This window comes from Serratia sp. 201 (assembly GCF_037027545.1).
Taxonomy (GTDB): Bacteria; Pseudomonadota; Gammaproteobacteria; order Enterobacterales; family Enterobacteriaceae; genus Serratia; species Serratia bockelmannii.
In genome coordinates, this window is record NZ_JAXCHC010000006.1 from 52,723 (window position 1) to 110,393 (window position 57,671).

General features: G+C 60.7%; 52 protein-coding genes (1 of these 52 running past the window's edge). 24 read left to right on the plus strand and 28 right to left on the minus strand.

Annotated features, from left to right (window positions below; all coding sequences use genetic code 11):
* Positions 1–1,178: the 3' portion of a YccS/YhfK family putative transporter gene (locus tag WA302_RS23390; RefSeq protein WP_025304518.1), read on the plus strand. The gene continues 901 nt to the left of window position 1, outside the view; only the last 1,178 of its 2,079 coding nucleotides appear in the window; the start codon falls outside the window, past its left edge; its stop codon occupies positions 1,176–1,178.
* Positions 1,179–1,218: 40 nt separating this feature from the next.
* Here WA302_RS23390 and argD read toward each other — a convergent pair whose 3' ends face one another.
* The 6 genes from argD to ppiA form a co-directional block, all read right to left on the minus strand.
* Complete coding sequence (argD, locus tag WA302_RS23395; protein WP_261456859.1) at positions 1,219–2,436, minus strand: bifunctional acetylornithine/succinyldiaminopimelate transaminase; 1,218 nt, start codon at positions 2,434–2,436, stop codon at positions 1,219–1,221.
* Positions 2,437–2,567: 131 nt separating this feature from the next.
* Complete coding sequence (locus tag WA302_RS23400) at positions 2,568–3,143, minus strand: aminodeoxychorismate synthase component II (protein WP_025304520.1); 576 nt, start codon at positions 3,141–3,143, stop codon at positions 2,568–2,570.
* A 72-nt stretch (positions 3,144–3,215) separates the two neighbouring features.
* Entirely contained in the window at positions 3,216–4,739 is a 1,524-nt protein-coding gene (locus WA302_RS23405; RefSeq protein ID WP_033645261.1) for a helicase HerA-like domain-containing protein, read from the minus strand.
* Between the two features lie 151 nt (positions 4,740–4,890).
* Entirely contained in the window at positions 4,891–5,616 is a 726-nt protein-coding gene (gene btsR, locus WA302_RS23410) for a two-component system response regulator BtsR (protein WP_025304522.1), read from the minus strand.
* On the minus strand, positions 5,616–7,301 hold the full coding sequence (locus WA302_RS23415; RefSeq protein WP_025304523.1) for a sensor histidine kinase: 1,686 nt from the start codon (positions 7,299–7,301) through the stop codon (positions 5,616–5,618). Before WA302_RS23415 ends, btsR begins: the two co-directional genes overlap by 1 nt.
* A 155-nt stretch (positions 7,302–7,456) precedes the next feature.
* Positions 7,457–8,026 (minus strand): peptidylprolyl isomerase A, encoded by a 570-nt coding sequence (gene ppiA / locus WA302_RS23420; RefSeq protein WP_025304524.1) that lies wholly within the window; start codon positions 8,024–8,026, stop codon positions 7,457–7,459.
* A gap of 353 nt (positions 8,027–8,379) precedes the next feature.
* Between ppiA and WA302_RS23425 the strand changes: the two genes are divergently transcribed.
* The 4 genes from WA302_RS23425 to tsgA all read left to right on the plus strand — a co-directional run bounded on the left by WA302_RS23425 (position 8,380) and on the right by tsgA (position 12,449).
* Positions 8,380–8,718: a PTS lactose/cellobiose transporter subunit IIA gene (locus tag WA302_RS23425; RefSeq protein ID WP_025304525.1), complete on the plus strand. Its 339-nt coding sequence runs from the start codon at positions 8,380–8,382 to the stop codon at positions 8,716–8,718.
* A complete protein-coding gene (locus tag WA302_RS23430; protein WP_025304526.1) occupies positions 8,715–10,022 on the plus strand; it encodes a 6-phospho-beta-glucosidase in 1,308 nt (435 codons plus the stop codon). The genes WA302_RS23425 and WA302_RS23430 overlap by 4 nt, the downstream gene beginning before the upstream one ends.
* Before the next feature lie 70 nt (positions 10,023–10,092).
* Positions 10,093–11,073 (plus strand): LacI family DNA-binding transcriptional regulator, encoded by a 981-nt coding sequence (locus WA302_RS23435; protein WP_025304527.1) that lies wholly within the window; start codon positions 10,093–10,095, stop codon positions 11,071–11,073.
* Between the two features lie 191 nt (positions 11,074–11,264).
* Positions 11,265–12,449, plus strand: coding sequence for an MFS transporter TsgA (gene tsgA / locus WA302_RS23440; RefSeq protein ID WP_025304528.1), 1,185 nt, complete (start codon positions 11,265–11,267; stop codon positions 12,447–12,449).
* Positions 12,450–12,503: 54 nt separating this feature from the next.
* Here the strand turns inward: tsgA and WA302_RS23445 are convergent, their stop codons facing one another.
* A complete protein-coding gene (locus WA302_RS23445) occupies positions 12,504–13,772 on the minus strand; it encodes a cytosine deaminase (RefSeq protein WP_275586838.1) in 1,269 nt (422 codons plus the stop codon).
* A 303-nt stretch (positions 13,773–14,075) separates the two neighbouring features.
* Between WA302_RS23445 and nirB the strand changes: the two genes are divergently transcribed.
* Genes nirB through cysG form a run of 4 tightly spaced genes read left to right on the plus strand, consistent with a single transcriptional unit; the run spans position 14,076 to position 19,220 of the window.
* Complete coding sequence (gene nirB, locus WA302_RS23450; RefSeq protein WP_127146883.1) at positions 14,076–16,625, plus strand: nitrite reductase large subunit NirB; 2,550 nt, start codon at positions 14,076–14,078, stop codon at positions 16,623–16,625.
* Positions 16,622–16,948: a nitrite reductase small subunit NirD gene (gene nirD, locus WA302_RS23455; protein WP_019456155.1), complete on the plus strand. Its 327-nt coding sequence runs from the start codon at positions 16,622–16,624 to the stop codon at positions 16,946–16,948. The genes nirB and nirD overlap by 4 nt, the downstream gene beginning before the upstream one ends.
* Positions 16,949–16,964: 16 nt before the next feature.
* Positions 16,965–17,765, plus strand: coding sequence for a nitrite transporter NirC (gene nirC, locus WA302_RS23460; protein ID WP_049206055.1), 801 nt, complete (start codon positions 16,965–16,967; stop codon positions 17,763–17,765).
* Between the two features lie 51 nt (positions 17,766–17,816).
* Complete coding sequence (gene cysG, locus WA302_RS23465; RefSeq protein ID WP_197819652.1) at positions 17,817–19,220, plus strand: siroheme synthase CysG; 1,404 nt, start codon at positions 17,817–17,819, stop codon at positions 19,218–19,220.
* 51 nt (positions 19,221–19,271) lie between these two features.
* Here cysG and trpS read toward each other — a convergent pair whose 3' ends face one another.
* From trpS to pilM, 12 genes are all read right to left on the minus strand, one after another.
* The gene (gene trpS, locus WA302_RS23470; RefSeq protein ID WP_261456858.1) at positions 19,272–20,279 is read right to left on the minus strand and encodes a tryptophan--tRNA ligase; all 1,008 of its coding nucleotides are present in this window, start codon (positions 20,277–20,279) and stop codon (positions 19,272–19,274) included.
* A gap of 2 nt (positions 20,280–20,281) precedes the next feature.
* Positions 20,282–20,980 (minus strand): phosphoglycolate phosphatase, encoded by a 699-nt coding sequence (locus WA302_RS23475; protein WP_261456857.1) that lies wholly within the window; start codon positions 20,978–20,980, stop codon positions 20,282–20,284.
* A complete protein-coding gene (gene rpe / locus WA302_RS23480) occupies positions 20,973–21,650 on the minus strand; it encodes a ribulose-phosphate 3-epimerase (RefSeq protein ID WP_004930320.1) in 678 nt (225 codons plus the stop codon). Before rpe ends, WA302_RS23475 begins: the two co-directional genes overlap by 8 nt.
* 50 nt (positions 21,651–21,700) lie before the next feature.
* On the minus strand, positions 21,701–22,513 hold the full coding sequence (dam, locus tag WA302_RS23485) for an adenine-specific DNA-methyltransferase (RefSeq protein ID WP_025304536.1): 813 nt from the start codon (positions 22,511–22,513) through the stop codon (positions 21,701–21,703).
* Positions 22,514–22,597: 84 nt separating this feature from the next.
* The gene (locus tag WA302_RS23490) at positions 22,598–23,611 is read right to left on the minus strand and encodes an SPOR domain-containing protein (RefSeq protein ID WP_049206049.1); all 1,014 of its coding nucleotides are present in this window, start codon (positions 23,609–23,611) and stop codon (positions 22,598–22,600) included.
* Positions 23,612–23,767: 156 nt separating this feature from the next.
* On the minus strand, positions 23,768–24,868 hold the full coding sequence (aroB, locus tag WA302_RS23495; RefSeq protein WP_043138898.1) for a 3-dehydroquinate synthase: 1,101 nt from the start codon (positions 24,866–24,868) through the stop codon (positions 23,768–23,770).
* Positions 24,869–24,974: 106 nt separating this feature from the next.
* Positions 24,975–25,496 carry a shikimate kinase AroK gene (aroK, locus tag WA302_RS23500; protein ID WP_004391482.1) on the minus strand — a complete coding sequence of 174 codons (522 nt, stop codon included), beginning with the start codon at positions 25,494–25,496 and terminating at the stop codon, positions 24,975–24,977.
* A 349-nt stretch (positions 25,497–25,845) separates the two neighbouring features.
* Entirely contained in the window at positions 25,846–27,090 is a 1,245-nt protein-coding gene (gene hofQ, locus WA302_RS23505; protein ID WP_336064762.1) for a DNA uptake porin HofQ, read from the minus strand.
* Positions 27,087–27,449, minus strand: coding sequence for a HofP DNA utilization family protein (locus WA302_RS23510; protein ID WP_197770986.1), 363 nt, complete (start codon positions 27,447–27,449; stop codon positions 27,087–27,089). Before WA302_RS23510 ends, hofQ begins: the two co-directional genes overlap by 4 nt.
* Positions 27,442–27,936: a hypothetical protein gene (locus WA302_RS23515; RefSeq protein WP_149570048.1), complete on the minus strand. Its 495-nt coding sequence runs from the start codon at positions 27,934–27,936 to the stop codon at positions 27,442–27,444. Before WA302_RS23515 ends, WA302_RS23510 begins: the two co-directional genes overlap by 8 nt.
* On the minus strand, positions 27,929–28,468 hold the full coding sequence (locus WA302_RS23520; protein WP_049208842.1) for a PilN domain-containing protein: 540 nt from the start codon (positions 28,466–28,468) through the stop codon (positions 27,929–27,931). The genes WA302_RS23515 and WA302_RS23520 overlap by 8 nt, the downstream gene beginning before the upstream one ends.
* On the minus strand, positions 28,468–29,301 hold the full coding sequence (gene pilM, locus WA302_RS23525; RefSeq protein WP_311271589.1) for a type IV pilus biogenesis protein PilM: 834 nt from the start codon (positions 29,299–29,301) through the stop codon (positions 28,468–28,470). The genes WA302_RS23520 and pilM overlap by 1 nt, the downstream gene beginning before the upstream one ends.
* 121 nt (positions 29,302–29,422) lie before the next feature.
* Between pilM and mrcA the strand changes: the two genes are divergently transcribed.
* Positions 29,423–31,981: a peptidoglycan glycosyltransferase/peptidoglycan DD-transpeptidase MrcA gene (gene mrcA / locus WA302_RS23530; RefSeq protein WP_025304544.1), complete on the plus strand. Its 2,559-nt coding sequence runs from the start codon at positions 29,423–29,425 to the stop codon at positions 31,979–31,981.
* A 51-nt stretch (positions 31,982–32,032) separates the two neighbouring features.
* Here the strand turns inward: mrcA and nudE are convergent, their stop codons facing one another.
* A complete protein-coding gene (gene nudE / locus WA302_RS23535) occupies positions 32,033–32,587 on the minus strand; it encodes an ADP compounds hydrolase NudE (RefSeq protein WP_015379304.1) in 555 nt (184 codons plus the stop codon).
* 445 nt (positions 32,588–33,032) lie between these two features.
* Between nudE and WA302_RS23540 the strand changes: the two genes are divergently transcribed.
* The 7 genes from WA302_RS23540 (at position 33,033) to WA302_RS23570 (ending at position 39,936) form a co-directional block, all read left to right on the plus strand.
* A complete protein-coding gene (locus WA302_RS23540; protein ID WP_261456855.1) occupies positions 33,033–35,168 on the plus strand; it encodes an intracellular growth attenuator family protein in 2,136 nt (711 codons plus the stop codon).
* Positions 35,169–35,267: 99 nt separating this feature from the next.
* Positions 35,268–35,948, plus strand: coding sequence for a GMP/IMP nucleotidase (yrfG, locus tag WA302_RS23545; protein ID WP_025304546.1), 681 nt, complete (start codon positions 35,268–35,270; stop codon positions 35,946–35,948).
* On the plus strand, positions 35,945–36,352 hold the full coding sequence (hslR, locus tag WA302_RS23550) for a ribosome-associated heat shock protein Hsp15 (RefSeq protein WP_025304547.1): 408 nt from the start codon (positions 35,945–35,947) through the stop codon (positions 36,350–36,352). The genes yrfG and hslR overlap by 4 nt, the downstream gene beginning before the upstream one ends.
* A 25-nt stretch (positions 36,353–36,377) precedes the next feature.
* Positions 36,378–37,256, plus strand: coding sequence for an Hsp33 family molecular chaperone HslO (hslO, locus tag WA302_RS23555; RefSeq protein WP_025304548.1), 879 nt, complete (start codon positions 36,378–36,380; stop codon positions 37,254–37,256).
* Between the two features lie 194 nt (positions 37,257–37,450).
* On the plus strand, positions 37,451–39,070 hold the full coding sequence (pckA, locus tag WA302_RS23560; RefSeq protein WP_043138920.1) for a phosphoenolpyruvate carboxykinase (ATP): 1,620 nt from the start codon (positions 37,451–37,453) through the stop codon (positions 39,068–39,070).
* A gap of 126 nt (positions 39,071–39,196) precedes the next feature.
* Positions 39,197–39,460 carry a FitA-like ribbon-helix-helix domain-containing protein gene (locus WA302_RS23565; protein ID WP_004930730.1) on the plus strand — a complete coding sequence of 88 codons (264 nt, stop codon included), beginning with the start codon at positions 39,197–39,199 and terminating at the stop codon, positions 39,458–39,460.
* A complete protein-coding gene (locus tag WA302_RS23570) occupies positions 39,457–39,936 on the plus strand; it encodes a type II toxin-antitoxin system VapC family toxin (protein ID WP_016930378.1) in 480 nt (159 codons plus the stop codon). Before WA302_RS23565 ends, WA302_RS23570 begins: the two co-directional genes overlap by 4 nt.
* Before the next feature lie 32 nt (positions 39,937–39,968).
* Here the strand turns inward: WA302_RS23570 and envZ are convergent, their stop codons facing one another.
* From envZ to cbpA, 4 genes are all read right to left on the minus strand, one after another.
* A complete protein-coding gene (gene envZ, locus WA302_RS23575) occupies positions 39,969–41,339 on the minus strand; it encodes a two-component system sensor histidine kinase EnvZ (RefSeq protein WP_015379311.1) in 1,371 nt (456 codons plus the stop codon).
* On the minus strand, positions 41,336–42,055 hold the full coding sequence (ompR, locus tag WA302_RS23580) for an osmolarity response regulator transcription factor OmpR (RefSeq protein ID WP_004709363.1): 720 nt from the start codon (positions 42,053–42,055) through the stop codon (positions 41,336–41,338). The genes envZ and ompR overlap by 4 nt, the downstream gene beginning before the upstream one ends.
* Positions 42,056–42,312: 257 nt before the next feature.
* Positions 42,313–42,618, minus strand: a complete 306-nt coding sequence (locus tag WA302_RS23585; RefSeq protein WP_004930739.1) for a chaperone modulator CbpM — start codon at positions 42,616–42,618, stop codon at positions 42,313–42,315.
* 5 nt (positions 42,619–42,623) lie between these two features.
* Positions 42,624–43,586, minus strand: a complete 963-nt coding sequence (cbpA, locus tag WA302_RS23590; RefSeq protein WP_025304550.1) for a curved DNA-binding protein — start codon at positions 43,584–43,586, stop codon at positions 42,624–42,626.
* Positions 43,587–43,816: 230 nt separating this feature from the next.
* Here cbpA and greB point away from each other — a divergent pair, with 230 nt between their 5' ends.
* From greB to WA302_RS23615, 5 genes are all read left to right on the plus strand, one after another.
* On the plus strand, positions 43,817–44,290 hold the full coding sequence (greB, locus tag WA302_RS23595; RefSeq protein ID WP_025304551.1) for a transcription elongation factor GreB: 474 nt from the start codon (positions 43,817–43,819) through the stop codon (positions 44,288–44,290).
* 157 nt (positions 44,291–44,447) lie between these two features.
* Positions 44,448–46,781 carry a Tex family protein gene (locus WA302_RS23600; protein ID WP_025304552.1) on the plus strand — a complete coding sequence of 778 codons (2,334 nt, stop codon included), beginning with the start codon at positions 44,448–44,450 and terminating at the stop codon, positions 46,779–46,781.
* Positions 46,782–47,387: 606 nt separating this feature from the next.
* Positions 47,388–47,612 carry a ferrous iron transporter A gene (gene feoA / locus WA302_RS23605; protein WP_043139125.1) on the plus strand — a complete coding sequence of 75 codons (225 nt, stop codon included), beginning with the start codon at positions 47,388–47,390 and terminating at the stop codon, positions 47,610–47,612.
* A 62-nt stretch (positions 47,613–47,674) separates the two neighbouring features.
* Positions 47,675–49,990: a Fe(2+) transporter permease subunit FeoB gene (gene feoB, locus WA302_RS23610; RefSeq protein ID WP_261456854.1), complete on the plus strand. Its 2,316-nt coding sequence runs from the start codon at positions 47,675–47,677 to the stop codon at positions 49,988–49,990.
* The gene (locus tag WA302_RS23615) at positions 49,990–50,229 is read left to right on the plus strand and encodes a FeoC-like transcriptional regulator (protein ID WP_025304555.1); all 240 of its coding nucleotides are present in this window, start codon (positions 49,990–49,992) and stop codon (positions 50,227–50,229) included. Before feoB ends, WA302_RS23615 begins: the two co-directional genes overlap by 1 nt.
* Before the next feature lie 41 nt (positions 50,230–50,270).
* Here the strand turns inward: WA302_RS23615 and WA302_RS23620 are convergent, their stop codons facing one another.
* Together WA302_RS23620 and bioH are read right to left on the minus strand one after the other, a co-directional pair.
* Entirely contained in the window at positions 50,271–50,555 is a 285-nt protein-coding gene (locus WA302_RS23620; RefSeq protein ID WP_004930765.1) for a YdgH/BhsA/McbA-like domain containing protein, read from the minus strand.
* Positions 50,556–50,825: 270 nt separating this feature from the next.
* Entirely contained in the window at positions 50,826–51,596 is a 771-nt protein-coding gene (bioH, locus tag WA302_RS23625) for a pimeloyl-ACP methyl ester esterase BioH (protein ID WP_025304556.1), read from the minus strand.
* 40 nt (positions 51,597–51,636) lie between these two features.
* Here bioH and gntX point away from each other — a divergent pair, with 40 nt between their 5' ends.
* Together gntX and nfuA are read left to right on the plus strand one after the other, a co-directional pair.
* Positions 51,637–52,320 (plus strand): DNA utilization protein GntX, encoded by a 684-nt coding sequence (gene gntX / locus WA302_RS23630; protein WP_025304557.1) that lies wholly within the window; start codon positions 51,637–51,639, stop codon positions 52,318–52,320.
* A 58-nt stretch (positions 52,321–52,378) separates the two neighbouring features.
* Entirely contained in the window at positions 52,379–52,954 is a 576-nt protein-coding gene (gene nfuA, locus WA302_RS23635; protein ID WP_025304558.1) for a Fe-S biogenesis protein NfuA, read from the plus strand.
* A gap of 184 nt (positions 52,955–53,138) precedes the next feature.
* Here nfuA and malQ read toward each other — a convergent pair whose 3' ends face one another.
* Both malQ and malP read right to left on the minus strand, forming a co-directional pair.
* Entirely contained in the window at positions 53,139–55,229 is a 2,091-nt protein-coding gene (malQ, locus tag WA302_RS23640; RefSeq protein WP_261456853.1) for a 4-alpha-glucanotransferase, read from the minus strand.
* A 9-nt stretch (positions 55,230–55,238) separates the two neighbouring features.
* The gene (malP, locus tag WA302_RS23645) at positions 55,239–57,644 is read right to left on the minus strand and encodes a maltodextrin phosphorylase (protein ID WP_261456852.1); all 2,406 of its coding nucleotides are present in this window, start codon (positions 57,642–57,644) and stop codon (positions 55,239–55,241) included.
* Positions 57,645–57,671 lie beyond the last annotated feature (27 nt).

Genomic DNA, 57,671 nt, shown 5'->3' on the forward strand with positions numbered 1-57,671 from the left:
TGGAAAAAATGGCGGCGCAGCATCCCGATAACCCGGTCGGCCAGTTTTGTTATTACCACTTCAGCCGCATCGCCCGCCTGCTGCGCACCCAGCATCCGCTGTACCGCCGCGATCTGATGCCCGGCCAGCACCGCCTGCCGTTTTGGCCGGCGCTAGCCAGCTATCTGTCGTTCAAATCTACCGCCCTGCGCAACGCCGCGCGGCTGGGGGTGACGCTGGCGGTCGGCAGCAGTCTGGGGGCGGTGTTCAACCTGCCGAAGCCTTACTGGATCCTGCTCACCATCATGCTGGTGAGCCAAAACGGGTATAACGCTACCCGGGTGCGTATTCAGCACCGTGCGCTGGGCACGATTGCCGGGCTGTTGCTGGCGGCCGGGCTGCTGCAGCTGCAGTTACCGGAAGGCGAAACGCTGAGCATCATGCTGGTGATCACGCTGCTAGCCTACCTGGTTTCACGCAAGAACTACGGGCTATCGGTGATTGGCTTTACGGTGACGGCGGTTTACACCTTGCAGCTGCTGGCGCTGAACGGCTCGCATTTTCTGGTGCCTCGTCTGATTGATACCTTGATCGGCTGCGTGCTGGCGTTCGGCGGCACCATTTGGCTATGGCCGCAGTGGCAAAGCGGGCTGCTGCGCAAGAATGCCCATCAGGCACTGGAAAACGATCAAGCCGCGCTGCGGCTGATGCTGGAACAGCCGGAGCCGGACGCCACCGCGTTGGCCTATGCCCGCATGCAGGTCAACCAGGCGCACAACGCGCTGTTCACCTCGCTCAATCAGGCGATGCAGGAGCCGGGATTCGCGTCGAACTATCTGGCGGATATGCGTTTATGGGTCACTCACAGCCAGTTCATCGTCGAACACCTGAATGCCATGACCATTTTGGCGCGCGAGCACTATATGCTGACGCCGAAGCTGGCGGAAACGTATCTGCAAACCTGTGAAATTGCGCTGCAGAGCTGCCAGCAACGCCTGGAGTACGACGGCCCGAGCAGCGGCAGCAGCGGCATCATGCAGCCGCCGGATCTGCATCCGGAGATGCCCGTTACCGAGATGGAGCGTCATTTGCGGCGTATTCTGTCGCACCTGAGCGTGATGCACACCATTTCGTCGCTGGCCTGGCGCCAACGCCCGCACCACGGCATTTGGCTCAAGCGCAAACTCCGCGATCAATAAGGGCGCGGCATGCCGCGCCCCGTTATTCGTCACACGGGCTTCAGGCGTTGATCACATCCTGCACCGCCAGCTCGAACAGCGCCATGCCGGCCTCGATGTCCTGCGGCTCCACCACCAGCGACGGCGCGAAGCGGATCACGTTCGGCCCGGCATTGAGGATCATCAACCCACGCGCAGCGGCGGCGGTGAGAAAATCGCGCGCTCTGCCGTGGTAATGCGGCGTCAGTTCGGCGCCGATCAGTAACCCCATGCCGCGAATGGCGGTGAAAATACCGTATTTATCGCCGATATCCTGCAAAGCCTGCACATACAGCGCGTGGCGCTGCTCGATGCCGCTCAGCACCTCCGGCGTATTGATCACATCCAGCGCCGCCTCCGCCACCGCGCAGGCCAGCGGGTTACCGCCGTAGGTGGTGCCGTGAGTGCCCACCTGCATCACCGACGCAATCTCTTCGGTGGTCAGCATGGCGCTGACCGGGAAACCACCGCCCAGCGCCTTGGCGGTGGTGAGAATGTCCGGCGTCACGCCATAATGCATATAGGCGAACAGCTTGCCGCTGCGCCCCATGCCGCTTTGCACTTCGTCGAACACCAGCAGCGCCTGATGTTGGTCGCACAGTTTGCGCACGCCTTTGAGGAAGTCGGCGTCGACCGGCGTAATGCCGCCCTCGCCCTGAATCGGCTCCATCACCACCGCGCAGGTATGGTCGTCCATTACCGCTTTCACCGCCGCCAGATCGTTGAACGGCACGTGCACGATGTCGGCCGGCTTCGGCCCGAACCCGTCGGAATATTTGGCCTGCCCGCCCACCGACACGGTGAACAGCGTGCGGCCGTGAAACGCGTTATAGAAGGCGATGATTTTGGTTTTGTACGGGCTGTGGCGGGTGATGGCGTAATGACGCGCCAGTTTGAACGCCGCCTCGTTGGCCTCTGCGCCGGAGTTGGCGAAGAACACCCGGTCGGCGAAGGTGGCGTCGATCAGTTTGCTCGCCAAACGCAGCGCCGGTTCATTGGTGAAGACGTTGCTGGTATGCCACAGGGTTTCGCCCTGGCGTTTGAGCGCCTCGACCAGCGCCGGGTGGCAGTGTCCCAGCGCCGTCACCGCGATGCCGCCGGAAAAATCGATGTACTCTTTTCCCTGCTGATCCCAGACCCGGCTGCCTTTGCCGTGCACCGGAACAAACTGGGCGGGTGCATAAACAGGCAGGATCACCTGGTCAAAGGTGCTGCGGCTCACTGCGGATTTGTCAGTCATTTTCGGCTCCACCCTGAAGGTTTTTCAGCGCTATCGCGATGTTATAGTGAAAATATAATCACGAAATATGCATAAAAAAACACTAAAGCGCAAATGCAAAACGCCTGACGGGCGAAAAAAACGCGAAGGGATTAACGCCTGAGAAAATTATCCAACAGCTGATGGCCCTGCTCGCTGAGCACGCTTTCCGGGTGGAACTGCACCCCTTCCAGCGCCAGCGTGCGGTGGCGGATGCCCATGATCTCGTCGCGCACGCCGTCGCGTTCGCTCCAGGCGGTCACTTCAAAGCAATCCGGCAGCGTATCGGCTTTCAGCACCAGCGAGTGATATCGGGTCACGGTCAGCGGATCGTTCAGGCCGCGAAACACGCCGACGCCCAGATGGCGAATCGCCGAAGTTTTGCCGTGCATCACCGCGCGGGCGCGCACCACTTCGGCGCCGAACGCCTGCCCCAGCGCCTGGTGCCCCAGGCATACGCCGAGGATCGGCAGCTTGCCGGCGAAATGACGAATGGCGGCCAGCGAGATACCCGCTTCGTTCGGGGTACAGGGGCCAGGGGAAATCACCAGATGCTGCGGCGCCAGCCGCGCGATATCGGCCAGCTGCAGCTCATCGTTGCGCTTCACCAGCACCTCGGCGCCCAATTCGCAGAAGTACTGGTAAAGGTTATAGGTAAAGGAGTCGTAGTTATCGATCAGCAGCAGCATGTTAGGTCCGGCAGAGAAAAACGCCGCCATAGTTTACTGATTTAACCCGCCGCTGCCGACGATAATTTCCGCTTACTTTTTACGGCCGCCGGTGATCGAGCCCAGTACGCCGCGCAGGATCTGCCGGCCGAGATCGCGCGCCATGCTCTTGGCAGCGGTCTGGACGATGCCGTCGCGTTTGCCGCCGCGCGGGCCGGTGGAACCGAACAGCAGCTCGTTCAATCCGTCCATCAGGCCGCCGCCCGTCTGTTGCTGCGCTTGCGCCTGCGGTTGCTGCCCCTGCTGCGCAGTACCGACGGTGGCGAAGCCGCCCGACGACAGCTTCTCGTAGGCGGACTCGCGGTCAATCATGTCTTCATAGCGGCCATACAACGGCGACTTGTTGATCGCGCTGTTCAGCCCTTCCGCACCGAGCATGCCCATCTTGGATTCCGGCGCGATGACCATCGCCCGCTCCACCACGTTCGGCCGGCCCTTCTCGTCGAGGAATGACACCAGCGCTTCGCCCACGCCCAGCTCGGTAATCGCCGTTTCGGCATCGAAGGCCGGATTGGCGCGCAAGGTTTGCGCCGCCGTTTTCACCGCCTTCTGATCGCGCGGCGTGAAGGCGCGCAGCGCATGCTGTACGCGGTTGCCCAACTGGCCCAGCACGCTGTCCGGGATATCCAGCGGATTCTGGGTGACGAAGTAAATGCCGACGCCTTTGGAGCGGATCAGGCGCACCACCTGTTCGATCTTGGTCAACAGCGCCGCCGGCGCGTCGTTGAACAGCAGATGCGCTTCATCGAAGAAGAACACCAGCTTCGGCTGTTCAGGGTCGCCCACTTCCGGCAGATGTTCAAACAGCTCGGCCAGCAGCCACAGCAGGAACACTGAATACAGCTTCGGCTGATTGATCAGCTTGTCCGCCGCCAGCAGGTTGATCACGCCATGGCCGTTGGCGTCGGTTTTCATCAGATCGTTGATGTCCAGCATCGGCTCGCCGAAGAACTGGTTGGCGCCCTGCTCTTCCAGCGTCAGCAACCCGCGCTGGATGGCGCCGATCGACGCGGCAGAGATGTTGCCGTACTGAGTCTGGAATTGTTTGGCGTTATCGCCGACGAACTGCACCATGGCGCGCAGGTCTTTCATGTCCAACAGCAGCAGCGCGTTGTCATCGGCGATTTTGAACACCAGCTGCAGCACGCCGCTTTGCACCTCGTTCAGATCCAACAGACGCCCCAGCAGCAGCGGCCCGAGATCGGAAATGGTGGCGCGGATCGGATGCCCCTTTTCACCGTAAATATCCCACGGGATAATGGTGCAGGCCTGTGGCTGCCAGTCGGTGACGCCGATCGCCGCCAGGCGCGCCTGCAGCTTCTCGGAAGGCACGCCCTCGGCGCCGATGCCGGAAAGATCGCCCTTCACGTCCGACAGGAACACCGGCACGCCGATGCGCGAGAACTGTTCGGCCATTTTTTGCAGCGTCACCGTCTTGCCGGTGCCGGTTGCCCCGGTAATCAACCCGTGGCGGTTGGCCAACGCCGGCAAAATCACCAGATCCTGTTCCGGTTTTCCGTCTTTCATCGCCTTGGCGATAATCCGTGGTTCACTCATTTTCTGTTCCTTTGACGCTGACGCGGCGCGAAACGCGCCTGTTGATGCAATAAAGCTATAAGCGCCGCGTAACCCCGTCAAGGACAAACAAAATGGGCGCCGTCGGGACGCCCATGATGCCTGTCTTTTCAGAATCCCCCTAAGACCTGCATCACCCCCGCAGCCCCAGTTGCTCCTTCAGCGCTTTCAAATAGCGCCGGCTGACCGGCACCGGATCGCCGGCGGACATGATCATCTCCGCCGCGCCGCCTTCTTCGAAGCGGATCTCGCGCACCTGCTCCAGGTTGACCAAATACTGCCGATGGCAGCGCACCAGCGGCGTACGGCTTTCCAGCGTGCGCAGCGTCAATTCGGTGAAACACTCCATGCCGTCGCTGCGCACCACGAATACCCCGCTCAGTTTGGAACGGATCGCCAACACCTCGTCAAACCGCAGCAGATAGATGCGGCTGTGGCCGGTGCAGGGAATGTATTTCAGGTAACCGGCGCTCTCATCCAGCGCCGTCACGTCCTGCGGCGCACTGCGCTGCCGCAGGCGTTGCAGCGTCTTGCTCAGCCGCTTCGGCTCCGCCGGCTTCAGCAGATAGTCGAAAGCGTGCTCCTCGAACGCCTGCACCGCGTATTCGTCGTAGGCGGTCAGAAACACGATGTGCGGCATGCGGTTGGGATCCAGCATGCCGACCATTTCCAGCCCGCTGATGCGCGGCATTTGGATATCGAGAAACACCACGTCCGGCTGCAGCCGGTGGATCTGGCTGATGGCTTCGATGGCGTTGGCGCATTCGCCGATGATCGTGATCCCCGCTTCGGCCTCCAGCAGATGGCGCAGGTTGTCGCGCGCGGAAGGCTCATCGTCAACAATCAGTGCGTTTAACATCAGGCGGCCCTCTCCATGGGAACATTGAGCGTAATGCGGGTATAGGCGTCCGGCCGGCAATCCACCTGCACGCCATAGCCTTCGCCGTAGCGCACGCGAATGCGTTTATCTACCAGATTCATCCCCAGCCCGCTGCAGTTCGGTTTCGGCTGGAACAGCCCGGCGTTGTCCGTCACCTGCAGCAGCAGATGCTCGCCTTCGCAGCAGGCGCCGATTTCGATGCGGCCCACGCCCAACAGATGCGAGGTGCCGTGCTTGATGGCGTTCTCGACGATCGGCTGCAGCGAAAACGCCGGCAGCCGCGCCGCCAGCAGCGCCTCCGGCAGCGATACCGCGATCTCCAGCCGATCGGCGAAGCGCGCTTTCTCAATCTGCAGGTAGGCGTTCACATGCTCAATCTCGTCCGCCAGGCTGACTTCATCATCCGAACGTTTGAGGTTTTTACGAAAGAAAGTCGAGAGGGACTGCACCAGATCGCAGGCGCGTTCGCCATCGCGGCGGATCACCGCCACCAGCGTATTCAACGCATTGAACAGGAAATGCGGATTGACCTGCGCATGCAACAGCTTGATCTCCGACTGCGCCAGCAGCTGCTTGTGGCGCTCGTACTGTCCGGCCATGATCTGCGCCGACAGCAGGCTGGCGATGCCTTCGCCCAGCGTGCGGTTGATGGTGCTGAACAGCTGGCTTTTCGGTTCGTACAGCTTGATGGTGCCGATGACCCGCTGGTTTTCGCCGCGCAGCGGGATCACCAGCGTCGATCCCAGCTTGCAGGCCGGATTGATCGAGCAGCAGTAAGAGAGCTGATTACCGTCGGCGTACACCACCTCGTTGTTGTCGATGGCGCGATGCGAATGCACCGAGGCGATCGGCGTGCCCGGCAGGTGGTGATCGTCGCCGATGCCGATAAACGCCAGCAGCTTGTCACGATCGGTGATCGCCACTGCACCGATACCCAGCTCCTGATAAATCACCCGGGCGACCTTCATGCTGTTTTCCTGATCGAAGCCCTGGCGCAGGATGCCCTCGGTGCGCTCGGCGATCTTCAGCGCCTTGGAAGAGAAAGCGCTGGTGTATTTCTCAAACATCGCGCGCCGATCCAGCAGGATTTGCATGAACATCGCCGCACCGACGGTATTGGCGATCATCATCGGCAGCGCGATGTGCTCTACCAGCTGCAACGCTTCGTCGTAGGGGCGCGCCACCGCCAGGATGATCGCCATCTGCAGCACTTCCGCCACCAGTGCCACGCCGCCGACAAACAGCGGATTGAACAGCAGCTCGATGCGCCCGCGGCGCATGGCGATGCTGTGTACGATGCCGCCGACCAGGCCTTCCGACACCGTGGAAATCGCGCAGGCCACGTCGGTCATGCCGCCGAGCGTATACCGGTGCAGGCCGCCGGTCAGCCCGACCAGAAAGCCCACCGACGGCCCGCCCAGCAGCCCGCCCAGAACCGCGCCTATCGCGCGGGTGTTGGCGATCGAATCCTGAATGTGCAGCCCAAAATAGGTGCCCATGATGCAGAACACCGAGAAGATCACGTAGCACAGCAGCTTGTGCGGCAGGCGAATAGTCACCTGCATCAGCGGGATAAACAGCGGGGTTTTGCTCAGCAGATAGGCGATGACGAGATAGACGCACATCTGCTGCAACAGCAACAGCACCTGGTTAAATTCATACATGGCAGCAACTCATCCAGAGACAACAAAGGGCGAACGCCGGATTTCCGGTCTGGTTATTGTCTGCCGATTAGAGCATGGGGCACGGGAGAAAACAGTGATGAAGGCAAGGCTTCGTGAGGAAGGACGGCCGACCCCGGCGGGATCGGCCAAAAAACTTACGGCAACACCTTGGCCGACAGAATCACCACCGGTTTGGTCGGCACATTCTGGTAAGGGCCGACGTTACCGGTCGGCACCTGAGCGATCTTGTCCACGACGTCCATGCCTTTCACCACTTTGCCGAACACGGCGTAGCCGAAATCGCGCTGGCCGTGATCCAGGAAGGCGTTATCCGCCACGTTCAGGAAGAACTGGCTGGTGGCGCTGTCCTTGTCGGCGGTGCGCGCCATCGAAATGGTGCCGCGCAGGTTGCGCAAGCCGTTGTCGGCTTCGTTCTTGATTGGCGCCTTGGTGGATTTCTGCTGCATGTCAGCGGTGAAACCGCCGCCCTGAACCATAAAGCCCGGGATCACGCGATGGAAAATGGTGTTGTTGTAGTACCCGCTGTTCACGTAATCGACGAAATTCTGGGTGGAAACCGGTGCCTTCTGACTGTCGAGCGCCAACTCGATATTCCCTGCCGAGGTGGTCAGCATGACGTGGGTTTCACCGGCAGCGAGCGCCGCTGGCGCCATCGCTGTCAGGGAACACAGCGCGACGAAGGTCACTAAAGTACGTTTGAACATTAACGGGTCCTTTCTCTGAGAGACAAACAACGGAAAAGCGCTTTGATTCTAAAGAGCTGTATCGGCAAGTACCAGCCATTTACCTATATTTACCCAATTACGGGACATATCCTAGGCGGCCCTGAATTTTGCTGCGGAAAGTATGGGCGCAGAAGGCTTTTTTGCCAACCGCGTCACGCATTTTTTGCCCAGCGCCGCCCCGGGGCGTTTTTTGCGATCTACCTCCCAGTTTGCACACCCGTTGCCGTTACCCTATATAAATGAGAGCGCTCTCATTATAAAAAGAACGGATACTGAGGTATCCCACGGCGGCGTAGCCGCGCAACCCCTGGAGAAATGACGTGAGTGAATTGATGACTGAAGTCAGCCCCGAGTTTGAAAGCACCATCATGGAACTGCTGGTGTTCTCCGGCAGCGCGCGCAGTAATGCGTTGATGGCGTTGCGGCAAGCGCGCGCCGGTGACTTCGCCGCCGCGGCCAAACACATGGTCGAATCCAAAGAGTGGGTGAAGAAGGCGCACCTGATCCAGACCGAGCTGATCGGCCTGGACGAAGGCTGCGGCAAGCTGGCGATCAACCTGATCACCGTGCATGCGCAGGATCATCTGATGAACGCCATGGTCATCCAGGATCTGGCCGACGACATGATCGAGCTCTATCGCCGTCAGTCACAGACGGAGGGCCGCTCATGAACACGCTCAAAATCGCGGTGATTGGCGGTGGCAGCAGCTACACTCCCGAACTGGTCGATGGGCTGATCCAACGCATCGATGAGCTGCCGGTCACCGAACTGGCGCTGGTGGACGTCGAGCCAGGCCGCCAAAAAGTGGAAACCATCGCCGCCCTGACCCGCCGCATGCTGGCGCGCCACGGGCTGGAACAGGTGAAGGTCAGCGTGCACTTCGCGCTGGACGACGCCATTCACGGCGCCGCTTTCGTGCTGACCCAGTTCCGCGTCGGGCAACTGCCGGCGCGCGCCGCCGATGAACGGCTGGGCCTGAAATACCAGCTGCTCGGCCAGGAGACCACCGGCGTCGGCGGCTTCGCCAAGGCGCTGCGCACCATTCCGGTGATGCTGGATATCGCCCGTCGGGTGGAAAAGCTGGCGCCGGACGCCTGGATCATCAACTTCACCAACCCGGCCGGCATCGTCACCGAGGCGGTGTCCCGCTTTACCAAAGCGAAGATCATCGGCCTGTGTAACGTACCGATCAGCATGCATCACATGATCGCCAACATGCTGCAGGCGCCTTACGCCGACGTGCAGCTGCGGTTCGCCGGTTTGAATCACATGGTCTGGGTGCATCAGGTCACGCAGCAGGGGCGCGACGTCACCGGCAACGTGATCGACATGCTGTGCGACGGCGCGGCGCTGACCATGAACAACATCAAGGAAGAGCCCTGGCAGCCGGACTTCCTGCGCGCGCTCGGCGCCATCCCCTGCCCGTACCACCGCTATTTTTACCAGACCCGCGAGATGCTGGCGGAAGAGATGGCTGCCGCCGGCGAGCGCGGCACCCGCGCCGAGCAGGTGATGCAGGTAGAAAAAGAGCTGTTCGAGCTGTATGCCGATCCGCAGTTGAACAGTAAACCGGAGCAACTCAGCTTCCGCGGCGGTTCTTTCTATTCCGAAGTTGCGCTGGAGCTGATCCGTGCTATCCATAATAATCTCGGCACGCAATTAGTGGTCAACACCGCAAACCGCGGCGCAATCCATGGCCTGCCGGACGATGCTGTGATAGAAATCAACTGTATCGTCGATGCCCAGGGCGCGCATCCGCTGACGTTCGGCCCGCTGTCGGAACCGATGCAGGCGCTGACGCAGCAGGTAAAAGCCTACGAGCGCCTGACCATCGAGGCGGCAGTGCACGGCGATCGTCGCAGCGGCTTGCTGGCGCTGATCGCCAACCCGCTGGTGGGCAACGCCAACCTGGCACAGCCGTTGCTGGACGAGGTGTTGACGATAAACGCGCCGTACTTGCCGCAGTTCAGGTAAGCGCCGGCGCGGTATGACAGGGGTTCGGCACGCCGAACCCATTTTTTTAGCCGTAATCAGGAGTTGGACGATGGTGACACTGGAAGATGTCGCGGCGCTGGCGGGCGTATCGCGCGCCACCGTATCGCGGGTAGTGAACGGCGACAGCAACGTCAAGGCGCCGACCCGCGAGAAGGTTGAACGCGCCGTCGCCCAGCTCGGTTATACCCCCAACCCGGCGGCCCGTGCACTCGCCTCCAGCCACAGCAATACCCTCGGGTTGGTCACGACGTCGTACCGCGGTGGCTTCTTCGGCGCGCTGATGGACTTCGTGCAGACCGAGGCCGAATCCCACGGCAAGCAGCTGCTGGTGACCCAGGGCCGCAACAGTGCCGAAAACGAATGGCAGGCGGTGCAGCGACTGTTCAGCCTGCGCTGCGACGGCGTGATCCTGCACGTGCGTTTTCTCAGCGACGATCGGCTGCGCCAGCTGGCGGCGGAGCAACGTGATTTCGTGTTGCTCGATCGTCTGGTGCCGGGGCTGGAAGACCGCTGCGTCACCTTCGATCACCCGCTTGCCAGCCGCATGGCGACGCAGCAGTTACTCGACGCCGGGCACCGGCGCATCGCCTGCATCAGCGGCCCGCGCGAGCGCCCGTCGAGCCGCCTGCGGCTGCAAGGATTTGAAGAGGCGATGCAGGCGGCGAATATCGAGCCGGTAGCCTGTCTGGAGGGCGTCTACGATCTGGAAAGCGGTTACCGCTGCGCCGATCATCTGCTGCAGCAAACCGCACTGCCCAGCGCCATCTACTGCTGCAACGAAGAGATGGCGATCGGCGCGCTGCTGGCGATCAACGAGCACCGCCTGCGGGTACCGCAGGATATCTCCTTGATCTGTTACGACAGCGGCGAACGCGCACCTTTCGTGCGCCCGGCGTTGAGCAGCGTACACTTTCCCATCAGCGAAATGGCCCAATACGCGGCGCGCAGGCTGATCGACCCTGCCACCCCGGCGCACCGGTTTGAGCCGACGATCATCAACCGTGATTCCATTGTGACGGTACGCAAATAGATCACAATAATGCGTATCACCCCTTCATGGGTTGCATCAAAAAATCGACAGCCATCACAAAAAATCCCGTTGTCTGTGCTAGGATCCGCCCCCTGGTGGCCTGATCGGGACTTTTTTCTGCGTTTGCCAGGAAAAGCCAGCGGCCTTATGCCAGTTTTAAAACCTCTAACAGACATATTCAGGCCTATACAATGAATGACAGTAACCGCATACGGCTTACCTGGATCAGCTTCTTTTCGTACGCGCTGACCGGTGCTTTAGTGATCGTCACAGGGATGGTGATGGGAAACATTGCAGAGTACTTTAATCTGCCGGTTTCCAGCATGAGTAACACCTTTACTTTCCTCAACGCCGGTATTTTGATTTCGATCTTCCTCAATGCCTGGCTGATGGAAATCATCCCGCTGAAGCGTCAGTTGATCTTCGGCTTTGTCCTGATGGTGCTGGCAGTCGCAGGGCTGATGCTCGGCAAGAGCCTGACCATGTTCTCGCTGTGCATGTTTATCCTCGGCGTGGTAAGCGGCATCACCATGTCGATCGGCACCTTCCTGATCACCCACATGTATGCCGGCCGCCAGCGCGGTTCGCGCCTGTTGTTCACCGATTCCTTCTTCAGCATGGCCGGGATGATCTTCCCGATCGTCGCCGCGATGCTGCTGGCCCGCCATATCGGCTGGTATTGGGTTTATGCCTGCATCGGCCTGCTGTACGTGGGGATCTTCGTGCTGACCCTGTGCTCCGACTTCCCGGTGCTGGGCAAGAAAGGCGCCGATGCCGGTCAACCAGTCGAGAAAGAAAAATGGGGCATCGGCGTGCTGTTCCTGTCGATCGCCGCGCTGTGCTATATCCTCGGCCAGTTGGGCTTCATTCAGTGGGTGCCTGAGTACGCCACCAAGTCGTTCAACATGGACATCGGCCAGGCCGGTAAGCTGGTGAGCGACTTCTGGACCTCTTATATGGTTGGCATGTGGGTGTTCAGCTTCATCCTGCGCTTCTTCGATCTGCAACGCATCGTCACCGTGCTGGCCGCGCTGGCTACCGGCGCGATGTACCTGTTCGTCAGCACCGACAATCCGGAGCACCTGGGCTACTACATCATGGCCCTGGGCTTCGTTTCCAGCGCCATCTACACCACGCTGATCACCCTCGGCTCGCTGCAGACCAAGGTCTCCTCGCCGAAGCTGGTCAACTTTATCCTGACCTGCGGTACCATCGGCACCATGCTGACCTTCGTGGTCACCGGCCCGATCGTGGCGAAAGGCGGCGCACATGCGGCGCTGACCACCGCTAACGGCCTGTATCTGGCGGTGTTCGTGATGTGTCTGCTGCTGGGCTTCGTGACCAAGCACCGCAGCCACGGTCACGTGACGCACTGATTTCTTCGCATCAAATACATCAAGGGCGCCCGCAAGGCGCCCTTTTTTTGCGCCTTAGCGCCGAAAATCCACCGTCTCCTCCTGCTGCAAATGCAGCGTGGTTTCCGCCGGCCGCGTTTCGGCGATCACCGCACCCTGGCGAATCGAATAACGCACCGGCGTCTGGCGACGCACCGCGTCGAAGCCGCTTTCCGCCGGCAGGATCACCAGGTTGGCGCTGTTGCCGGCCGCCAGGCCGTAGTCGCTCAGGTTAAGCGTGCGCGCGCTATGGTGGGTGATCAGCTTCAGTCCGTCGTCGATTTGGCCATAGCCCATCAGCTGGCACACGTGCAGCCCCATGTGCAGCACCTGCAGCATGTTGGCGGTGCCGAGCGGGTACCAAGGATCGAACACGTCGTCATGGCCGAAACAGACGTTGATCTCCGCCTCCAGCATCTCCTTCACTCGGGTCACGCCGCGCCGTTTCGGGTAACTGTCGAAACGGCCCTGCAGGTGAATGTTCACCAGCGGATTGGCGACGAAGTTGATGCCGGACATCTTCAACAGACGGAACAGCCGCGAGGCGTAAGCGCCGTTGTAAGAGTGCATCGCCGTGGTGTGGCTGGCGGTGACTTTCGCTCCCATCTCCAGCTTCAGCGCCAGCGCCGCCACGGTCTCGACGAAGCGCGATTGCTCGTCGTCGATTTCATCGCAGTGCACGTCCACCAGCCGATCGTATTTTTGCGCCAGCGCGAACGCCTTATGCAGCGACTCCACGCCGTATTCGCGGGTGAATTCGAAGTGCGGAATGGCGCCCACCACGTCGGCGCCCAGCCGCAGCGCCTCTTCAAGCAGCGCTTCGCCGTTGGGGTAGGAAAGGACCCCCTCCTGCGGGAAGGCGACGATCTGCAGCGTCACCCAGGGCGCCACCTCCTGCTTAACCTCCAGCATGGCACGCAGCGCGGTCAGCGTGGGATCGGAAACGTCGACGTGGGTGCGCACATACTGCACGCCGTTAGCGATCTGCCACTTAAGCGTTTGCCAGGCGCGCTGTTTGACGTCTTCATGAGTCAGCAGCGCTTTGCGTTCGGCCCAGCGCTCAATGCCCTCGAACAGCGTGCCGGACTGGTTCCAGGCCGGCTGACCGGCGGTCTGCGTGGTATCCAGGTGGATATGCGGTTCGACGAACGCCGGCAACGCCAGCCCGCCCTGCGCATCCAACACGTCGCCGCGCCACTCCTGCCCCTCCGGCTGCGGTACCAGATGCGCAATGCGCCCCTGCTCGATCGCCAGTTGCCACAATCCCTCATGCCCGCTTAAACGCAGGTTGTCGATAAATTTCAATGGACGTTTCGCCACCCTTCACCTCTGCCGTTGCGCTGGTTTTCTTCATCATACTGGCAGCGGATCGCGCTGACAAAGTCGCCGTGCCATGCCTACCCCTTGCGTTTACTCCCTGCGGGGTAATTTACCTGCAAACTGACTCGCTTCAGCTAAAGATGAATAAAATCCGCAACTTATCAAAAAACGTGAAAAATCATTTATATACCACATTGGAGGTATATGAGAGTGTGATTGATTTGCATCAATAAATTGCTCATCGGGAGGGATAAGGTAACCCTAGGAAACCAGAATTTTGAGGCAATAATGAGCAGAGTCAAACTTGCCGTCGTCGGCAATGGCATGGTCGGCCACCGGTTCATCGAAGATCTGTTGGATAAAGCAGACAAAGACCAGTTCGAAATCACCGTATTTTGCGAAGAGCCGCGTATCGCTTACGATCGCGTGCACCTCTCTTCCTACTTCTCTCACCACACCGCCGAAGAGCTGTCGCTGGTGCGCGAAGGCTTTTACGAAAAACACGGCGTAAAGGTACTGGTCGGCGAACGCGCTATCACCATCAATCGTGACGAGAAGGTGATCCACTCCAACACCGGCCGCACCGTCTATTACGACAAGCTAATCATGGCCACCGGTTCCTATCCGTGGATCCCGCCGATTAAAGGCTCGGATAGCCAGGACTGCTTCGTTTACCGCACCATCGAAGACCTGAATGCCATCGAAGCCTGCGCGCGCCGCAGCAAACGCGGCGCGGTGGTCGGCGGCGGGCTGTTGGGGCTGGAAGCCGCCGGCGCGCTGAAAAGCCTGGGGGTGGAAACGCACGTGATCGAGTTCGCTCCGATGCTGATGGCCGAACAGCTCGACCCGATGGGCGGTGACCAGCTGCGCCGTAAGATCGAGCGCATGGGCGTCAAGGTACACACCGGCAAAAATACCCAGGAGATCGTCAACGGCGGCGGCACGGCGCGCAAAACCATGCATTTCGCCGACGGCAGCCTGCTGGAAGTGGATTTCATCGTGTTCTCCACCGGCATCCGCGCCCAGGACAAGCTGGCGCGCCAGTGCGGGCTGGAGATCGGCCGCCGCGGCGGCATCGCCATCAACGACAGCTGCCAGACGTCGGATCCGGACGTGTACGCCATCGGTGAGTGCGCCGCCTGGCGCGATCGCACCTTCGGTCTGGTGGCCCCGGGGTACAAAATGGCGCAGGTGGCCGTCGATCGCCTGCTGGGCCGCGAAAATGGCTTCCAGGGCGCCGACATGAGCGCCAAGCTGAAGCTGCTGGGCGTGGACGTCGGCGGCATCGGCGATGCACACGGCCGCACCGAAGGCGCCCGCAGCTACGTTTATCTGGATGAAAGCAAAGAAGTCTACAAACGCATCGTGGTCAGCGCCGACAATAAAACCCTGCTCGGCGCAGTGCTGGTGGGCGACACCAGCGACTACGGCAACCTGCTGCAGCTGGCGTTGAACGGCATCGAGCTGCCGGAGAACCCGGACGGCCTGATCCTGCCGGCCCATGCGGGCAGCAAACCGGCCATCGGCGTGGATTCGCTGCCGGAAAGCGCGCAGATCTGCTCCTGCTTCGACGTCAGCAAAGGTGACATCATCCAGGCGGTCAACAAAGGCTGCCACACCGTGGCGGCGCTGAAGGCCGAAACCAAGGCCGGCACCGGCTGCGGCGGCTGCATCCCGCTGCTCACCCAGGTACTGAACGCCGAGCTGAGCAAGCAAGGCATCGAGGTCAACCACCACCTGTGCGAACACTTCGCCTATTCACGCCAGGAGCTGTTCCACCTGATCCGCGTCGAAGGCATCAAGTCGTTCGAGGCATTGCTGGCCAAATACGGCAAAGGCTACGGCTGCGAAGTGTGTAAACCGACCGTCGGCTCGCTGCTGGCCTCATGCTGGAACGAGTACATCCTCAAGCCGCAGCATACGCCGCTGCAGGATACCAACGACAACTTCCTCGGCAATATCCAAAAAGACGGCACCTACTCGGTGATCCCGCGCTCCGCCGGCGGCGAAATCACCCCGGACGGCCTGCTAGCCATCGGCCAGATCGCCAAGGAGTACAACCTCTACACCAAAATGACCGGCTCGCAGCGTATCGGCATGTTCGGGGCGCAGAAAGACGATCTGCCGGCCATCTGGAGCAAGCTGCTCGCCGCCGGCTTTGAAACCGGCCACGCGTATGCCAAGGCGCTGCGCATGGCGAAAACCTGCGTCGGCAGCACCTGGTGCCGCTATGGCGTCGGCGACAGCGTCGGCTTCGGCGTCACGCTGGAACATCGCTACAAAGGTATCCGCACCCCGCACAAAATGAAGTTCGGCGTCTCGGGCTGTACCCGCGAATGCGCCGAGGCGCAGGGTAAGGACGTCGGCATCATTGCCACCGAGAACGGCTGGAACCTGTATGTTTGCGGCAACGGCGGCATGAAACCGCGCCACGCCGATCTGCTGGCCGCCGATCTCGATCGCGAGACCCTAGTGCGCTACCTCGACCGCTTCATGATGTTCTATATCCGCACCGCCGATAAGCTGCAGCGTACCTCGGTATGGCTGGAGAGCCTGGAAGGTGGCATCGATTACCTACGCAAGGTGATCGTCGACGACAAGCTCGGCATCAACGACCAACTGGAAGCGGAGATCGCCCGCCTGCGCGACGCGGTGGTCTGCGAGTGGAAAGAGACCGTCGAGCATCCGGAAACGCAGCTGCGCTTCGCCCACTTCATCAACAGCCCGCTGCGCGATCCGAACGTGCAGGTGGTGACCGAACGCGACCAGCACCGCCCGGCGCGCCCTGACGAGCGCATTCCCGTCACCCTGATCGATACCGAGGAGAGCCACGCATGAGCCAGTGGATTACCGTTTGTCCCGTCGCCGACATTCTGCCCGGCACCGGCGTATGTGCCCTGATCGGCGATCGGCAGGTGGCGGTGTTCCGCCCCTATGCCGACGAACAGGTGTTCGCCATCAGCAATATCGACCCGTTCGCCCAGGCCAGCGTGCTGTCACGCGGGCTGATCGCCGAGCATCAGGGTGAACTGTGGGTCGCCAGCCCGCTGAAGAAACAGCATTTCCGCCTGTACGACGGTCACTGTCTGGAAGATGACAGCCGTTCCGTCGCCAGCTTCGCCAGCCGGGTGGTCGACGGCATCGTGCAAGTCGCGGCATAACCTTTCGGGAGGCAACATGTTTACCGACACGATAAACAAATGCGCCGCCAACGCGGCGCGCATCGTCCGCCTGGCGAAGGAGAGCCCGCTCGGCTTCTGGATCAGCTCGGCGATGGCGGGCGCCTACGTCGGCCTCGGCATCATCCTGATCTTCACCCTCGGCAACCTGGCCGACCCAAGCGTGCGGCCGCTGGTGATGGGCGCCACCTTCGGCATCGCGCTGACGCTGGTGATCATCGCCGGTTCCGAACTGTTCACCGGCCATACGATGTTCCTGACGCTCGGCGTCAAGGCCGGCACCATCCGCCAAAGCCAGATGTGGGCAGTGCTGCCGCAAACCTGGTTCGGCAACCTGCTCGGCTCGGTGCTGGTGGCGCTGATGTATTACTACGGCGGCGGTAGCCTGCTGCCAGTGGATACCAGTCTGGTGCACAGCGCCGCATTGGCAAAAACCACCGCGCCGGCCGAGGTGCTGTTCTTCAAGGGCGTGCTGTGCAACTGGCTGGTTTGCCTGGCGATCTGGATGGCGATCCGCGTAGAAGGCGCCGCCAAGTTCATCGCCATTTGGTGGTGTCTGCTGGCCTTTATCGCCTCGGGTTACGAACACTCCGTCGCCAACATGACGCTGTTTGCCCTCTCCTGGTTCGGCAACCACAGCGAGGCCTACACCCTCACCGGCATCGGCCACAACCTGCTGTGGGTGACGCTGGGCAACATCCTGTCCGGCTCGGTGCTAATGGGTCTGGGGTATTGGTACGCCACGCCGCGCGCCGAACGCCCGCAGGCGGCGAAAGCCGCCGTACGTCAGACCGCCTAAGTTTTCGGGGGCGCATTTCGCCCCCACACTGATTACCCCCGAGGAGTGCCGATGGACTACCTGCCGATTTTCTGCCAACTGCAACACAAAGCCTGCCTGCTGGTCGGCGGCGGCGAGATCGCCGAACGCAAGGCGCGCCTGCTGCTGGACGCCGGTGCGGCGCTGACCGTCAACGCCGTAGACTTCACCCCGCAGTTCCGCCTGTGGGCGGCAGAAGGCCGGTTGACGCTGGCCGAAGGCGAATTCAGCCCGGCCCTGCTGGTGGAAAAATGGCTGGTGATCGCCGCTACCGACCGGCTAGAGGTCAACGCACGGGTGTATCAGTGCGCCAACCAGCAGCGGGTGTTCTGCAACGTGGTGGACGATCCGAAACGCGCCAGCTTTATCATGCCGTCGATTATCGACCGTTCGCCGATCATGGTCGCGGTGTCCTCCGGCGGCAAAGCACCGGTGTTGGCGCGGCTGCTGCGCGAGAAGCTGGAAGCGATGCTGCCACAGCACCTCGGCAAGCTGGCCCAACTGGGCGGCTCGCTGCGCCAGCGGGTAAAACAACGCTTCAGCAGCCTCGGCGCGCGTCGGCGCTTCTGGGAACGGTTGTTCGCTCACGATCGGCTGGCGCAGTCGCTGGCCAACGACGACGCCGCGCTGGCTGAACGCCAGCTCGAGCAGCTGTTCAGCGAACAGCCGGCAGATCGCGGTGAAGTGGTGCTGGTGGGCGCCGGGCCGGGCGATGCCGGCCTGCTTACGCTGAAAGGGCTGCAACAAATCCAGCAGGCCGACGTGGTGGTTTACGACCGGCTGGTCTCCGAAGAGATCATGACGCTGGTGCGCCGCGACGCCGAGCGTATCTTCGTCGGCAAATGCGCCGGCCACCACTGCGTGCCGCAGGAGCAGATCAATCAAATCCTGCTGCAGCAGGCGCAGCAAGGCAAACGCGTGGTGCGCCTGAAGGGGGGCGATCCCTTTATCTTCGGCCGCGGCGGCGAAGAGCTGGAAACGCTGGCAGACGCCAACGTGCCGTTCTCGGTGGTGCCGGGTATCACCGCCGCCTCCGGCTGTTCCGCCTACAGCGGTATCCCGCTCACCCACCGCGACCATGCGCAGAGCGTGCGCCTGGTGACCGGCCACGCCAAGGCCGACGGTGGATTGGATTGGGCGACGCTGGCCGCCGGGCAACAGACGCTGGTGTTCTATATGGGGCTATCGCAAGCGGCTGAAATCCAGCGCCAGCTGATCGCTAACGGGTTGCCAGCCGCCACGCCGGTGGCACTGGTGGAAAACGGCACCTCTTGCCGCCAACGGGTGATCGAAGGGGAGCTCCGCCAACTGGGCGCCTTGTCCCTTCAGGCCACCAGCCCCAGCCTGATCATCGTCGGCAGCGTGGTCAGCCTGCGCAGCAAGCTCAATTGGTTCGCCAGCGAAGAATCGCCTGCCAACCTGGCGCAAATGGCGTAAGACCGACGTAAAAAAAGCGGCCTGTGGCCGCTTTTTCTATTTGCGCCGGCGTTATGCCTGCGGCGGTACGAAACCGACAGCCTGATAGACCTTCGCCAGGGTTTCCTGCGCGCGTGCACGGGCCTTGGCGGCGCCGGCGCGCATCACCTGCTGCAGATAGGCTTCGTCGTTACGGAAGCGGTGATAGCGCTCCTGCAGCTCACCCAGCATGCCGGAGACGGCTTCCGCCACCGCGCCTTTCAGGTGGCCGTACATCTGGCCTTCGAACTCGGCTTCCAACTGCGCAATGCTCTTGCCGGTCACACCGGCGAGGATATCCAGCAGGTTGGAGACGCCCGCTTTGTTAACCACGTCGTAACGCACGACAGGCGGCTCTTCCGAGTCGGTCATTGCGCGTTTGATCTTCTTGGTCACCGCTTTCGGATCTTCCAGCAGGCCGATCACGTTGTTGCGGTTGTCGTCCGACTTGGACATCTTCTTGGTCGGTTCCTGCAGCGACATCACGCGCGCGCCGGATTTGGGAATAAACGGCTCCGGCACTTTGAACACGTCGCCGTACAGCGCGTTGAAACGCTGGCCCACGTCGCGGCTCAGCTCCAGGTGTTGTTTCTGGTCTTCGCCCACCGGCACCTGGTTGGTTTGATACAGCAGAATATCCGCCGCCATCAGCACCGGATAGCTGAACAACCCAGCGTTGATGTTCTCGGCGTAGCGCGCGGATTTGTCCTTGAACTGCGTCATGCGGCTCAGTTCGCCGAAATAGGTGTAGCAGTTCAGCACCCAGCTCAGCTGCGTGTGCTCAGGCACATGCGACTGCACGAAGATGGTGCTTTTTTCCGGATCGATACCGCAGGCCAGGTACAGCGCCAGCGTATCCAGCGTGGCCTTGCGCAGCTTCTCGGCGTCCTGGCGAACGGTGATGGCATGCAGATCGACGATGCAGTAGATGCAGTCGTAGTCGTCCTGCATCTGCACCCACTGACGCAGCGCACCCATGTAGTTGCCGATGGTCAGTTCGCCGGACGGCTGCGCGCCGCTAAATACGATGGGCTTACTCATGTTTAAATTTCCTGATTCTCTAAAGATGACAGCCCAAGAGCGGGCAACAAATCGGCGAAGCGCTCCAACACCCGATCGGGGTGGCTCAGGGCGATCGATTCACCGTAGTTATAACCGTAAGTAAAGCCGACGCTCGGGCAACCGGCGCCCTGTGCGGCTTGAATATCGTTGCGCGAGTCGCCAACGAACAGCAGTTCATGCGCGCGCAGCCCAAGCTTGCCGAGCACCAGGTACAGCGGTGCCGGGTGCGGTTTCTTTTCCGTCACGTCGTCGCCGCCGATCACCAGCGAGAAATAATCGCCAATGCCCAACGATGCCAGCAGCGGCGCCACGAACGGCGTCGGCTTGTTAGTCACCAGCGCCATCGGGTAACCGTGTGCGGCCAGGCGGACCAGCGTCTCTTGCACCTGCGGGAACAGGCGGCTGCCGCTGTCAACGGTCTGCGCGTAGAAATGGTCGAAACGCTCACGCAGCCGGCTGCACTGCGCCGGCGTGCCTTCCGCTTCCGCCCAGCGCAGCGCGCGTTGCACCAGCACGTCGGCGCCGTTGCCGATCCAGGTGCCGACCCGTTCCTCACCCGCTTGCGGCAGGCCCGTCTCTTCCAGCGCCATATCGATGGCCTCCGCCAGACCCGGCGCGCTGTCGACCAGCGTGCCGTCCAGATCGAAGGCCAATGCGCGGATCGCGCCGAAATCAGCCATGGGTAACCTTCGCCAGCTCGCTGCGCATCTCGTCGATCACCTTGCGGTAGTCCGGCTGGCCAAAGATGGCGGAACCGGCGACGAACATATCGGCGCCCGCGGCGGCGATTTCAGCGATGTTATCCACCTTCACACCGCCGTCGACTTCCAGGCGGATATCGCGACCACTGTCGTCGATCAATTTGCGCACCTGGCGCAGCTTGTCCAGAGTACCGTGGATGAACGATTGGCCGCCGAAGCCCGGGTTGACCGACATCAGCAGGATCACGTCGATTTTATCCATCACGTAATCGAGGTAGCTCAGCGGCGTCGCCGGGTTGAACACCAGGCCGGCTTTACAGCCGTGCTCTTTAATTAGCTGAATGGTGCGATCGACATGCTCGGAAGCTTCAGGGTGGAAAGAGATATAAGACGCGCCTGCCTTGGCGAAATCAGGCACGATGCGGTCCACCGGCTTGACCATCAGGTGCACGTCAATCGGCGCAGTAATGCCGTAGTTGCGCAGCGCTTCGCACACCATCGGACCGATGGTCAGATTGGGCACGTAGTGGTTATCCATCACGTCGAAGTGCACCACGTCGCCGCCTGCAGCCAGCACGTTAGCGGTATCTTCACCTAACCGGGCAAAATCTGCCGACAGAATGGACGGGGCAATCAAAAACTTTTTCATCCGCTTCTCCAAACGTAGGGTCGAGTTGTTATGCGCCGGGGTGCCCCGGCTTAGCGATACAGCGCCAAAAGCTCGTTCACTTTGCTGCGGCCGAGAATGTTGCGGCTGATTGTGCGGCGCGCTTTCACCACATACAGCGCAGCATTCTGGTACCAGTCGCGCGTCAGCTCGGTATCGTGATTGGAGATCAATACCGGTACCTGGCTCTCTACCGAGAGCTGGTGCGCCAGTTGCGCCAGGCTCTGCTGATCGGCGATGCTGAAGCTGTTGGTGTGGTAAGCGGTGAAATTCGCCGTCGCCGACAGCGGCGCATAAGGCGGATCGCAATACACCACGGCACCGGCCACGGCCTTCGCCATGGTATCGCGGTAATGCTCGCAGACAAAAGTGGCATTGCGCGATTTTTCGGCAAACCAGTAGAGCTCTTCTTCCGGGAAGTACGGTTTCTTGTACCGGCCAAACGGCACGTTGAACTCGCCGCGCAGGTTATAGCGACACAGGCCGTTATAGCAGTGACGGTTCAGGTACAGGAACAGCAGCGCCCGGCGGTAAGGCTCGGTGCTAGTATTGAACTCTTCTCGCAGCAGGTAAAACTGATCCGAGTTATTGAATTCATCGGCGAAAAGCGTGCGGGCATCGCGCACGAAGTCATCCGTGCGCAGCTTAACGATGTTATACAGGTTGATAAGATCGCTATTGATGTCGGCGAGAATGTAGGCGTCGTAATCCGTATTCAGAAAGACGGATCCCGCACCCACGAAGGGCTCGATTAAGCAGTCTCCCGCCGGCAGATGGCGACGAATCTCATCTACCAGCGGGTATTTTCCACCAGCCCATTTTAAAAAAGCGCGGTTTTTCTTCATGCCGTCAATTAGCTACTTATACAATTCAGAGCGGCGGATTGTACTCTGTTTCAGACAGCACATCAGCGCACAAATTTAAATGATTTATTTTTTAAGATCTTGCTGCACTTGGTGTACAGGTCGGACCCACGGTTTTTTCGCCTGCACATCCGCCGGCAACGAAGCAATGGCGCGCTTCGCTTCCGCAGAAGACGCATAGTTGCCGCTCACCAGCACGTACCACGGTTTGCCGTCACGCTTGGTGGCGTACACCAGGTAGTTCTGCAGCTTCTGCTGTTTGGCGTAGGCGTTCAGCGTGTCGGAACGCGAAGCGCTGCTCAGCTGCAAGGTATAGTGGCTGCCCGGCGCAGACTGCAGTGAACTGCCGCTGCTGGCGACCGCTCCCGCTTTCGCGGTGGAAGACGGCTTGGCCGGCGGCGTATACACCGTGGTCGGTGATTTATGCTGCGTCGCGGTCGGTTTGGTGGCGGCGGTTTTCGCCGGCGTTTTATGCTGTTGCGGTGCGGTGCCCTGCACAGGACGCGTCGCTTCGCGCGCCGCGGCGCCGCTCATCACCGTCGCCGGTGCGGTCGGCAGCGTCGACGCTGCGCCGGTCATGCCTTGAGTCGCGGCATCCACCTGCCCCTGCTGCTGCGACAGCGCATCCGCCATGTTGCCCGGCAAATCGACGCGCTGCTGCGCGCCGCCCTGCTGAGGCTGCGTTTGCGCTTCGGTCGGTGTGCCGGAGATCGGCGGAACGCTGACGTTCTGCGGTTGCTGCGGCTGAGTCGCGCTCACGCCGTTGTTATCGTGGGTATCCGTCGTGCCGCCCGGCACGCCGTTATTGGCGGTGGTCAGCGACGAAGAACCGGACAGGTTGATATCGCGGGCCGCGCCGTTTTGCGCGCCGCTCTCCTGAGCCGCTTCATGTTTGGTTGGCGCCTTCAGGGCGGAACCGATGCCGATAATCAGCAGCAACAGCACCAAAATGCCGATGCCAATCATCAAATGCTGGCGCGAAACGGCGAAGCGCGGCGCGGCGGCCGGCTTGCGCGAACGCGTAGGACGACGATCGCTGCTATCAGGTCTGAGATCGTCTTCCGGTTTAAACTCGTCCATCTGAAACCCTCCAACTAGAGGCAAAAGCCCACCACCGTAGACCTACCGTGGCACGGGCAGATTAACCCGATGATGGCAAAGCGACACCCGTCGTGCTCTGCTCACTGTATTAATATAGATGCAAATGGCGGCTAAGCCACTGTTACTTAGTCCGATTTAATTACGCTGCTGCTCAGGCAAGCAGGCGGCGATCGACGCCAGCACCAGCTCATGCCCTACGCCGCCGCGCACTTCCGCCGCACCGATCATGGTCGGCAGCACCAGACGCAGTTCACCCGCCAGCACTTTCTTGTCACGCAACATGTGCGGCAGATAGGATTCCGGCGTCATTTCCTGCGGCCCGCAGACCGGCAAGCCGGCGCGCAGCAGCAGCGCTTTGATACGTTCGATGTCTTCAACAGAGAACTGGCCGAGACGGTGCGCGGTTTCCGCCGCCATCACCATGCCTGCAGCCACCGCTTCACCGTGCAGCCACACGCCGTAGCCCATCTCGGCTTCGATAGCATGACCGTAAGTATGGCCCAGATTCAGCAGGGCGCGCAGACCGCTTTCGCGTTCGTCGGCGGCCACCACCTCGGCCTTCAGTTCGCAGCAGCGGCGGATACAGTAGGCCAACGCCTGCATATCCAACGCCATCAGCGCATCGATGTTATTTTCCAACCAGACGAAGAACTCGCGATCGAGGATGATCCCGTATTTGATGACTTCGGCCAGGCCGGAAGAGAGTTCACGCATCGGCAACGTTTTCAGGCAATCCAGATCAACCACCACCGAAGCGGGTTGATAGAAAGCGCCGATCATGTTTTTGCCGAGCGGGTGGTTGACGGCGGTCTTGCCGCCTACGGAGGAGTCCACCTGCGACAACAGCGTGGTGGGAACCTGAATGAAGCGCACGCCGCGTTGGTAACACGCGGCGGCAAAACCGGTCAGATCGCCGACAACGCCGCCACCGAGGGCGATCAGCGTGGTATCGCGACCGTGCGGTTTTTCGAGCAGCGCCGAAAACACCTGCTCCAACACCGCCAGAGATTTGTACTGCTCACCATCGGGAAGAATCACCTGATCCACCACGACGCCGCTCTGCTCCAGCACCTGCCGGACACGCTCGAGATAGAGCGGCGCCAGGGTCTGGTTGGTGACCAACATCGCTTGCTCACCCGCCTTTAACGGCATAAAAGAAGCCGGATCGTTAAACAATCCGGCGGCAATGGTAATCGGGTAGCTGCGCTCCCCAAGCGTTACAGTAATTCTCTCCATGTCGCGCTCAGTTCTCTGTATGGTGCGGCGGTGGTTGATCCCCGCAACAGCGGGGAACACAAATCAGTTTTTCGCATTGGCCGACGGCGAACGCGAAAATTGGCAATCAGTTGCTTTCCAGCATGTTGATGATCTGGTTAGCAACCACTTTAGCGCTCTGATCGTCGGTGCGGATGGTGACATCGGCAATCTCTTCATACAACGGATTACGTTCTTTCGCCAAGGCTTCCAGCACTTCACGCGGCGGAGAATCAACCTGCAGCAGCGGGCGTTTTTTATCACGCTGAGTGCGAGCCAGCTGCTTCTCGATCGTGGTTTCCAGATAGACCACCACGCCGCGCGCGGACAGACGGTTGCGCGTTTCGCGCGACTTCACCGAACCGCCGCCGGTCGCCAACACAATCCCTTGTTTTTCCGTCAGTTCATTAATGACTTTTTCTTCACGATCGCGGAAACCTTCTTCCCCTTCCACGTCGAATACCCAGCCCACGTCAGCTCCGGTACGTCGCTCAATTTCTTGATCGGAGTCGAAGAACTCCATATTGAGTTGCTGAGCTAACTGACGGCCAATAGTGCTTTTGCCGGCACCCATAGGCCCAACCAGAAAGATATTGCGTTTCTCTGCCATGTTTTTCGGTATTACTAAGACAATTCGTTAATGTTAACCCGCCCCGCCAATCAAATCAGCGGCGGGACCTAAACTGAAACCTCATGAGCGATAGTGCGAGATCAGACGAAAAATTATCTCAACACTCTTGGTAGTTTGGCAACCGAATAAATCGCAATCCACGCCGCGGGAGGGAAACCATATGTTTTTAACGGCGTCTTGACGCTAACAAAAAACCTCGGTGCTCAATTCGGTAACCCTTGTAAGCTAAATCGGCCGCAGCGTCAAACGCAGATCCCCCCAAGGGGATAAAAAAGTGTATCTGCTCATCAACTTTAGGAGATTTGCCGCCCAGCCGACAGGCAGCCGCTTATCCCTTAATCAAGGTCGGCGTAATGAAGATCACCAGCTCGCGTTTTTTCTGTTGTACGCCACTTTGCCGGAACAAGCCCCCCAGCAGTGGCGCATCTCCCAATCCAGGCACCTTGTCCGCCGTCTTGCCGCTATGCCGTTGAAAAATACCGCCGAGCACCAGGGTTTCACCGCTTTTCACCGTGATCTGCGTCTTAATCTCCTGTTTATCGATGGTCAATGCCTCCCCCGCCCCGCGGCTGATGGCACGCCCCGGCATATTTTGGCTGATGTGCAACGTCAGCGTGATGCGCCCGTCCGGCAACACTTTCGGCGTCACCTCCATGCCCAGCACCGCCTCTTTGAACTCAATCGCGGTCGCACCGCTGGCGCCGCTCGACACTTCATAAGGGATCTCCGTCCCCTGTTTGATGCTGGCGGTTTGCAGGTGCGTCGTCAGCAAACGCGGGCTGGCGATGATCTCCACCTGATTCTCCTGCTCCAGCGCCGTCAGCTCGAGGCTCAGCAAACGCCCGCTGATGCGCGCCAAATGGAAACCGGCGCTCACCGCGCTGCGCTCCAACGGCAGATTAACGCCGAGATTGCCCGGCCGCAGCGGCCGCGTCGGTTTTTCGTCGGCCGCCAATCCCCAACGCACGCCAAGTTCACGCAGGCTTTCGCTGTTGATGGTCACGATATGCGCCGCCAACTGCACCTGTGCCAGCGGCGCGTCCATTTCCGTCACCCTTTTTTTCAACTGCGCCAGGATTGGCGCCGTGTCGCGCAGTAACAGCGTATTGGTGCGCTTATCCGCCAGCACGCTGCCACGCTCGCTGAGCAAGGCGCCGCGTTGAGCATTGAGGCTTTCGGCAATCTCCGCCGCATCGCCGTTTTGTAACGTCAGGGTCAGGCTGTGCAAAGGCTGCCGCTGCGCCAGCGCTTCTCGCTGCTGTTTTTTTTCCTGCGCGTCCGGCTCCGGGGCGACCAGCATCACACTCCCCTCCCGCGTCATCGTCAGCTTGCCCATACGCAGGGTCAGCGCCAGCGCCTGAGGCCAGGGTACATTCTCCAGCCGCAGCGTCAGGTTGCCGCTTACGCCGGGCGCGACGATCAGGTTCATCTGCCGATAATCCGCCAGCGCCTGCAGGATGACCGTCACTGGCGCATCCTGGAACTCCAGGGAAACCTGCTGTTTATCCTGCGCCTGGACGATGCCGAGCGACAGACACCACAACGCCACGCCCAATCCAGCGAGTCCTTTCATGGTTTGCCATCCTTGTTGTTGCCCATCATGAGCGAGATGTCGCCCTGGCTCGCCGGACAATCCGGTTCGGCCGCCAGCGCCGTTAACGTCAGGCTGCGCGCCCGCACCTGCGCCACCTGCCAACGCTCGTCCAGCACCCACTGCTGCGGCCGCAGGCGCAACCACTGCCCTGCCGGCGTCACCACCCAGCCATAGCGCAGCGGCGGTTGCCCGATGACGCCTTTCAGTCGCCAACCCGCCGGCGATGCCTCCTGATGGGCACAAACAGGCAGCGGAGGCGGCGCAAACGGATCGCGCGGTTCTGCACACAAGGCCCACGGCCATAGCAGCCACCACCAACGGCCCGGTCTTTTACTCATCGGCCTGCTCCTCGGCGGCATCCTGCAACACCAACCGCGCCGTCATGCCCTGCGGCGCCGTTTCCACGCTCAATTGTTCGAGACGCAAATCGGCGGGCAGCGCCTCCAACAGCGCCAACAAACCGGCATAATCAATGCGCAAACTCAGCGTTTGCCGCAGCGGTTTTTCCTGCCGCTGCCAGCGCAACAAGGCGCCCCCCGCTTGTTGCAGCACGTTCGCCAGATCGCCGGCGGTGGTCGGACCGATCGGCGTTGGCGGCATAGGGGCTTCCGGCGCCTCGTCCAGTTGGTGCTGTACCATGGAAATCTGTTGCAACAGGCGCTGTTGCCGCTCCGCCGCGTTTTCCCGCTGACGCCATTCGTCTTGCAGCAGCCAACCTCCGCCCAATAGAGCCAATGTAACGCTGCCCAGCCCTTGCGCCACCAGCAATAGCCAGCCCGGCAAGTTCAGCCAAAAGCGCAGCCCGGATGACAAACGGCTATCCATCACGCCCCCACTGCGCCGCCAGATGAAAGGAATACAGACCGTCGTCCCGTTGCGTTACCTCAGCCAAACGCAGCCGTGGCAACGCAGGCATCCCCGCCAGCCGCCGTTCGAACTGCGTGATGGCCGCAGGAGAGCGGCTCAATCCACGCAGCCGCAGACCGTTCGTCGCATCGCTGTCCAGCGCCGTGAGCCACAGCGGTGGAGGAATGCTGAAGGACAATTGCTGAAGCAACTGCAAATAACGCCGATTATGTTGGCCGTTGCGCGCCTGCCGTTCGGCGCGGGCGCTGTGCAGCGCTCGCTGCGCCCGCTCTTGCTGCTGCTGATGGGCGAGCAACGTCAAGGCCGCCAGCTCTTCACCCAGCATCGTTAGCCGCGCCTGCCGCTGCGCCTGTTGGTGACGCAGTTGGCCGGCAACCAGAAACAGCGCTAGCAGCAGTAGCGTTACCTGCAACAGCAGCGCACCCAGCCAGAAACAGCCGCGCCGCCGATCGCGGCGCTGTCGCCAGGGCAGAAAGTTGACCTGATACATCAGCGATCCTCCTCGCGCAGCGCCAGACCACCGGCCAATGCGAACGCCGCAGGATGCGCAGGCAACGGTGGGCGCAACTGCGTGAAGGCGCTGAGCGGCGACCAGGCAAGGCAACCGGCGGGCAAGGCACCTGCCAGCACGCTGCCGGCATAGACCGGCCGATCGTCACCCGCCGGCATCTGGGCTTGCAGCGCCCGCAGCGCCTGCGCGTCATCGTCGCCCGGCGCCAGACCAAAGGCGAACGCGCCGTCAGCCGGCGCCACCCACAGCCATTCTCGTTCGAGACGGTGCATCAGCCCCGCAGCGGGCGGTACGCCTGCCGCCGTCGCCATCATCCGCAGCGCACAAGGGGTGATATCGACCGCTTGCGGATGCAGGCCAGCCTGACGCAAACAATGCAGCCACTGCTGCAGCTCCTGCCGCCGCGCGGCGGTCAGCAACAGCGCCGCCTCATCCGCCGGCGCGGTGCGATAGTCGAGCGCCAGCGTCTGGCCATCGAGCGGAAACTGCTTCAAACCGTGGCCACCGATATAGTCGCTGCGTTCCGGCTCGCGCAGCCGCGCGTCCGGCTGCGCCATGCGCAGCTGCAACACGCGCTGCGCCGGCAGAGCAATGCGTAAGGAAATATGTCGCGGCAGTTGAACGCGCCATTGCCGCAGCGCCCGGATCAGGAATTCGGAAGGTTCCAGGCAGCCATCGCGTAAAACCGCCTGCGGCAGCGCCTGCTGCCACCAGTGGCGCAACTGCCAGCCATTGCGGCGGCGTTGGGCCGCCACCGCGCGCACGCAGTCGATTTGTATATCCAGCCCCACCTGCCATGCTTGAGGGAACATGTTTCGCAAGCCTCCATAACATCAGATGATAAAAGAACATATCCATGTCGCAGGCTTGCCTTTATACTACCGCGCGGTTGTTTATAAACTGCCCAAATGACTTAGAAATGGGAAATCTCAGGTGAAGTTCGTAAAGTATTTACTAATCCTTGCAGTATGTTGCATCGTGCTGGGAGCAGCCTCGATTTTCGGCTTGTACAAATATGTCGAGCCGCAGCTGCCCGACGTCGCAACGCTGAAAGACGTACGGCTGCAGATACCGATGCAGGTTTACAGCGCCGATGGCGAACTGATCGCCCAATACGGTGAGAAGCGCCGCATTCCGCTGAAACTGGATCAAATTCCGCCGGTGATGGTGCACGCATTTATCGCCACCGAAGACAGCCGCTTCTATGATCACCATGGCGTCGATCCGGTCGGCATCTTCCGCGCCGCCTCAATCGCGCTGGTCTCCGGCCACGCTTCGCAGGGGGCCAGTACCATTACCCAACAGCTGGCGCGTAACTTCTTCTTAAGCCCGGAACGCACCCTGATGCGTAAAATCAAGGAAGCTTTCCTGGCGGTACGCATCGAGCAGATGCTCACCAAGGATGAAATCCTTGAGCTGTATCTGAACAAGATCTATCTGGGTTACCGCGCCTACGGCGTGGGCGCCGCCGCACAGGTCTATTTCGGCAAAGACGTCAGCCAGCTCACCCTGAGCGAGATGGCGACCATCGCCGGCCTGCCGAAAGCCCCGTCTACCTTCAACCCGCTCTATTCGCACGATCGCGCCGTTGCCCGCCGCAACGTGGTGCTGTCGCGCATGCTGGACGAGCATTACATCACGCAGGCGCAGTACGATCAGGCGCGCGCCGAAGATCTGGTCGCCAACTACCATGCGCCGGAAATCAGCTTCTCCGCGCCGTATCTCTCCGAGATGGTGCGTCAGGAGATGATCAAGCGCTACGGTGAAAACGCCTATACCGACGGTTACAAGGTTTACACCACCGTCACCAAACGGCTGCAGCTGGCGGCGCAGGAGTCGGTACGCAACAACGTGCTGGCCTATGACATGCGCCACGGCTACCGCGGCCCATCCAACGTGTTGTGGAAAGTCGGCGAAGCGGCCTGGGATCGCAAACAGATTGTCGACTCGCTGAAAAACTTGCCGAGCTACGGCCCACTGGCGCCGGCGGTCATCACCGCTGCTAACCCGCAGGAAGCGACGGCGATGCTGGCCGATGGCAGCAGCATTGCCCTGCCGATGGCCACCATGCGCTGGGCGCGGCCGTACCGTTCAGACACTCAGCAAGGCCCAACGCCGAAACGCGTCACTGACGTGGTGCAGACAGGTCAGCAGGTATGGGTGCGTAAAGTGAACGACGCCTGGTGGCTGTCGCAGGTGCCGGACGTCAACTCGGCGCTGGTCTCGATCAACCCGAACGACGGCGCGGTGAAAGCGCTGGTCGGCGGCTTCGACTTCAACCAGAGCAAGTTCAACCGCGTGACGCAGGCCCTGCGTCAGGTGGGGTCAAACATCAAACCGTTCCTGTACACCGCCGCGATGGATAAAGGCCTGACGCTGGCCACCATCCTGAACGATTTGCCGATCACCCGCTGGGATGCCGGCGCCGGCACCGACTGGCGGCCGAAGAACTCACCGCCGACCTACGACGGCCCGATTCGCCTGCGGCAGGGGCTGGGGCAATCGAAGAACGTGGTGATGGTGCGCGCAATGCGTGCGATGGGCGTCGACTACGCGGCGGAATATCTGCAGCGCTTCGGCTTCCCGGCACAGAACATCGTGCATACCGAATCGCTGGCGCTAGGTTCCGCCTCCTTCACCCCGATGCAGCTGGTACGCGGCTACGCGGTGCTGGCGAACGGCGGTTACCTGGTTGACCCGTACTTCATCACCAAGATTGAAGACGACAACGGCAATACGGTGTTCGAAGCTAAACCGAAAGTGGTGTGCAGCAGCTGCAACCTGCCGGTGATCTACGGCGACACCCACCGTTCGGCGGTGCTGTCCGACGACAACATCGAAAACGTCGCCACCTCGCAGGAAGGCAGCAACAGCACGGTGCCGATGCCACAGCTGGAGCAGGTTACCCCGGCTCAGGTGCAGCAGGACGGTGACCAACAGTATGCGCCGCACGTGATCAGCACGCCGCTGGCCTTCCTGATCCACGACGCGCTGAACAGCAACATCTTCGGCGAACCGGGTTGGATGGGCACTGCCTGGCGTGCCGGGCGCGATCTGAAACGTCATGATATCGGCGGCAAAACCGGTACCACCAACAGTTCCAAAGACGCCTGGTTCTCCGGCTATGGCCCGGATACCGTGACGTCGGTGTGGATCGGTTTCGACGATCACCGCCGCGATCTGGGCCGTTCGACGGTATCCGGCGCTATCCCGGATCAGATTTCCGGCGGTGAAGGCGGAGCCAAGAGCGCCCAGCCGGCGTGGGACGACTTCATGAAGACCGCGCTGGAAGGCATTCCTGAGCAGAAAGTCACGCCGCCGCCAGGCATCATCAGCGTCACCATCGACAAAAGCAGCGGCAAGCTCTCCGGCGGTGGCGGCGGCAGCCGTTCCGAGTACTTTATCGAAGGGACGCAGCCGACGGACTACCCATCGCGCGATACCGGCACCACGTTGACCGATCCGGGCGGTGAAAGCCACGAGCTGTTCTGATCGAAAAGGGCCAGAGAAATCTGGCCCTTTTTTTATTCGGCGCGAAGCGTATCAGCGCGACGCGCGCAAAAACGCCTCGGAGAGAAACAGCGCGCTGACGTTGCGCGCCTCACGGAAATCCGGTTCCGCCAGCAACGCCATCATGTTGGCGATCGGCCAGCGCACCTGCGGCAAGGGCTCCGGTTCATCCCCTTCCAGGCTCTGCGGGTAGAGATCGTGGGCCAGCACGATATTCATTTTGCTGGAAAAGTAGGATGGCGCCATCGTCAGCTTACTGAGAAAATCAAAGCGCTTCGCGCCGTATCCCACCTCTTCCATCAGCTCGCGGTTGGCCGCTTCCAGCACGCCCTCTCCGGGATCGATCAACCCTTTCGGGAAACCCAGCTCATAGGATTCAGTGCCCACCGCATATTCGCGGATCAGCAGCAGGTCATCGCCAATCACCGGCACGATCATCACCGCTTCGCGATCCGAAGGCCGCATGCGCTCATACACCCGCCGAACCCCGTTGCTGAATTCCAAATCGACCGACTCGACGTTGAACAAACGCGAACGCGCGACCGTTTCCACTTTCAGAATTTTAGGTTTTTGCAGGTGTTTATCCATGATTGCCTCAAAGAGGTTACCCAGGCGTGGACGGGGCAACCGAAATAATGATTGGCGTAACGCACGGCTCGTTGGCGCTCAAATGCTGACCAAACTCGATCCTGATCACATTGTGCGTTAAGGGCAAGCTCCGCCGCAACGAGCATGAACAGTAATTTACTTTCTTTTAACAAGCGTAGCCAGCGGCGGGCGATTTTCCGTACTGATTCAGCAAACAGCACGCATGAAAATAGGATAATGCCGATATCGACGGCAGAGGCCGGTTGCTAGTATCACGCAGGCAAGAATCAGTGATAAAATGGCCTTGCGTCATGAAGGAATGAGATCCAGAGCGAGAATCTGTTTGTTCCCTCATTAGTTCTGGGTGCCTCCTGGCGGTTTACTCCGTATAATATTCAGCTTTTCATCAGGTTGGCGAAATTCACGGGTGTGAGATGGGGATTGCATGAGCACAATAGTGTTGATATTGGCCTTAGTGCTTGTCTGCCTGATTGCCGCCGGCCTGTACCTGTGGTTCAAGACCCGCAACCCGTCGGCGCTGGCGCACGCGTTGCCGTTTATCAAGCCTGCTCACCGCAAGCTGACCGATGAAGAGCGCGCCGCGGTCGAGTTCTACCTCAATCAGCAAAACAAGCTGAGCAACAAACTGTTGCCCGGCGGTGGCGCTACGCTGCCCGCAGCCAAACTGGCGCTCACCCCGCAAAGCGATAACGTTTATCCCGTCACGCACGCCATCACCCGCTACGGTCTGGCCAGCGACGATCCCAATAAATGGCGCTATTACCTCGATGCCGAAGAGGTACATCTGCCGCCGTTTTGGGAACCCTACATCACCGCCGACAACCATGTGGAAGTGATCCGAACCCAGACGCTGCCGCTGGTGATTTCGCTCAACGGGCACTCGCTGAAAGATCATATTCACGACCGGCCGCAGCCGCCGGTGGTGACCGCCGCGCCGACCAAAAACGCTTCCATCCGCAAGGAAGAGAGCGAACATGTCGAGCTGGTGAACATTCGTAAGGAAACGCCGGAAGAGCATGCGCTGAACCGGCCGAACGGCATCCGTGAAGCCGTCATCATCTCCGCCGCGCTGCTGCTGCTGTTCTTCAGCCTGATCAGCCCGGTGCTGGTGATCCCGTGGATGATTTTCGTGGCGGTGCTGATGATCGCCTGGGGATGCTGGAACCTGTTCCGCCGTCCGGCGTCACGCGAGCTGAAAGAGATCCACTGCCTGCGCGGCACGCCGAAGCGCTGGGGCCTGTTCGGCGAATCCGGCCAGGGACAGATCAGCAACATTTCACTCGGCATCATCGATCTTATCTACCCGCCGCACTGGCAGCCGTACCTGACGCAAGACTTGGGCAAGACCACCGATGTGGACGTCTACCTCAATCGGCAGGTGGTGCGCCAGGGCCGTTTCCTCTCGCTGCATGACGAAGTGAAGAATTTTCCGCTGCAGCAGTGGGGCCGCAACGCGGTGCTGGTCGCCAGTTCGGCACTGGTACTGCTGTTGTTGCTGATCTATATCCCGCTCAATCTGCCGCTGACCCTCAGCATGGCCTGGCTGCAAGGCGCGCAAAAAGTGGAAGTGACCAGCGTACAGGCGCTGGAAGCTACGCCGCTGCGCATCGGCGACACCCTGAAGGTGCGCGGCAGCGGCATGTGCTATGTGCCGCCGCCGGCCAACGGTGGCGGCGCCGTCAATTTTGCGCCGTTCGATTGCTCCGGCATTTACTGGAACAACGCCGCCCCACTGCCGCAGCCGGAATCAGAAGTCATAGACAAAGCGACGGCCCTGCTGGCCACGGTCAACAGCCAGCTGCATCCGAGCGGTACCGATCAGAAGATCAACCCGCAGCTGGCCAGCGCCATCGAGAAATCCGGCATGATCCTGTTGGATGACTTTTCTGATATCGTTTTGAAAACACAGGATTTATGCCAGGCAGAAAACGACTGTATGCGGCTGAAAAACGCGCTGGTCAACCTGGGCAACGCCAAAAACTGGAGCGGCCTGGTGAAACGCGCCAGATCAGGCGCGCTGCAAGGCGTCAACGTCCTGCTGCGCCCGGTAAGCGCCGAGTCGCTGGAAAGCCTGACCAAAGTGGCCACGTCGTCGTTCATCTTCAATGAAACGCGTCTGGCCGCCGCGGCGCTCAACAGCCCGCCGCCGGGCGGTTTCCTGATCCGCAGCGATGAAGGTCGACAGTTGGTCAGCCATCCGCAATCCTCAGCGCCGCAGAGCGAATACAACGCTCTTGACCAGTGGAATGAGTTGCAGCGCCTTTCCACTCTGCTGCTGCATACCCCATTCCAGGCGCAGGGGGTGATCACCAGCCTCAGCGTCGATGCCAACGGCACCCGCCACGTGGCGCTGCACAGCGAACCGGACATGATCACCCTGTGGCGCTACCTCGGTACCAGCCTGCTGTTGCTGGCGGTGGTCGTCAGCCTGGGCTATAACGCCTGGCGGCTGGTACAGCGTCGGCGCATCAATCAGCACCGCGTCGCCGATATCCAGCGTTACTACGACAGCTGCTTCAATCCGCAGCTCAATCCGATGTCAATGCGGCCGATGGCCTGAACCTGACGCCGGGGGTCTCCGCCCTGTCATCTGCTTATGCTACGCTAACGCTATTATTCTCATCTGCGGACCGCCCGTCGGTCCGCCCATGGAGTTTTTATGGTTCCCGAGTTTGATTGGCCGCAGATCGATACCGTGCTGCTGGATATGGACGGCACCTTGCTGGATCTGGAGTTCGACAGCCACTTCTGGCTCAGCCTGGTGCCGCAAGCGCTGAGCGAAAGGCGCGCCATTCCGTTCGACGAAGCCCGTCATATCATTGAACGGGAATATCAGGCGGTGCAGCACACCATGAACTGGTATTGCTTCGATTACTGGAGCGAGCGGTTGGATCTGGACATCTACCGCATGACCAGCGAAGTCGGTAGCCGCGCGCGGCTGCGCGAAGACACCGAGCCGTTTTTACGGGCGCTGCGCGACGCCGGTCTGCAAACCATTTTGCTGACCAACGCCCATCCGCACAGCCTGGCGGTGAAAATCGAGCATACCGGCCTCGATCGGCACCTTGATTTATTGTTTTCCACCCACACATTTGGTTATCCGAAAGAAGATCAGCGTCTGTGGCAAGCGGTGCAGCAGCACACCGGATTCAACCCGCAGCGCACGCTGTTCGTCGACGACGGCGAGCCTATCCTCGACGCGGCGCGCACTTTCGGCATTCGTTACTGCCTGGGCGTGCAAAACCCGGACTCCAGCACGGCGGAAAAAAGCTTCCAGCGCCATCCGTCGATGCGCGACTACCGTCTGCTGATACCGGCGCTGGCCAAGGGGGAAGCATGAAGGAAAAAGCGACGCGCGACGACGCGGTCCGGCTGGATAAGTGGCTGTGGGCCGCACGCTTCTATAAGACTCGCGCGCTGGCGCGCGAAATGATCGACGGCGGCAAGGTGCATTACAACGGCCAGCGCGGCAAACCGAGCAAGATTGTCGAACTCAATGCCGAGCTTAAGCTGCGGCAGGGCAACGAAGAGCGTACGGTGATCGTGCTGGCGCTGACCAGCCAACGCCGCGGTGCCAACGAGGCGCAGCAAATGTATCAGGAAACCGAAGCCAGCATCGCCAACCGCGAAAAAATGGCGCTGGCGCGCAAGATGAACGCGTTGACCATGCCGCATCCGGACCGTCGTCCGGACAAAAAGGAGCGGCGCGACCTGATGAAATTTAAATTTGGTGAGCCGGAATAACCCCTCACCGTAATGAGAGAAGATTATGTCCAACCATGACCAATTGCACCGTTACCTGTTTGAAAACTACGCGGTGCGCGGCGAGCTGGTTACCGTCAGCGAAACCTATCAGCAGATCCTGAACAACCACGATTACCCGGCACCGGTGCAAAAACTGCTGGGCGAGCTGCTGGTCGCCACCAGTCTGTTGACCGCAACCCTGAAGTTCGACGGCGACATCACCGTGCAGCTGCAGGGCGACGGCCCGCTGAAGCTGGCCGTGATCAACGGCAACAACCGCCAGGAGATGCGTGGCGTTGCGCGCACCCAGGCGCCTATCGCCGACGACAGCACCCTGCATCAGATGATCGGCAACGGCGTCATGGTCATCACCATTTCCCCGACGGAAGGCGAGCGCTATCAGGGCGTGGTCGGCCTGGAAGGTGAAACCCTGGCAGAATGCCTGGAAGCCTACTTCCGCCAGTCCGAGCAGCTGCCAACCCGCCTGTTCATCCGCACCGGCGAAGTGGAAGGCAATGCCGCAGCAGCCGGTATGCTGCTGCAGGTGCTGCCGGCGCAGGACGGCAACCTCGATGATTTCGATCATCTGGTGCAACTGACCAACACGGTCAAAAGCGAAGAGCTGTTCGGCCTGCCGGCCAACGAAGTGTTGTACCGCCTGTACCATCAGGAAGAGGTCACCTTGTACGAACCGCAGGACGTGCAGTTCCGTTGCACCTGTTCGCGCCAGCGTTGCGCCGACGCGCTGATGACCCTGCCGACCGACGAAGTGGCGGACATGCTGGAGCAGGACGGTAATATCGACATGCACTGCGACTACTGTGGCAGCCACTATGTCTTTGACCCGGTTGATGTTGCCGCTTTGTATGCGGGTAATACCGGCGAAAGCGACCAGTTGCACTAAGTTACACTCCCTCGGCGGGTGCGCCCAGCGCCCGCCAACGCCCGCCGTTTGCACGTTTGCTTTTTTCCGTGTGCTATCTCTCAGATCGTAACGAAATACCGCCTAAAACGTTAAATATTTGATACCCATCGCGGTTACGCACCGTTAGATCCCTACAATTGCCGCCAGAAATTCTGTGACCAAGGAGTAGTAACATGCGCGTTAAAGGTATAACCCCTCAGGATCTGGCCGCTTACGGCATTCACGACGTTAGCGAAATCGTTCACAACCCGAGCTATGAACTGCTGTTTAAGGAAGAAACAGACCCATCTCTGGAAGGTTTTGAGCGTGGGGTAGTCACCAAGCTGGGTGCCGTCTCCGTCGATACCGGCATCTTCACCGGCCGTTCGCCGAAAGACAAATACATCGTCCGCGACGACATTACCCGCGATACCGTGTGGTGGGCCGATCAGGGCAAAGGCAAAAACGACAACAAACCCCTCAGCCCGGAAGTGTGGGCCGATCTGAAACACCTGGTCACCGAGCAGCTTTCCGGCAAACGCCTGTTCGTGGTGGATACCTTCTGCGGCGCCAACGCCGACTCGCGCCTGAAAGTGCGCTTCATCACCGAGGTGGCCTGGCAGGCGCACTTCGTGAAAAACATGTTCATCCGCCCAAGCGACGACGAGCTGGCTGACTTCGAGCCGGACTTCGTGGTGATGAACGGCGCCAAATGCACCAACCCGAACTGGCAGCAGCAAGGCCTGAACTCGGAGAACTTCGTCGCCTTCAACCTGACCGAGCGCATGCAGCTGATCGGCGGCACCTGGTACGGCGGCGAAATGAAGAAAGGCATGTTCTCGATGATGAACTACCTGCTGCCGCTGAAAGGCATCGCCTCGATGCACTGCTCGGCCAACGTGGGCGAGAAAGGCGACGTGGCGGTGTTCTTCGGCCTGTCCGGTACCGGCAAGACCACCCTTTCCACCGATCCTAAGCGTCAGCTGATCGGCGATGACGAGCACGGCTGGGACGACGACGGCGTGTTTAACTTCGAAGGCGGCTGCTACGCCAAGACCATCAAGCTCTCTGAAGAAGCCGAGCCGGACATCTATCACGCCATCAAACGCGACGCGCTGCTGGAAAACGTCACCGTGCTGGCCGACGGCAGCATCGACTTCAACGACGGTTCGAAAACCGAGAACACCCGCGTTTCTTACCCGATCTACCATATCCAAAACATCGTCAAGCCGGTGTCCAAAGCGGGTCACGCCACCAAAGTGATCTTCCTGACCGCCGACGCCTTCGGCGTGTTGCCGCCGGTATCGCGTCTGACCGCCAACCAGACTCAGTATCACTTCCTGTCCGGTTTCACCGCCAAATTGGCCGGCACCGAACGCGGCGTAACCGAGCCAACGCCAACCTTCTCCGCCTGCTTCGGCGCTGCGTTCCTGTCACTGCACCCGACGCAGTACGCCGAAGTGTTGGTGAAACGCATGCAGGCCGCCGGCGCCCAGGCTTACCTGGTCAACACCGGCTGGAACGGCACCGGCAAACGCATCTCGATCAAAGATACACGCGGCATCATCGACGCCATCCTGAGCGGTGAAATCGACAAGGCGGAAACCGTTACCCTGCCAATCTTCGATCTGGCGATGCCGACCGCGCTGCCGGGCGTGAACCCAGAGATCCTCGATCCGCGCAATACCTACGCCAGCCTCGAGCAGTGGCAGGAAAAAGCGCAGGATCTGGCCGAGCGCTTCATCACCAACTTCGACAAATACACCGATACGCCTGCGGGCGCCGCGCTGGTTAGCGCCGGCCCGAAGCTGTAATTCGGTAGCGTTACCTCTTCAGCTAAGGCGCGGATCCCGCGCCTTTTTTTATTTTCATCGATTGCTTTTTAACCAGCAAGGCGAGAAAATAAGTCAATGCAATCATTGATAGCAAAGGAGGTTTAAATGGCGACTATCACCGTCAGAAATCTGGACGACGAAATCAAAGAGCTGCTGCGTATCTCAGCGGCGAAAAACGGCCATTCTATGGAAGAGGAAGCGCGCATGATCCTGAAACAGGCGCTGGTGAAAAAGCCGCCGCGCTATGGATTGGGTACCTGGATGCATCAGCACTTCGCCGAATTCGGCGGCGTTGAGCTGGAGATCCCACCGCGTGACGCCGTGCCGCCACGCATCGTCACCTTTGATGATGAAGATGACAACGCATGATCATTATCGACACCAACGTCATTTCAGAAACGCTGCGTCCCAGCCCGTACTACAACGTCATTAACTGGTTAAATGAAAAGGACAATGACGAGCTCTATCTCAGCGCCATTGTCCTCGCCGAACTGTTCAGCGGCGTCGCCTGCATGCCTGACGGCAAGCGCCAGCGGGATCTCAAGCTGAAATTGGCGGACGCCATTGAATTGAAGTTCGAGGGGCAGATATTGCCGTTTGATGGGCTGTGCGCGATGCAATACGCGGAATTGACGGCAAGGAATCGGCTGCTGGGTAAAGCGATGAGCGTGCCGGATACCCAAATCGCCGCCACCTGCCTGCATTACGGTGCCGCCCTGGCCACCCGCAATACCAAAGACTTCCTCCACTGCGGTATCGAATTAATCGATCCGTGGCAGGCGCCGACCGGCCGCCGGTTGCATGAGGATGCGGCGGAATACTACGTGATGAGCAGAAAGTCCTGACGGGGCCGCAGCGGCGCGGCCCACATCAGAGGTCAGGCGTTTTCCCTGGCCGTTTGATGACCGTTGGTCGACTCTTTTTTCTCCATCGGCAACGGAATATACGCGCGGATCAACAGCCCGCCGCGCTCGCTGGTGCCGATATCCAGTTCGCCGTCATGCGCGTCGATAATACGCTGCACGATCGCCAGCCCCAGACCGGTGCCGCTGGTGCTGCGCGCGCTGTCACCGCGTACGAACGGCTGCAGCAGGTGCTTCAACTCTTCCGGCTTGATACCCGGGCCGTCATCTTCCACCTGGAACCAGCCGCGCTGCAGCTCGCGGCCGCTGCTGACCTTGATCCAGCCGTTGCCGTAACGCGCCGCGTTCACCACCATGTTCACCGCCGCCCGCTTAATCGACAGTGGGTGCACGTTCATCATCAGTTCGCCCGGTGACAACGCGGTTTCAATCACCCGCTCATAACCGCTCTCCGCCGCAACCACCTCGCCCAAAATGGCGTTCAGGTCGCTGCTTTCGGTCGGCATCTCCTGCCCGGTGCGCAGATAATCGATGAACTGCTCGATGATGGCGTTGCACTCTTCGATGTCTTTATTGATCGACTCGGCCAGATAACCGTCTTCGGCGCTCATCATCTCCGTCGCCAGCCGGATACGCGTCAACGGCGTGCGCAGATCATGGCTGACCCCGGCCATCAGCAAGGTGCGATCGTCCGCCAGCTGCTTGACGCCCGACGCCATCTGATTGAATGCGCGAGTCACCGACCGCACTTCGGAAGCCCCATACTCGCGCAGCGGCGGCGGAATAATCCCTTTGCCCACCTGCAGCGCCGCATGTTCCAGCTCCACCAGCGGGCGGTTTTGAATACGAATAAACAGCCAGGCACCGCCGATCGCGAGCAGCATGATCGCCAGCGTATAACGGAACAGCGGAGAGAAGTCGCCCTGATGGATTTCCGTCAGCGGTACGCGCACCCAGATATCGGGTTGCAGCCAGGTTTTCAGCCACACCACCGGGGAGTTCTTGTTCACCTCCACCCGCACATCGGTCGGCCCGCCGAGCTGCTGCGCCATCTGCTGGCTGAGGAACTGGTAGTGCTGCGCCCAGCGCAGGCCGCTCTCCTCCGCCGCCGAGTTGGTGTAGAGAGAAATGCCCAACTCGCGGTAGATCTCACGACGGAACGCTGGCGGCACTTCCAACAGCGTGCCGTCCTCCAGCTGCAGCCGATCGGTCATCAGCATACGCACTTCGTAAGCCAGTACCTTGTTGAACTGCTGCAGGCTGGGCAGGATGGCGAAGTTCAGCACCACCAGATAGGTCGTCACCAGGCTGACGAACAGCAAAGTGACGATCAACAACAGGGTTCGGGCAAACGAGCTACGCGGTGAAAAGCGCAATCGCCTCATGCCTTGCTGCCGTCCGGGACGAAGACGTAGCCGAGACCCCACACGGTCTGGATATAACGCGGATGCGCCGGATCTTCTTCAACCATGCGGCGCAGACGAGAGATCTGCACGTCGATGGAGCGCTCCATGGCGCTGTATTCGCGGCCACGCGCCAGATTCATCAGCTTATCGCGCGACAGCGGTTCACGCGGGTGGCTGACCAGCGCCTTCAGTACCGCGAATTCGCCGCTGGTCAACGGCATCGGCTCGTCTTCGCGGAACATCTCGCGGGTGCCGAGGTTCAGTTTGAATTTGCCGAAAGCGATCACCGCCTCTTCCTGCGAAGGCGCGCCCGGCAGTTCGTTCGCCTGGCGGCGCAGCACCGCGCGGATACGAGCCAACAGCTCACGCGGGTTGAACGGTTTAGGAATGTAGTCGTCGGCGCCGATTTCCAGCCCCACGATGCGATCGACCTCTTCGCCCTTCGCGGTGACCATAATGATCGGCATCGGGTTGCTCTGGCTACGCAGGCGGCGGCAGATGGACAGGCCGTCTTCGCCCGGCAACATCAGATCGAGCACCATCAAATGGAAGGATTCACGGGTCAGCAAGCGATCCATTTGCTCAGCGTTGGCAACGCTGCGAACCTGGAAGCCCTGTTCGGTTAAATAACGTTCTAAAAGCGCGCGCAGGCGCATGTCATCATCGACAACCAGGATCTTATGATTCTCTTGCATGGTATTACTCCCAAAGGCTTTATTGCCTGACTCGAATATTGTTAGAAAACCTTGCCATTTGAGACAGCGTTTAATGGTATGTATTCTAGACGAAATTGTTACAAAGCTTATTCTTTTCCCCATTTATCAACAATTTTCAGTGAATGTCGACGGGGGTTCGTCAAAATTTCGCCCTTTATCGGCACAATGTGGGGCAGCGGCCCAATTTTGTGCAATTTCGCCACCGGGGAAGCGCCCGGTGGCGTTCAGCTGTCGGGTCAGGAGGTCTGCAGGAAACGTGCCAGCTGCCTACGCAGCTGCCGGTTCTCTTGCTGTAGCGCATCAACCCGATCGAGCAGCGTCAGCGCCATGGCGATCCCCGGCCAGTCCAGATCCAGCTCGGCCCGCAGCCTGCGCGCGCGCTGCAGATGGCTCAGCGCCGGATAATCGAACTCCCAGCGCGGCTGCGCCGGCTCCAACGGCACGATCACGCCCAGGCCGACGATCTCGACCAGCTCATCCTCTGAAATCTCCACTCGCTGACACAGCTCCACCACGGTGAATGTGATCTCTTTCTTCATCATGTGCTTTACTCCCATTCCGCGCGCGGGTTGAACGCCGCCTGTTCAGCCAGCTCTCGCCACAGGGCGCTGGCCTTCTCGTTCGGCTTCGGCGGCATCACCACCTTGAGAATGACATACAGATCGCCGGGCTCTTTCTTGCCCGCCAGCCCTTTGCCTTTGACCCTCAGCCGTTTGCCGCTCTGGCTGCCGGCCGGCACGGTCAGCGCGATTTTTCCGGTCAGCGTCGGCACCTCGATGCTGGCACCCAGTGCCGCTTCCCACGGAGCGAGCGGCGCCACAATGCTCAGGTTGTGGCCATCTATCTCAAACAGCGGGTGCGGCGCGAGGCGGATGACCAGATACAGATCGCCGTTTTGGCCGCCGCCCACGCCGGCAACGCCCTGCCCCTTGAGGCGAATGCGCTCGCCGTCGCCCACGCCGGCCGGGATTTTCACGTTCAACGTTTTGTTGGCTTCGCTCACCTGCCGCCCCAGCTCGTCATACACCGGCAGCGTATAGGAGATCTCGCGGCTTTGGCCATGCAGCGTTTCCTCGAGGAACAGCGGCACCTCCATCTCCAGATCCTGGCCGCGGAAGCCATGCCCGCCGTGCGAGTGCGAAGCGGAACGGTGCCCGCCCGCCGCACGCCCGCCGAACATGCTCTCGAAGAAGTCGGAGAAGTCTTGCGCGTCGGCGCCGCCGCCGTGCCATGAAGCGCTCTGCTGATAGCCGCCGTGATCGCCGCGCGCCTGGCGGCCAAAGTTCGGATCGTTGCGGTGCAGCCGGATCTGATCGTACTCGGCGCGGCGCTCGTCGTCCTTCAGCACCTCATAGGCTTCGGCCAGCTCCTTGAACTTGCTCTCGGCGTCGTCTTCAGTGCTCACGTCAGGGTGATATTTACGCGCCAGCCGGCGGTAGGCCGTTTTGATGGTTTTCAGATCGGCGTTGGGCTCAACGCCCATCGTGGCGTAGTAATCTTTAAATTCCATGCGGTAATACCTTCAATGTGTTGGGTTGTGCGCCAAAATTCCTTGTCTCTCTCGCCAGATATCCTCCTTTCGTCACATTCCTTTTCCGCTATCGCTAAGCATACTCCCGATTGTTAAAAGCTGCGCAAACTGAATAAAAACCGTGCGACAAGGCGCAGGCCCGCGCGCCATTTCTAAAGCCCCCCGCATTCACGTACACTGTGGCGGTGGCCCCATAAAGATAAATCACGATGAGAACTCAACTGATAACCCGTGAAGGGTATGACAAGCTCAAACAAGAGCTGGATTACCTCTGGCGTGAAGAGCGCCCCGAGGTGACCAAAAAAGTGACCTGGGCCGCCAGCCTGGGCGACAGAAGCGAAAACGCCGACTACCAGTACAACAAGAAGCGGCTGCGCGAAATTGACCGCCGCGTCCGCTATCTGACCAAATGCCTGGAGCAGTTGAAGATCGTCGATTACTCCCCGCAGCAGGAAGGCAAGGTGTTCTTCGGTGCCTGGGTGGAGGTGGAGAATGACGACGGCGAGACCAAACGCTTTCGCATCGTCGGTTACGACGAGATTTTCGGCCGCAAGGATTACATCTCCATCGATGCGCCGATGGCGCGCGCCCTGCTGAAAAAAGAGGTCGGGGACATCGCCACCGTCAATACGCCGCTGGGCGAGGCACAGTGGTACGTAAATGAGATAAACTACCCGAAGTAAGCTTTCAGCTTTTTCCGAACCGCCGCCAACGCCGCCGCCTGAGCTGTTCTCCACGCCGCGGCCGCGCGGCGGCGGCCCGCTCCACTGGCATTTTCCGCGATCAATCCGTATAACTGTCCCCTGTTTATTCACCGTTCTCAATACAGATACCAGACCTATGAATGACCCACTGAGCCGCATTATTGCAACAGAACTGCAGGCCCGGCCGGAGCAAGTCGACTCCGCCATCCGTCTGCTGGATGAAGGTAATACCGTGCCGTTTATTGCACGCTATCGTAAGGAAGTCACCGGGGGCCTGGACGACACCCAACTGCGCCAGCTGGAAACCCGCCTGGGTTATCTGCGTGAACTGGAAGATCGTCGTCAGACCATCCTGAAGTCGATCGATGAACAGGGCAAACTGACCGAACAGCTGGCGGGGGCGATCAACGCCACGCTGAGCAAGACCGAACTCGAAGACCTCTACCTGCCGTACAAACCGAAGCGCCGCACCCGTGGCCAGATCGCCATCGAAGCCGGTCTGGAACCGCTGGCGGACACGCTGTGGCAGGATCCGCAACAGCAGCCGGAACAGCTGGCTGAACGCTACGTCGACGCCGACAAGGGCGTGGCGGACGTGAAAGCCGCCCTCGACGGCGCGCGCTATATCCTGATGGAGCGCTTCGCCGAAGACGCCGCGCTGCTGGCCAAGGTGCGCGACTACCTGTGGAAAAACGCCCATCTGGTGTCCAAAGTGGTCGAGGGCAAGGAAGACGAAGGCGCCAAGTTCCGCGACTACTTCGATCACCACGAACCGATTTCCCAGGTGCCTTCGCACCGCGCGCTGGCAATGTTCCGCGGCCGCAACGAAGGTGTGCTGCAGCTGGCGCTGAACGCCGATCCGCAATTTGAGGAAGCGCCGCGCGAAAGCCAGGCGGAGCTGATCATCATCAATCACCTCAACCTGCGCCTGAACAACGCCCCGGCCGACGCCTGGCGTAAGGCGGTGGTCAACTGGACCTGGCGCATCAAGGTGCTCCTGCACCTGGAAACCGAGCTGATGGGCACGGTGCGCGAACGCGCGGAAGACGAAGCGATCAACGTGTTCGCCCGCAACATGCATGATCTGCTGATGGCCGCGCCGGCCGGCATGCGCGCCACCATGGGCCTCGATCCAGGCCTGCGCACCGGGGTGAAAGTCGCCGTGGTCGACGCGACCGGTAAACTGGTGGCCACCGACACCGTCTATCCGCACACCGGGCAAGCGGCCAAAGCCGCCGCCATCGTCGCGGCGCTGTGCATCAAACACAATGTAGAGCTGGTGGCCATCGGCAACGGCACCGCTTCGCGTGAGACCGAGCGTTTCTATCTCGACCTGCAAAAGCAGTTCAGCGACGTCCGGGCGCAGAAAGTGATCGTCAGCGAAGCGGGCGCATCGGTGTACTCCGCGTCCGAACTGGCGGCGCTGGAATTCCCGGATCTCGACGTGTCGCTGCGCGGCGCGGTATCCATTGCCCGTCGCCTGCAGGATCCGCTGGCGGAGCTGGTGAAGATCGATCCGAAATCCATCGGCGTCGGCCAGTATCAGCACGACGTCAGCCAGAGCCAGTTGGCGAAGAAGCTGGATTCGGTGGTGGAAGACTGCGTGAACGCCGTCGGCGTCGATCTGAACACCGCATCGGTACCATTGCTGACCCGCGTGGCCGGCCTGACACGCATGATGGCGCAGAACATCGTCAACTGGCGCGACGAGAACGGCCGTTTCAGCAACCGTGAACAGCTGCTGAAAGTCAGCCGTCTGGGGCCGAAGGCCTTCGAACAGTGCGCCGGCTTCCTGCGCATCAACCACGGCGACAATCCGCTGGATGCCTCCACCGTTCACCCGGAAGCCTACCCGGTGGTGCAGCGCATCCTGGCCGCCACCGAGCAGGCGCTGCAGGACCTGATGGGCAACGCCTCGGCGGTGCGCAGCCTGAAAGCGGTCGATTTCACCGACGACAAGTTCGGCGTGCCGACGGTCACCGACATCCTGAAAGAGCTGGAGAAGCCGGGCCGCGACCCGCGTCCGGAGTTCAAAACCGCCACCTTTGCCGAAGGCGTGGAAACCCTCAACGATCTGCAGCCGGGGATGATCCTGGAAGGGTCGGTCACTAACGTCACCAACTTCGGCGCCTTCGTGGATATCGGCGTGCATCAGGATGGCCTGGTGCACATCTCCTCGCTGGCGGACAAGTTCGTCGAAGATCCGCACACCGTGGTGAAGGCCGGCGACATCGTCAAAGTGAAGGTGATGGAAGTCGATCTGCAGCGTAAACGCATCGCGCTGAGCATGCGCCTGGATGAGCAACCGGGCGAAGGTTCACCGCGCCGCGGCGGCAACGCGCCGGCACAGGCACGCGACAACGCCAACCGTTCGGCAGGCGGCAACAAGGCCAAACCGCGCAATGCGACGCCGGCCGGCAACAGCGCCATGGGCGACGCGCTGGCGGCGGCATTCGGCAAGAAACGCTAAGTCAGAGCCAACAGGGCGGAGCCTGCTCCGCCCTTTCCGATGAATAAAACTTGCGGCATTTCTTGACCCGTCTCAATAAACCATCATATTTTTATTTCCCGTTCCTGCGTGACCGCCCTCCCATTATTCAGGCAACAAAAATGCCTTCTGCAGCCATTTATTAACAACTCCGTTAACACGCATTTTTCATCTCGCTAATTGTGAGAGAAACACAAATGGTTACCGCTCGCATTACGGTGGAATAATGTTATCGAATTGCCTTTCAGCGGAAATAAATAAAGGGAAAAAGCCATCGATATTTGCAAACAAGAAAACTCGGCTACAAATACGTAACTGATTTAACTCGCCATTCTCATTTGTTCCCAAGTGCAAGCAGTGATAAAACATCGTTAATCAAGACAACGCCATTAAAAACTGCCGTCACCATAATAATTGGTTACAATACCCTTACTTTTTGTATTGAACGCGATAATGATAATTACTATTATTTGCGCTCACTTTATTGCATGACCTTATGGATGAATACCGCCGACGGCGTGGCATTTTCGCCGGCAACGTCCAATTATCATCAGCCCGATGTTCATCGGCACCCGGAAGGTTAATCACATGCAGCTTCAACCTAAACGCACGTATAAGATTGTCGGCTTTTCCGGTGAAATTGCGCCGGCCTACCGCCAGAAATTGTTATCGCTCGGCATGCTGCCTGGCTCTTCATTCGACGTAGTGCGCGTCGCGCCACTGGGCGATCCGATAGAAATTAAAACTCGCCGCGTCAGCCTGGTGCTGCGCAAGAAGGATCTGGCGCTGCTGCAGCTCGACGGCCAGCCCTGACCTCCGTTTGCCGACGCGCTCTTGCGCCGGCGCTGTTCTCCTTGAAGACGACACGCTGAACTATGAAAAAACTCACCATCGGCTTAATCGGTAACCCGAACTCCGGCAAAACCACGCTGTTCAACCAGCTGACCGGCGCACGCCAACGGGTCGGCAACTGGGCGGGCGTGACGGTCGAACGCAAAGAAGGCCATTTCAGCACCCCGCAGTCCGACGTGCGGCTAGTCGATTTGCCCGGCACCTACTCCCTGACCACCATTTCAGAGCAAACGTCGCTCGATGAGCAGATCGCCTGCCATTACATTTTGAGCGGCGACGCCGATCTGCTGATCAACGTGGTCGACGCCTCCAACCTGGAGCGCAACCTCTACCTGACGCTGCAATTGCTGGAGCTGGGCATCCCCTGCATCGTGGCGCTGAACATGCTCGACATCGCCAAAAGCCAGCATATCGATATCGACGTCGCCGCGCTGTCGGCGCGCCTCGGCTGCCCGGTAGTACCGATGATCTCCACCCGCGCCGACGGCATCGGCGTGCTGAAACAGATGATCGACAATCATCGCATCAACGAGCAGCAGGCGCTGGTGAACTACCCGCCGTTGCTGCTGAAAGCGGTCGCCACGCTAAGCGACGCCATGCCGCAAACGCTGCCGGCGGTGCAACGCCGCTGGCTGGCATTGCAGATGCTGGAGGGCGACATCTACAGCCACCGGCTGGCCGGTCCCGCCGTCGCGCTGCTGCCTGCGGCCATTCAGACGTTGCAACAGCAGGAGCAAGAAGACCCGGCGCTGGTGATCGCCGACGCGCGCTACCAGTCTATCGCCACCCTGAGCGACGCGGTCAGCAACTCGCAGCAGGCGATGCCCAACCGCCTGACCGATATGCTGGATAAAGTGATCCTCAACCGCTGGCTGGGCGTGCCGATTTTCCTGTTGGTGATGTACCTGATGTTCCTGCTGGCGATCAATATCGGCGGCGCGCTGCAGCCGATCTTCGATATCGGCTCGGCGGCGATCTTCATTCAGGGCATTCAGTGGCTCGGCTACACCCTGCACTTCCCCGGCTGGCTGACCGTATTCCTGGCGCAGGGCGTCGGCGGCGGCATCAACACCGTGCTGCCGCTGGTGCCACAGATCGGCATGATGTACCTGTTCCTGTCATTCCTGGAAGACTCCGGCTACATGGCGCGCGCGGCGTTCGTGATGGATCGCCTGATGCAGGCGCTCGGGCTGCCGGGCAAATCCTTCGTGCCGCTGATCGTCGGCTTCGGTTGCAACGTGCCGTCCATCATGGGCGCCCGTACGCTGGACGCCCAGCGCGAGCGCCTGATCACCATCATGATGGCGCCGTTCATGTCGTGCGGCGCCCGTCTGGCGATCTTCGCGGTGTTCGCCGCCGCCTTCTTCGGCCAGGACGGTGCTGGGGTGGTGTTCTCGCTATACATGCTCGGCATCGCGGTGGCGATCCTGACCGGCCTGGTACTCAAATATACCCTCATGCGCGGCGAAGCCTCACCGTTCGTCATGGAGCTGCCGGTTTACCACGTGCCGCACCTGAAAAGCCTGCTGCTGCAAACCTGGCAGCGGTTGAAAGGCTTCGTGTTGCGCGCCGGTAAGGTGATCGTGGTAGCCAGCATATTCATCGGCGGCCTGAACAGCTTCTCGTTCAGCGGCAAAACGGTCGACAACATCAACGACTCCGCGCTGGCTTCGGTCTCCAAGGTGCTGACGCCGCTGCTGCAGCCGATGGGCGTCCACAGCGATAACTGGCAGGCCACCGTCGGTCTGGTGACCGGCGCGATGGCGAAAGAAGTGGTGGTCGGCACGCTGAATACGCTGTATACCGCCGAGCACATCAACAAAGAGGCGTTCGACGCCGCCAACTTCAACCTGCTCGATGAGCTGGGCGGCGCGCTGCAGGAAACCTGGGACGGCCTGAAAAATACCTTCAGCCTGAGCGTGCTCTCCAACCCGATCGAAGCCAGCAAGGGCGACGGCGAGATGGGCGTCGGTTCGATGGGCGTGATGAGCAGCAAATTCGGCTCCGGCATTTCCGCCTACAGCTACCTGATCTTCGTGTTGCTGTACGTGCCTTGCGTTTCGGTGATGGGCGCCATCGCACGTGAATCAAGCCGCGGCTGGATGACCTTCTCTATCCTGTGGGGGCTGAACGTGGCCTACTCGCTGGCGACGCTGTTCTATCAGGCGGCGACCTTCAACCAACACCCGCAGTACAGCCTGACGGCGATCCTGGCGGTGGTGCTGGTGAACCTGCTGGTGCTGTTCGGCCTGCGCCGGGCGCGCAGCCGCGTCACGGTGCGCCTGGGCAACGCCACGCCGGCGGCCTGTTGCCAGAGCGCCAAAGGGAGCTGTCACTGATGGCCAGGCTGCTGCAGGTGCGCGATGCGCTGGCGCTGCGCGGCAGCGCCCAGGCGCAGCAGCTCAGCCAATCGCTGGCGACGCCGTTGCCGCTGGTGCAGGCGATGCTGGATCGTTTGACGGCAATGGGGAAAGTGGAACGTATCGAACAGGATGGCGGCGCCTGTCTGAGCGGCAGTTGCAAAAGCTGCCCGCAGGGCCAGGGATGCAGCACGGTGTTCTACCGGCTGAAGGCCTGACGATCAGGGGCGCCGCAGCGGCGCCCCTTGCCATTCAAGGCTTATTGCTTGTCTTTGTAAACTTCGGCGATGGCGCTGAATTTACCGTGTTCGCGGCCCGCCAGGATCACGTAGTATTGACCGCCCTTTTCGTCTGCCAGTTTGGACAGCTCTTCCTTGGCATCCATCGGTGACGTGGTTTCCGCCGTCGTGGTGACGGTGCCGATCTTCTCGTATTTACCCGGATTCTTATCCAGATCTTCCTTGGTCAGCAGGGTTGCCGCCATGGAGCCGAAAGACACCGAACCCAGCACTGCCGCTGCAATAATCATCTTCAATGATTTCATGACACTAACCTCTCAATGGATAATTTATCTGTTATGAAAGCCGTCAAGGATCCATGCGTAGTACCGCAGGCTGCCGCGACATCCTCAGGCCTCGTTGCTTTCCCTGACGGGGCCTGTTTCCCAGAGACGAAACGCCAAAATGAAAAGCGCCGCACGCGGTCTTTTCATTTTGCAGCCAACGCATTGACTCACTAAGTATTGAACAGCTTTGTCTTTTATCCACCCGGCGGCGTTTTTTTTCGCGCTCTATCGTGCGTTTTCACGCTGCATTCAATGTGCTGCAATAAACGCTTCGATCATCGTCACAAATTCATCGGGATGAGAGATAAATGGCGCATGGGCGGCTTTGGCCACGATCTGCGACGTAGAGTTCGGCCAGTCGGCGTCGAGCAGCTCGGCGACCTTGCGCGGCACCAGCCCGTCCAGATAGCCGTAGATCCGCAGCAGCGGCAGCGTCAACTCCGCCAGCGGTGCACGCAGATCGGCTGTGCGCAAGATCTCCAGCCCACCGTTCAGCACCTCGACGCTCGGCGTCGGTTGGTTGAGCACCACCGCTTTCAGTTGGCGCGCATCCTGACGCGCGCTCTCAGTGCCCAGCGTCTGCAGCGCCAGAAAACGCTCGACGGTGCGCTGGAAATCCAGGCTCAGCTGATGCTGGAAACCGCTCAGCACGTCCGGGCGGATCCCCGGCCACTCATCGCGGGCGGCAAAGCACGGCGAGGAGGCTACGGTGATAAGCCCCTTGACTCGCTCGGGCTGCATCAGCGCCGCCTGGCTGGCCACCAGCCCACCGAGCGACCAGCCAAGCCACCAGGACTGCGGCGGGGCAGCCGCCAGCACGATTTCCGTCATCTGCTCCAGCGACAGGGCGCCGAACCCCTGGCTACGGCCGTACCCCGGCAGATCGACCAGGTGCAGGCGAAAATGCGGCGTCAGTCGCGCCTGAATGCAACTCCACACTTCGGCGTTCAATCCCCAGCCGTGCAGCAGCACAAGATCGCGTTCGCCTTCGCCTATTGTTTGCCAGTACAGCGCTGTCATTGGTTATTGTCCTTTCATACTTATCCGTCACGGAGACGCTATGCTATCAATCCGCAGCCGTTGTTGGCTATGCCGACAACCGTTGAGCCTGATCCGTCATGGCATCTGCAGCTGTTGCCTGCGTCATCTGCCGGCCCACCCGCCGTGTTGCCCGCGCTGCGGATTGCCCGCCGGGAAGACGCGAACGCCCTGCGGCCGCTGCCTGCAACGGCCACCGCCCTGGCAACGGCTGGTGTTCGTCGGCGACTACGTTGCGCCCCTCAGCCAGCTGGTAAAAAGGTTCAAGTTCCACCGCGCGCCCGAGCTGGCGCCGACGCTAGCGCGCCTGATGTTGTTGCGGTGGCAGCAGGCGCGCAGAGAGCAGTATCTGAACAGACCCGACCTGATTTTAGCGGTACCCTTGTATGCAACACGCTGCTGGCACCGTGGTTATAACCAGAGCGATCTGTTGGCCCGGCCGCTGGCGCGCTGGCTGGGCTGCACCTATCAGCCCGCCGCCTTGCGCCGGGTGCGCAAAACCGCCCCGCAACAGCGGCTGAGCGCCGGGGTACGCAGGCGCAATCTGCAACGCGCGTTCGTTTGCGTGGCATCGGTCGCCGGCCGGCATATCGCCCTGGTGGATGACGTGGTGACCACCGGCAGCACCGTCGCGCAGATAGCGGCGCTGCTGCAGCGGCAAGGCGCCGCCTCGGTGCAGATATGGTGCATTTGCCGCACGTTGTAGTGCCACGGCAATGGGCGTATTATAACCGACTATAGAAGTCAACTATTGAGCTAATGCTATGATCCGTATAACAGATACTGCACAGGAACACTTTGCCAAACTGCTGGCAAATCAAGAAGAAGGCACCCAAATCCGCGTATTCGTGATCAACCCGGGCACGCCGACGGCCGAATGCGGTGTCTCTTATTGCCCGCCGGACGCGGTAGAAGCGACGGATACCGAACTGAAGTTCGACAAACTGTCCGCCTATGTCGATGAGCTGAGCGCGCCGTATCTGGAAGACGCCGAAATCGACTTCGTGACCGACCAACTGGGTTCTCAGCTGACGCTGAAAGCGCCAAACGCCAAAATGCGCAAGGTCGATGACGACGCGCCGCTGATGGAGCGCGTGGAATACGTGCTGCAGTCGCAGATCAACCCACAGCTGGCGGGCCACGGCGGCCGCGTAACGCTGATGGAGATCACCGACGACAACATGGCGATCCTGCAGTTCGGCGGCGGTTGCAACGGTTGTTCGATGGTCGACGTCACGCTGAAAGAAGGCATCGAGAAAGAGCTGCTGCAGAAATTCCCGGAGCTGAAAGGCGTGCGTGACCTGACCGAGCACCAGCGCGGCGAGCACTCCTACTATTGATACCCTTCTTACTTGAAGTTGCAGCGTTGTTGGCCGCATGCGCGCACCCCAGTCACTTACTTAAGTAAGCTCCTGGGGATTTACGCACTTGCCGCCTAGCTGCAACTCCAATTAATTCGGGTATCCGTCATTTGGATGGGACTAAAGTTCTCGTCCTTTGACCTAATACAACGACACCTCATCGTCACCCCACCGACACCTTGCGGCGCCGCTTGTCCAAATCCTTCAGTAAGCGGTTTATGTGCGGGTCGGCAAACATCTCCTCCAGCGTCTGGGTCAGCTTGCGCCGCCAGTTAGGGTACTGATCGCTGGTACCGGGAATATTGACCGGATCGGCCATATCCAGCCAGTCTTCCGGCTGCAGGCCGAGCAAGGCGCTGGCGCTGTCGGCGACATAGCGCTGTAGGCCGCGGTTGAGCAGCGGGCTCATGCCGAGCAGCGCTGCCTTCTTGCCCACCTTCTGCGGCACGCAGCCATAACGATGCAATCCATCCAGCAGCCCCTGCTTGGCGCGTTCCCGATCGGCGAACAGCGCCCGCAGGATCTCCGCGTCCGGGTAAAGACCCAGCCGGTTGCCGAGCGTTAGATCGTCGCTTTGCCAGTAGCCGCGCAGCGTCGGCAGATCATGGGTGGTGATGGTCGCCATCGCCTGCACCGGATAGGCCTGCGGCGCGCGGAAATGGTATTCACCGTCGCTTTCGAAATAGAGCACTTTGTAGGAATAGACGCCGCTGTCGCGCAGCTTGCCGACGATTTCCACCGGCACCGTGCCGAGATCCTCGCCGATCACCATGCAACGGTGGCGCTGGCTTTCCAGCGCCAACACCGCCAGCAGATCGTCCACCGGGTATTTGACGTAGGCGCCGCGATCGGCGGTTTCGCCATACGGGATCCACCACAGCCGCAGCAGCGCCATGACGTGATCGATGCGCAGCGCGCCGCAGTTGGTCATGTTGGCGCGCAAAAGATCGATAAACGGCTGGTACCCGCGTGCCGCCATCACGTGCGGATCCATCGGCGGCAGGCCCCAGTTTTGCCCCAGAGGCCCCAGAATATCCGGCGGTGCCCCGACCGACGCTTTCAGGCAGTACAGTTCGCGGTCACACCAGGTTTCCGCCCCGCCTTCCGCCACCCCGACCGCCAGATCGCGATACAGGCCAATCGGCATCTGCTGCTGCCGGCTCTGGTCAAAACACTGCGCGAACTGCGTGGCCGCCAGCCACTGCAGCCACAGGTAAAAGCGGACCGCGTCCTGATGTTCGGAGCAGAACAGCCGCACCGATTCGCTCTGCCCCTGCCGATAGCGCTCTGGCCAGGCCGGCCAGCCCCACTGGCTGGCATCTTTGGCCGCCAGATGGGCATGCAGCGCGTCGAACGCCGCCTGCTGATACAGGCTGTCGCCGCCCTCGCTGACGAACTGTTCGAACGCCTGACGCTGCCCGTCGTTTGGCTTGCGCGCCTGAAACAGCGGAAACGCCAGCTTCAGCGCCGCCAGCTTCAGCTGCATCACGGCGGTGTAATCCACCCACTCCGCGGCGCGCGCCTTGGCCAGCTGCTTCTGCGTCGCCGGCTTCTGCCACCAGCGCTGCGCCGCATCGCTGCGCTGGAAATCCTCCACCGCGTTGACGTCGATATACGCCAGATTCAGCCAGCGGCGCGACGAGGGGCTGTAAGGGCTGGCGCTCTCCGGATTAGCCGGATACAGCGCATGGATCGGGTTAAGGCCAACGAAGGCGCCGCCGCGCTCCCCCACCTGCTCCACCATCAGACGCAGATCGCCGAAATCGCCGATGCCCCAGTTGCGATCGGAGCGCAGCGTATACAGCTGAACGCAAGCGCCCCACAGCTTCTTACCGGTCAGCAAGGCGTCCGGCTCGAAGCAGCGTCTCGGCGCGACGATCAGCCGGCATGGCCACTGCTGCTCGCCCTGGCTCAGCGTCAATTGGTGGTAACCCACCGGCAGATCGCCGGGCAGCGTCAGGGTCTTGCGCGCGCCGATGCGCCCCTGCAGGCATTCGCCGTCTTCACGTTGCAGCGCCCACAGGTACTCGCCTTCGCCCGCCGGGGTCAGCGCCAGCGGCGCGCCCTGATAGAACACCTTGACCGCCGGTAACGGCGGCGCCGCTCCTTCCTGCTCGGCATCGGTTCGGTTCATGGCCGCCAGCAGCTTGCGCTTGGTCTGCGGTTCAATCGCCTGCCGCTTGCCGTGGGCATTGATGAAATCGGCGGCGATCCCCGCCTGCGCTGCCGCCTGATCGATACGCTTGCGATCCATTCGCTCTCCTTAACGTTTGGCTTGCCAGATACGCTGCTGGTAATCGCGGATCGAGCGATCCGAGCTGAACATGCCGACGCGCGCGGTGTTAAGGATAGTCCGCCGCGTCCATTCGTCCCGATCGCGATACAGCTCGTCGACCCGGCGCTGCGCCTGGCAGTACGAGGCAAAGTCCGCCAGCACCAGGTAGGGATCGCCGCCTTCCAGCAGGCTGTGCAGCATCATGTCGAACGCGTGCTTGTCGCCGTGGCTGAAGGTGCCGCTCGCCAGCTCGTCCAGAATCGCCTTCAGGTGCTTGTCCTTCTTGCGGTAGCTGAGCGGATCGTAACCCTTCGCCACTATCGCCTTCACCTGCTCCACGGTATTGCCGAAGATAAAGATATTGTCTTCGCCCACCTGCTCGGCGATTTCGACGTTGGCGCCGTCCAGCGTGCCGACCGTCAGCGCGCCGTTCAACGCCAGCTTCATGTTGCCGGTGCCGGAGGCCTCTTTGCCGGCGGTGGAGATCTGTTCGGAGATATCCGCCGCCGGGATCATCAGTTCGGCCACCGACACGCGGTAGTCAGGGATGAACGCCACTTTCAGGCGATCTTTCACCAACGGATCGTTATTGATCTTCTCGGCCGCCTGATTGATGGCGTAGATGATGTTCTTCGCCAGGTAGTAGCCCGGCGCCGCCTTGGCGCCGAACAGGAAGACGCGCGGCACGATGTCCAGGTTGGGGTTGTCGCGCAGCTGACGATACAGCGACAGGATGTGCAGCAGGTTCAGGTGCTGGCGTTTGTACTCGTGCAGACGCTTGATCTGCACGTCGAAGATCGCGTCCGGGTCAAGTGTCAGCCCCATTACGCCGTGTACGTAATGGGCCAGCGCCACCTTGTTGTCGCGTTTGATCTGCTGATAACGCTGGCGGAACGCCGCGTCGTCGGCGAATTTTTCCAGCCCGCGCAGCGCGTCGAGATCGCTCGCCCACTCCACCTTCAGCGTCTCGTCGATCAGGCACGACAGCGCCGGGTTGCACTGTTTCAGCCAGCGGCGCGGCGTGATGCCGTTGGTGACGTTATGGAATTTGTTCGGCCACAGCTGGTGATATTCCGGGAACAGATCTTTCACCACCAGATCCGAATGCAGCTGCGCCACGCCGTTAACCGCAAAGCCACTGACCACGCACAGGTTGGCCATGCGCACCTGCTTGTCATGGTGCACCGCCAGTTTGGCCCACACCGCCTCGTCGCCCGGCCAGTGCTTATCCACCAATTTTTTAAACCTGGCGTTGATCTGTTTGATGATGGAGAAATGGCGCGGCAGCAGGCTGCGCACCAGTTTTTCATCCCAGCACTCCAGCGCTTCCGGCATCAGGGTGTGGTTGGTATAGGCGAAGGTGTTGCTGGTGATCGCCCAGGCCGCCTCCCACTCCAGCTGGTGCTCGTCCAGCAGAATGCGCAGCATTTCCGGAATGGCGATGGTCGGGTGGGTGTCGTTCAGCTGGATCACTTCGTACTTCGGCAGCTCTTCAATCTTGCGGCCGGCCTGATGGTGCTTGCGCAAAATGTCCGCCACCGAGCAGGCGCACTGGAAATACTGCTGCATCAGGCGCAGGCGCTTGCCGGCCTGATGGTTGTCGTTCGGGTAAAGCACCTTGGTCAGCTTGTCGGCTTCTACGCCCTGCTTCTCCGCCTGCAAGAATTTGCCGTCGTTGAAATCGCTCAGGTTGAACGGATGCTGATGGGTCGCCTGCCACAGGCGCAGCGGCTGCGCCACGCCGTTGCGATAGCCCAGCACCGGCAGATCCCAGGCTTCGCCGCGCAGGGTGAAGGCCGGGCGCCACCGTTCGCGGCCGTCGGCCTGCTTTTCCAGCTTGCCGCCGATGCCCACGTCCACCGCCAGCGCGGCGTTGTGGCGGAACCACGGATAGCTCTCGCGTTGCCAGTTATCCGGCGCCTCTTGCTGTTGCCCTTCGCGGAACGACTGGCGGAACAGCCCGTACTGGTAATTCAGCCCATAGCCGGTGGCCGGTTGCTCCACCGTTGCCATCGAGTCGAGGAAACAGGCCGCCAGACGCCCCAGCCCGCCGTTGCCCAGCGCCGGATCGGTTTCCTGCTCCAGCAAATCCGCCAGCTTGACGTTCTGCTCGGCCAGCGCCTGCTCGACGGTGTCGTACCAGCCCAGGTTGATCAGGTTGTTCGCCGTCAGCCGGCCGATCAGAAACTCCATCGAGATGTAGTTCACGTGGCGCAGCGGTTTGGCGCTTTTGCGCGGCGCCGGCTGTGCGGCCAGCTGCTCGGCCAGCGCCGCACTGACGGCTTCCCACCATTGATGTTGCGTCATCTGCTGTGCGGAACTGAGGCCGAACCGTTGCCACTGACGGGCGAGCGCCGCCAGAAAAGCATCCTTCTTGAGCGTAGGCTGTGACATAAGGAAAACTCTCTATCCAGTAAGTGG

Excerpts from the sequence above, each read along its gene's own strand:
- tsgA (WP_025304528.1), top strand. The coding sequence starts at position 11,265 with ATGAATGACAGTAACCGCATACGGCTTACCTGGATCAGCTTCTTTTCG.
- ompR (WP_004709363.1), bottom strand. The coding sequence starts at position 42,055 with ATGCAAGAGAATCATAAGATCCTGGTTGTCGATGATGACATGCGCCTG.
- hslO (WP_025304548.1), top strand. The coding sequence starts at position 36,378 with ATGTCCAACCATGACCAATTGCACCGTTACCTGTTTGAAAACTACGCG.
- WA302_RS23615 (WP_025304555.1), top strand. The coding sequence starts at position 49,990 with ATGGCCAGGCTGCTGCAGGTGCGCGATGCGCTGGCGCTGCGCGGCAGC.
- feoA (WP_043139125.1), top strand. The coding sequence starts at position 47,388 with ATGCAGCTTCAACCTAAACGCACGTATAAGATTGTCGGCTTTTCCGGT.
- pckA (WP_043138920.1), top strand. The coding sequence starts at position 37,451 with ATGCGCGTTAAAGGTATAACCCCTCAGGATCTGGCCGCTTACGGCATT.
- WA302_RS23585 (WP_004930739.1), bottom strand. The coding sequence starts at position 42,618 with ATGATGAAGAAAGAGATCACATTCACCGTGGTGGAGCTGTGTCAGCGA.
- hofQ (WP_336064762.1), bottom strand. The coding sequence starts at position 27,090 with ATGAAAGGACTCGCTGGATTGGGCGTGGCGTTGTGGTGTCTGTCGCTC.
- WA302_RS23430 (WP_025304526.1), top strand. The coding sequence starts at position 8,715 with ATGAACACGCTCAAAATCGCGGTGATTGGCGGTGGCAGCAGCTACACT.
- ppiA (WP_025304524.1), bottom strand. The coding sequence starts at position 8,026 with ATGTTCAAACGTACTTTAGTGACCTTCGTCGCGCTGTGTTCCCTGACA.
- gntX (WP_025304557.1), top strand. The coding sequence starts at position 51,637 with ATGCTATCAATCCGCAGCCGTTGTTGGCTATGCCGACAACCGTTGAGC.
- WA302_RS23565 (WP_004930730.1), top strand. The coding sequence starts at position 39,197 with ATGGCGACTATCACCGTCAGAAATCTGGACGACGAAATCAAAGAGCTG.
- WA302_RS23520 (WP_049208842.1), bottom strand. The coding sequence starts at position 28,468 with ATGTATCAGGTCAACTTTCTGCCCTGGCGACAGCGCCGCGATCGGCGG.
- cysG (WP_197819652.1), top strand. The coding sequence starts at position 17,817 with ATGGACTACCTGCCGATTTTCTGCCAACTGCAACACAAAGCCTGCCTG.
- dam (WP_025304536.1), bottom strand. The coding sequence starts at position 22,513 with ATGAAGAAAAACCGCGCTTTTTTAAAATGGGCTGGTGGAAAATACCCG.
- WA302_RS23540 (WP_261456855.1), top strand. The coding sequence starts at position 33,033 with ATGAGCACAATAGTGTTGATATTGGCCTTAGTGCTTGTCTGCCTGATT.
- WA302_RS23415 (WP_025304523.1), bottom strand. The coding sequence starts at position 7,301 with ATGTATGAATTTAACCAGGTGCTGTTGCTGTTGCAGCAGATGTGCGTC.
- aroK (WP_004391482.1), bottom strand. The coding sequence starts at position 25,496 with ATGGCAGAGAAACGCAATATCTTTCTGGTTGGGCCTATGGGTGCCGGC.
- WA302_RS23570 (WP_016930378.1), top strand. The coding sequence starts at position 39,457 with ATGATCATTATCGACACCAACGTCATTTCAGAAACGCTGCGTCCCAGC.
- WA302_RS23425 (WP_025304525.1), top strand. The coding sequence starts at position 8,380 with ATGACTGAAGTCAGCCCCGAGTTTGAAAGCACCATCATGGAACTGCTG.
- aroB (WP_043138898.1), bottom strand. The coding sequence starts at position 24,868 with ATGGAGAGAATTACTGTAACGCTTGGGGAGCGCAGCTACCCGATTACC.
- WA302_RS23400 (WP_025304520.1), bottom strand. The coding sequence starts at position 3,143 with ATGCTGCTGCTGATCGATAACTACGACTCCTTTACCTATAACCTTTAC.
- rpe (WP_004930320.1), bottom strand. The coding sequence starts at position 21,650 with ATGAAAAAGTTTTTGATTGCCCCGTCCATTCTGTCGGCAGATTTTGCC.
- yrfG (WP_025304546.1), top strand. The coding sequence starts at position 35,268 with ATGGTTCCCGAGTTTGATTGGCCGCAGATCGATACCGTGCTGCTGGAT.
- trpS (WP_261456858.1), bottom strand. The coding sequence starts at position 20,279 with ATGAGTAAGCCCATCGTATTTAGCGGCGCGCAGCCGTCCGGCGAACTG.
- nirC (WP_049206055.1), top strand. The coding sequence starts at position 16,965 with ATGTTTACCGACACGATAAACAAATGCGCCGCCAACGCGGCGCGCATC.
- nirD (WP_019456155.1), top strand. The coding sequence starts at position 16,622 with ATGAGCCAGTGGATTACCGTTTGTCCCGTCGCCGACATTCTGCCCGGC.
- WA302_RS23510 (WP_197770986.1), bottom strand. The coding sequence starts at position 27,449 with ATGAGTAAAAGACCGGGCCGTTGGTGGTGGCTGCTATGGCCGTGGGCC.
- WA302_RS23475 (WP_261456857.1), bottom strand. The coding sequence starts at position 20,980 with ATGGCTGATTTCGGCGCGATCCGCGCATTGGCCTTCGATCTGGACGGC.
- WA302_RS23600 (WP_025304552.1), top strand. The coding sequence starts at position 44,448 with ATGAATGACCCACTGAGCCGCATTATTGCAACAGAACTGCAGGCCCGG.
- pilM (WP_311271589.1), bottom strand. The coding sequence starts at position 29,301 with ATGTTCCCTCAAGCATGGCAGGTGGGGCTGGATATACAAATCGACTGC.
- nudE (WP_015379304.1), bottom strand. The coding sequence starts at position 32,587 with ATGGATAAACACCTGCAAAAACCTAAAATTCTGAAAGTGGAAACGGTC.
- argD (WP_261456859.1), bottom strand. The coding sequence starts at position 2,436 with ATGACTGACAAATCCGCAGTGAGCCGCAGCACCTTTGACCAGGTGATC.
- WA302_RS23620 (WP_004930765.1), bottom strand. The coding sequence starts at position 50,555 with ATGAAATCATTGAAGATGATTATTGCAGCGGCAGTGCTGGGTTCGGTG.
- bioH (WP_025304556.1), bottom strand. The coding sequence starts at position 51,596 with ATGACAGCGCTGTACTGGCAAACAATAGGCGAAGGCGAACGCGATCTT.
- WA302_RS23490 (WP_049206049.1), bottom strand. The coding sequence starts at position 23,611 with ATGGACGAGTTTAAACCGGAAGACGATCTCAGACCTGATAGCAGCGAT.
- nirB (WP_127146883.1), top strand. The coding sequence starts at position 14,076 with ATGAGCAGAGTCAAACTTGCCGTCGTCGGCAATGGCATGGTCGGCCAC.
- WA302_RS23515 (WP_149570048.1), bottom strand. The coding sequence starts at position 27,936 with ATGGATAGCCGTTTGTCATCCGGGCTGCGCTTTTGGCTGAACTTGCCG.
- nfuA (WP_025304558.1), top strand. The coding sequence starts at position 52,379 with ATGATCCGTATAACAGATACTGCACAGGAACACTTTGCCAAACTGCTG.
- hslR (WP_025304547.1), top strand. The coding sequence starts at position 35,945 with ATGAAGGAAAAAGCGACGCGCGACGACGCGGTCCGGCTGGATAAGTGG.
- feoB (WP_261456854.1), top strand. The coding sequence starts at position 47,675 with ATGAAAAAACTCACCATCGGCTTAATCGGTAACCCGAACTCCGGCAAA.
- cbpA (WP_025304550.1), bottom strand. The coding sequence starts at position 43,586 with ATGGAATTTAAAGATTACTACGCCACGATGGGCGTTGAGCCCAACGCC.
- WA302_RS23435 (WP_025304527.1), top strand. The coding sequence starts at position 10,093 with ATGGTGACACTGGAAGATGTCGCGGCGCTGGCGGGCGTATCGCGCGCC.
- btsR (WP_025304522.1), bottom strand. The coding sequence starts at position 5,616 with ATGTTAAACGCACTGATTGTTGACGATGAGCCTTCCGCGCGCGACAAC.
- malQ (WP_261456853.1), bottom strand. The coding sequence starts at position 55,229 with ATGGATCGCAAGCGTATCGATCAGGCGGCAGCGCAGGCGGGGATCGCC.
- envZ (WP_015379311.1), bottom strand. The coding sequence starts at position 41,339 with ATGAGGCGATTGCGCTTTTCACCGCGTAGCTCGTTTGCCCGAACCCTG.
- malP (WP_261456852.1), bottom strand. The coding sequence starts at position 57,644 with ATGTCACAGCCTACGCTCAAGAAGGATGCTTTTCTGGCGGCGCTCGCC.
- greB (WP_025304551.1), top strand. The coding sequence starts at position 43,817 with ATGAGAACTCAACTGATAACCCGTGAAGGGTATGACAAGCTCAAACAA.
- WA302_RS23405 (WP_033645261.1), bottom strand. The coding sequence starts at position 4,739 with ATGAGTGAACCACGGATTATCGCCAAGGCGATGAAAGACGGAAAACCG.